This is a genomic window from Nocardia amamiensis (assembly GCF_015477605.1).
Taxonomy (GTDB): domain Bacteria; phylum Actinomycetota; class Actinomycetes; order Mycobacteriales; family Mycobacteriaceae; genus Nocardia; species Nocardia amamiensis_A.
The window spans coordinates 172,024-229,694 of the sequence record NZ_JADLQX010000005.1 but is presented as its reverse complement, the minus strand read 5'-3'; the positions used below and the strand labels follow the sequence as shown (position 1 = coordinate 229,694).

41 protein-coding genes (2 of these 41 only partly in view) are annotated in these 57,671 nt (G+C 67.9%); 28 read left to right on the top strand and 13 right to left on the bottom strand.

What is annotated here, in order from left to right:
• Positions 1-1,121: the 3' end of a non-ribosomal peptide synthetase gene (locus IU459_RS09080; RefSeq protein ID WP_195129027.1), read on the top strand. It extends 3,418 nt beyond the left edge of the window; the window shows 1,121 of its 4,539 coding nt (coding positions 3,419-4,539); its start codon lies beyond the left edge, outside the window; it ends in the stop codon at positions 1,119-1,121.
• A 70-nt stretch (positions 1,122-1,191) separates the two neighbouring features.
• Here IU459_RS09080 and IU459_RS09075 read toward each other — a convergent pair whose 3' ends face one another.
• Together IU459_RS09075 and IU459_RS09070 are read right to left on the bottom strand one after the other, a co-directional pair.
• Positions 1,192-2,562 (bottom strand): SagB family peptide dehydrogenase, encoded by a 1,371-nt coding sequence (locus tag IU459_RS09075; protein WP_195129026.1) that lies wholly within the window; start codon positions 2,560-2,562, stop codon positions 1,192-1,194.
• 40 nt (positions 2,563-2,602) lie between these two features.
• A complete protein-coding gene (locus IU459_RS09070; protein ID WP_195129025.1) occupies positions 2,603-3,580 on the bottom strand; it encodes an ABC transporter substrate-binding protein in 978 nt (325 codons plus the stop codon).
• Between the two features lie 155 nt (positions 3,581-3,735).
• Here IU459_RS09070 and IU459_RS09065 point away from each other — a divergent pair, with 155 nt between their 5' ends.
• From IU459_RS09065 to IU459_RS09055, 3 genes are all read left to right on the top strand, one after another.
• A complete protein-coding gene (locus IU459_RS09065) occupies positions 3,736-4,935 on the top strand; it encodes an MAB_1171c family putative transporter (protein ID WP_195129024.1) in 1,200 nt (399 codons plus the stop codon).
• A 12-nt stretch (positions 4,936-4,947) separates the two neighbouring features.
• Positions 4,948-6,075: a DUF6545 domain-containing protein gene (locus tag IU459_RS09060; protein WP_195129023.1), complete on the top strand. Its 1,128-nt coding sequence runs from the start codon at positions 4,948-4,950 to the stop codon at positions 6,073-6,075.
• Between the two features lie 151 nt (positions 6,076-6,226).
• Positions 6,227-7,348, top strand: a complete 1,122-nt coding sequence (locus IU459_RS09055) for an MAB_1171c family putative transporter (RefSeq protein ID WP_195129022.1) — start codon at positions 6,227-6,229, stop codon at positions 7,346-7,348.
• Here IU459_RS09055 and IU459_RS09050 read toward each other — a convergent pair.
• Complete coding sequence (locus IU459_RS09050; protein ID WP_195129021.1) at positions 7,297-7,737, bottom strand: nuclear transport factor 2 family protein; 441 nt, start codon at positions 7,735-7,737, stop codon at positions 7,297-7,299. The two genes, IU459_RS09055 and IU459_RS09050, sit on opposite strands and share 52 nt — an antisense overlap.
• A gap of 382 nt (positions 7,738-8,119) precedes the next feature.
• On the opposite strand from IU459_RS09050, the gene IU459_RS09045 reads away from it, so the two are divergent.
• Positions 8,120-9,055 (top strand): type IV toxin-antitoxin system AbiEi family antitoxin domain-containing protein, encoded by a 936-nt coding sequence (locus IU459_RS09045; RefSeq protein ID WP_195129020.1) that lies wholly within the window; start codon positions 8,120-8,122, stop codon positions 9,053-9,055.
• Here IU459_RS09045 and IU459_RS09040 read toward each other — a convergent pair.
• On the bottom strand, positions 9,052-11,100 hold the full coding sequence (locus tag IU459_RS09040) for a M13 family metallopeptidase (RefSeq protein ID WP_324198801.1): 2,049 nt from the start codon (positions 11,098-11,100) through the stop codon (positions 9,052-9,054). The two genes, IU459_RS09045 and IU459_RS09040, sit on opposite strands and share 4 nt — an antisense overlap.
• Before the next feature lie 351 nt (positions 11,101-11,451).
• Between IU459_RS09040 and rplN the strand changes: the two genes are divergently transcribed.
• From rplN to IU459_RS09015, 5 genes are all read left to right on the top strand, one after another.
• Positions 11,452-11,820 (top strand): 50S ribosomal protein L14, encoded by a 369-nt coding sequence (gene rplN, locus IU459_RS09035; RefSeq protein ID WP_014349098.1) that lies wholly within the window; start codon positions 11,452-11,454, stop codon positions 11,818-11,820.
• A 1-nt stretch (position 11,821) separates the two neighbouring features.
• Positions 11,822-12,139, top strand: coding sequence for a 50S ribosomal protein L24 (gene rplX, locus IU459_RS09030; protein WP_195129019.1), 318 nt, complete (start codon positions 11,822-11,824; stop codon positions 12,137-12,139).
• Position 12,140: 1 nt separating this feature from the next.
• A complete protein-coding gene (rplE, locus tag IU459_RS09025) occupies positions 12,141-12,704 on the top strand; it encodes a 50S ribosomal protein L5 (RefSeq protein WP_039822453.1) in 564 nt (187 codons plus the stop codon).
• A gap of 4 nt (positions 12,705-12,708) precedes the next feature.
• Positions 12,709-12,894, top strand: coding sequence for a type Z 30S ribosomal protein S14 (locus tag IU459_RS09020; protein WP_014981705.1), 186 nt, complete (start codon positions 12,709-12,711; stop codon positions 12,892-12,894).
• Positions 12,895-13,216: 322 nt separating this feature from the next.
• Positions 13,217-14,770: an acyl-CoA carboxylase subunit beta gene (locus tag IU459_RS09015; RefSeq protein ID WP_195129018.1), complete on the top strand. Its 1,554-nt coding sequence runs from the start codon at positions 13,217-13,219 to the stop codon at positions 14,768-14,770.
• 150 nt (positions 14,771-14,920) lie between these two features.
• On the opposite strand, the gene IU459_RS09010 is transcribed toward IU459_RS09015, so the two are convergent.
• Positions 14,921-15,562, bottom strand: a complete 642-nt coding sequence (locus IU459_RS09010; protein WP_195129017.1) for a hypothetical protein — start codon at positions 15,560-15,562, stop codon at positions 14,921-14,923.
• A 694-nt stretch (positions 15,563-16,256) separates the two neighbouring features.
• Here IU459_RS09010 and IU459_RS09005 point away from each other — a divergent pair.
• Positions 16,257-17,456 (top strand): Fic family protein, encoded by a 1,200-nt coding sequence (locus IU459_RS09005; protein WP_324198800.1) that lies wholly within the window; start codon positions 16,257-16,259, stop codon positions 17,454-17,456.
• Positions 17,457-17,595: 139 nt separating this feature from the next.
• Here IU459_RS09005 and IU459_RS09000 read toward each other — a convergent pair whose 3' ends face one another.
• Positions 17,596-19,074: a metallophosphoesterase gene (locus IU459_RS09000; RefSeq protein ID WP_195129015.1), complete on the bottom strand. Its 1,479-nt coding sequence runs from the start codon at positions 19,072-19,074 to the stop codon at positions 17,596-17,598.
• A 351-nt stretch (positions 19,075-19,425) separates the two neighbouring features.
• Here IU459_RS09000 and IU459_RS08995 point away from each other — a divergent pair, with 351 nt between their 5' ends.
• Both IU459_RS08995 and IU459_RS08990 read left to right on the top strand, forming a co-directional pair.
• Positions 19,426-19,722 (top strand): hypothetical protein, encoded by a 297-nt coding sequence (locus tag IU459_RS08995; RefSeq protein ID WP_228837623.1) that lies wholly within the window; start codon positions 19,426-19,428, stop codon positions 19,720-19,722.
• 490 nt (positions 19,723-20,212) lie between these two features.
• Positions 20,213-20,572, top strand: a complete 360-nt coding sequence (locus tag IU459_RS08990; RefSeq protein WP_195129013.1) for a hypothetical protein — start codon at positions 20,213-20,215, stop codon at positions 20,570-20,572.
• A 66-nt stretch (positions 20,573-20,638) separates the two neighbouring features.
• Here IU459_RS08990 and IU459_RS08985 read toward each other — a convergent pair whose 3' ends face one another.
• Complete coding sequence (locus tag IU459_RS08985) at positions 20,639-21,847, bottom strand: helix-turn-helix domain-containing protein (protein WP_195129012.1); 1,209 nt, start codon at positions 21,845-21,847, stop codon at positions 20,639-20,641.
• A 220-nt stretch (positions 21,848-22,067) separates the two neighbouring features.
• On the opposite strand from IU459_RS08985, the gene IU459_RS08980 reads away from it, so the two are divergent.
• Together IU459_RS08980 and IU459_RS08975 are read left to right on the top strand one after the other, a co-directional pair.
• Positions 22,068-22,229, top strand: a complete 162-nt coding sequence (locus IU459_RS08980) for a hypothetical protein (protein WP_195129011.1) — start codon at positions 22,068-22,070, stop codon at positions 22,227-22,229.
• Positions 22,226-22,765, top strand: coding sequence for a hypothetical protein (locus IU459_RS08975; protein ID WP_195129010.1), 540 nt, complete (start codon positions 22,226-22,228; stop codon positions 22,763-22,765). Before IU459_RS08980 ends, IU459_RS08975 begins: the two co-directional genes overlap by 4 nt.
• A gap of 328 nt (positions 22,766-23,093) precedes the next feature.
• Here IU459_RS08975 and IU459_RS08970 read toward each other — a convergent pair whose 3' ends face one another.
• The 3 genes from IU459_RS08970 to IU459_RS08960 form a co-directional block, all read right to left on the bottom strand.
• Positions 23,094-23,420 carry a helix-turn-helix domain-containing protein gene (locus IU459_RS08970; protein ID WP_195129009.1) on the bottom strand — a complete coding sequence of 109 codons (327 nt, stop codon included), beginning with the start codon at positions 23,418-23,420 and terminating at the stop codon, positions 23,094-23,096.
• The gene (locus IU459_RS08965; protein WP_195129008.1) at positions 23,420-23,797 is read right to left on the bottom strand and encodes a type II toxin-antitoxin system RelE/ParE family toxin; all 378 of its coding nucleotides are present in this window, start codon (positions 23,795-23,797) and stop codon (positions 23,420-23,422) included. The genes IU459_RS08970 and IU459_RS08965 overlap by 1 nt, the downstream gene beginning before the upstream one ends.
• Positions 23,798-23,924: 127 nt before the next feature.
• Positions 23,925-24,557 carry a Uma2 family endonuclease gene (locus tag IU459_RS08960; RefSeq protein ID WP_195129007.1) on the bottom strand — a complete coding sequence of 211 codons (633 nt, stop codon included), beginning with the start codon at positions 24,555-24,557 and terminating at the stop codon, positions 23,925-23,927.
• A gap of 284 nt (positions 24,558-24,841) precedes the next feature.
• Here IU459_RS08960 and rpsH point away from each other — a divergent pair, with 284 nt between their 5' ends.
• From rpsH to map, 9 genes are all read left to right on the top strand, one after another.
• Complete coding sequence (rpsH, locus tag IU459_RS08955) at positions 24,842-25,240, top strand: 30S ribosomal protein S8 (RefSeq protein ID WP_195129006.1); 399 nt, start codon at positions 24,842-24,844, stop codon at positions 25,238-25,240.
• Between the two features lie 14 nt (positions 25,241-25,254).
• Positions 25,255-25,791 carry a 50S ribosomal protein L6 gene (gene rplF, locus IU459_RS08950; RefSeq protein WP_195129005.1) on the top strand — a complete coding sequence of 179 codons (537 nt, stop codon included), beginning with the start codon at positions 25,255-25,257 and terminating at the stop codon, positions 25,789-25,791.
• A 2-nt stretch (positions 25,792-25,793) separates the two neighbouring features.
• A complete protein-coding gene (gene rplR, locus IU459_RS08945) occupies positions 25,794-26,201 on the top strand; it encodes a 50S ribosomal protein L18 (protein ID WP_228837622.1) in 408 nt (135 codons plus the stop codon).
• Positions 26,202-26,232: 31 nt separating this feature from the next.
• Entirely contained in the window at positions 26,233-26,892 is a 660-nt protein-coding gene (gene rpsE, locus IU459_RS08940) for a 30S ribosomal protein S5 (protein ID WP_195129004.1), read from the top strand.
• The gene (gene rpmD, locus IU459_RS08935) at positions 26,892-27,071 is read left to right on the top strand and encodes a 50S ribosomal protein L30 (RefSeq protein ID WP_039795559.1); all 180 of its coding nucleotides are present in this window, start codon (positions 26,892-26,894) and stop codon (positions 27,069-27,071) included. Before rpsE ends, rpmD begins: the two co-directional genes overlap by 1 nt.
• A 1-nt stretch (position 27,072) precedes the next feature.
• Entirely contained in the window at positions 27,073-27,516 is a 444-nt protein-coding gene (gene rplO / locus IU459_RS08930; protein WP_067464140.1) for a 50S ribosomal protein L15, read from the top strand.
• Positions 27,517-27,694: 178 nt separating this feature from the next.
• Positions 27,695-29,017, top strand: coding sequence for a preprotein translocase subunit SecY (gene secY / locus IU459_RS08925; protein ID WP_195129003.1), 1,323 nt, complete (start codon positions 27,695-27,697; stop codon positions 29,015-29,017).
• Positions 29,014-29,559: an adenylate kinase gene (locus tag IU459_RS08920; RefSeq protein WP_195129002.1), complete on the top strand. Its 546-nt coding sequence runs from the start codon at positions 29,014-29,016 to the stop codon at positions 29,557-29,559. The genes secY and IU459_RS08920 overlap by 4 nt, the downstream gene beginning before the upstream one ends.
• 29 nt (positions 29,560-29,588) lie before the next feature.
• The gene (gene map, locus IU459_RS08915; protein ID WP_195129001.1) at positions 29,589-30,386 is read left to right on the top strand and encodes a type I methionyl aminopeptidase; all 798 of its coding nucleotides are present in this window, start codon (positions 29,589-29,591) and stop codon (positions 30,384-30,386) included.
• A 491-nt stretch (positions 30,387-30,877) separates the two neighbouring features.
• Here the strand turns inward: map and IU459_RS08910 are convergent, their stop codons facing one another.
• The 3 genes from IU459_RS08910 to IU459_RS08900 form a co-directional block, all read right to left on the bottom strand.
• A complete protein-coding gene (locus tag IU459_RS08910; RefSeq protein ID WP_195129000.1) occupies positions 30,878-31,306 on the bottom strand; it encodes a DUF4254 domain-containing protein in 429 nt (142 codons plus the stop codon).
• Positions 31,303-31,752 (bottom strand): DNA-directed RNA polymerase subunit beta, encoded by a 450-nt coding sequence (locus IU459_RS08905; RefSeq protein WP_228837621.1) that lies wholly within the window; start codon positions 31,750-31,752, stop codon positions 31,303-31,305. The genes IU459_RS08910 and IU459_RS08905 overlap by 4 nt, the downstream gene beginning before the upstream one ends.
• A gap of 366 nt (positions 31,753-32,118) precedes the next feature.
• A complete protein-coding gene (locus tag IU459_RS08900; protein WP_228837620.1) occupies positions 32,119-33,642 on the bottom strand; it encodes a hypothetical protein in 1,524 nt (507 codons plus the stop codon).
• Between the two features lie 165 nt (positions 33,643-33,807).
• Between IU459_RS08900 and dtd the strand changes: the two genes are divergently transcribed.
• The 4 genes from dtd to IU459_RS08880 form a co-directional block, all read left to right on the top strand.
• Positions 33,808-34,251 (top strand): D-aminoacyl-tRNA deacylase, encoded by a 444-nt coding sequence (gene dtd / locus IU459_RS08895; RefSeq protein ID WP_195128998.1) that lies wholly within the window; start codon positions 33,808-33,810, stop codon positions 34,249-34,251.
• Between the two features lie 232 nt (positions 34,252-34,483).
• Entirely contained in the window at positions 34,484-34,810 is a 327-nt protein-coding gene (locus IU459_RS08890) for a WXG100 family type VII secretion target (protein ID WP_195128997.1), read from the top strand.
• A 19-nt stretch (positions 34,811-34,829) separates the two neighbouring features.
• Positions 34,830-35,357, top strand: a complete 528-nt coding sequence (locus IU459_RS08885; protein WP_195128996.1) for a YbaB/EbfC family nucleoid-associated protein — start codon at positions 34,830-34,832, stop codon at positions 35,355-35,357.
• Positions 35,358-35,373: 16 nt separating this feature from the next.
• Positions 35,374-57,671, top strand: the 5' portion of a protein-coding gene (locus IU459_RS08880; RefSeq protein ID WP_195128995.1) for a hypothetical protein. 1,861 nt of this gene lie beyond the right edge of the window; 22,298 of the gene's 24,159 nt are visible here — the first part of the coding sequence; the start codon lies at positions 35,374-35,376; its stop codon lies off the right edge, out of view.

The window sequence follows — 57,671 nt, the reverse complement described above, 5'->3', positions numbered from 1 at the left end:
CCGACGCCGGATGGGATTCGGCGATAGCCGACGCGTCACGCGCGGTGCTGGATCAGATCGATCCGCGCACCGGTGACATGGTGCGGGCGGTCTGGTTCACCGGTGTACCAGACCGTGAGATGTTGCTGCTCACCGTGCACCATCTGGCCGTGGATGTCGTCTCCTGGCACATCATGCTGGGCGGGATGACCGAGGCGTGGCGGGCGATCGAATCCGGAGCCGCGCCGAAGACTCTGCCGGAATTCACCTCTTACCGGCGGTGGTCGAAGCTCATGTGGGAGCGGGCCGCCACCCCGGAAGTGCTGGCTCAGCGCGACTATTGGGCCGAGCAGGTCCGCGACCCCGAGCCCGCCCTCGGACACCGCCATCCGGATCCCGCGAGCGACACCTGGTCGACCCTGCGGGTGACATCGGCGGTCACTCCGGTGCCGATGACCGAACGCATCCTGGCGGCGCTCACCAGGGAAGAAGGCGTGCGCGAATTCCTGCTCGCCGCGTTGACGATGACGATCGCGAGCTGGCGGCGGGACCGCGGGCAGGACCCGTCCTCCGGCGCGTTGATCGCGTTGGAGGGCCACGGCAGGGCCGATGCCACCCTGGACACCGACACGACGAATACGCTGGGCTGGTTCACCAGCGTATTCCCGGTTCGGCTCGGTGCCGGTCCGGCAGCGGTGGAGATCGGACGGGCGGAAGCGGATCCGGCCGCGGCCCGGTCCCTGCTGGACTCGGTAAAAGCGCATCTCGGGGCGATCCCGCAGCAGGGCCTGGACTACGGCCTGCTCCGGTACGTGTCTCGTGTTCCGGAATTGCAGACGGCCGCCGAACCTCAGGTCGAGTTCAACTACCTGGGTCGCGTCGACCTGAGCGGGGCCGTTGATCAGCCGTGGTCGCTGCTCACCGGCCCGCGCAACGACGCGCTGCCGCTGGATCCGGAACCGGATCTGCCGCTGCGCTACGCGCTGGACGTGATCGCGGGTATCGGAAGCACACCAGACGGCCCGCAGCTCACGACGAATTGGCGCTGGAGCGAGGCGCTGTTCAGCGAGGCGGACGCCGACCGCCTGACCCGGCTCTGGCAGCGCAGCATCGCCGCACTAGCTGCCACGACTGAGCATTGACCCTCTGATGCGCGACGGCCCCTCCGGATCCCGGAGGGGCCGTCGTCGCAGATAGCCGTCCTGGCGTCGCTCAGCCGGGTGATCCGACGATGATGCTGCCCACGTTGCATTCGGACAACTCGTCCACGCCTGCCGCGGCACCGAACGCCGTGGTGTCACTGAACCCTTGCGCGACTACGCCCAGACCCATGGCCGTGGCTGCCAGGTAGACGGTCTGCATGAAAACGCCGACGTGCTTGAGGATGTTGGCGTAGCCGACCTGCTCGTAGCCCCACATCACCCGGCCCGCCCTGGCCGAGACCAGCAGCAGGACCTGCGGTTCGGCGCCCTCGGCAAGGGTTGCCGAGGTAGTGCGCAGCAGTCGCTGCACCGCGGGCGAATCCGCGGGCGCGACGGGGCGCAGCACATGGTCGAACGAATCGTAGTGATACATGCCCGCGGCCAGCCCGCCGACGTGGCGCACCACCGGGTAGACCTCCAATTCGTGCACACTGCCGCCGGAAGGGTAAGGACGCGAAGTCAATTCCTCACCGCTCACGGTTTCCACAGCGCGGGTACGCGCCGTGCGATAGAGCAGTTCGGCCAGTTGATCGAGGGTGATGGGCGCGCTGTCATCGAAAGCGCGACAAGAGGCCCGGTCCTCCAGTACCGCGGTCAGGCTCGGATCCTCGGCGCGCAGTGCCGCCAGATCCGGGACCGGGAGGTTCACCAGCGCGCCCGGATAGGCGGTCTTTCGGGCGGGCGGGGGCGGGAACTGGCCCTTCGCCCACTTGGTCGGGCCGAAGTTCTCCCACGTGACGGTGCGTTCGCCGAGCGTGCTGCGACGATGGAACCACAGATCGGGTGCGCTCCAACTGCGGGTGGCGAACTCTCGTTCCTCCGCATCGGGGTCGGCCACCAGGAATCCACACCAGTGCAGGTCGTCGGCGAACTGCGTCTTGACCACGATCGGCAGGTTGGCCTCTGCCGCGCCGGGTCCGTCCAGCAGTGCGAGCAGCCGCGGATCGTGGATACGCAGATCGCACCACGCTCGCGGGTGTTCCAACACGAAGCCAAGCGAGTCCCGGTGCACCACCGCGAATTTCGACAGTGTCGCCGACCAGGGCAGCGCCGTGGTCGGCCGCGCGGGCGGCTGCCCGAACGGCTGGATGGTGTAGAGGTCGCGCCCGCCGTCGCGCACCGTGACAGCCAGCCAGCCGCCGTCGGCCAGTCGGTCCATCAGCCCGGCGACATCGGCATCGCCCGCGCCCCCGGACATCTCGGCCACCGTGGCGGGCCCTTGGTTCAGCGTTTTCAGTGCCTGGAGCTGACCGGCGGCCAACCCGGTCAGCTTCTCGTTGTGCGGCGGATTCAACAGCACCGCGCCCGCCGGGGTGGTCAGGCAAGTGACACCCGCGCGCAGCGCGAATCGGGTCTGGTCTGGATACGTGAGCGCGGGCACGACCGCTAACCTCCGCTTGTCGAATCGTTCTGGTCAGCGCCTATTTCGCCGCGTTGGCGAAGGCGGGCGCGAGTTTGTCCAGCAGGTACGGAACCGAAAGCGCGGTCGGCTGGTTCACCGCGGAGATCTCCATGGTGGTGAGGAAGACCACAGCCCCTTTCTGCACCGCGGGCAGTTCCGGGTAACCGGGCAGCTGCCGGTACTTCTCGTCCAGGCCCGGGGAGTAGCCGGCAAGCAGCAGATCGGCCTGCAACTCGTTCAGGCGTTCCGGTGACAGCGCCAGCCTGCCCTGGTTGGCCGGCTGGTCGGACAAGTTCTTCGGGATCGTCATGCCGAGCTGGGTGAACAGCTGGCTGGAGCCGTCGTTCGGATCGGTCAGCACCATGAGCTGCGACGGCCCGGCCAGCCATGTGCTGGCGAAGGTCTTGCCCTTCAGGCCGGGGTTGGCCGCAGCGATCGCGTCGAGCCGCTGGCGCACGCCGGCGATGACCCGGTCCGCGTCACCTTCCTTGTGCAGCACCTTGCCCAAGGTTGTCACCTGGTCCTGCCACGGGGTCACAGCGTCCTTGCCGAGGGCGGGTAGCGTCGGCGCCAGCTTGGACAGTTCGTCGTATGTCTTCTGATCGGCGATGAATGGATCGGCCAGGATCAGGTCCGGTTCCAGGGCTGCCACCTGCTCGGCGAGGTTGCCTCCCGGGTTGAGCGCCTTGGCCGATGCGAGCGTCGCGGGCTCCCACGGGACCGCGGTCTTGGCCAGCACGCCGATGTTGTCGACGTAGCCGACCGGGGTGGCGCCCAATGCCAGCGTGGCATCCAGCCACTGGTTACCCAGGGCGACGATCTTCGCCGGCGTGCCGCTGACGGTCGTGGTGCCTCGTGCATGGGTGACGGTGACCGGCGTTCCACCGGAACTCGCGTCGTCGCTGGATGACCCACACGCGCTGAGCCCGAGCGCGAGCACGCTCGCCACCGCGGCGACCCCCGCCCGGCACCAGCGCGAATTCCGAACCGACCTCATTGCCTCACCTCTCTGCACCGAGCGATCCCCGACGACTCGACCGAGCCGAGAACCAGCATAGGTCAGGCTTGCCTTACTAGATACCGCTGGGGTGGTGGGAAGGGTGGATTCCGCGAGTTGGCCGGGGTTCATCCCAAGCCCTACTGTCGACGGCGATGAACACTGTTCCGCCTTCGGTGATGGTGTCGGTCGTCGTTCTGGTCACCGTCGTAACGGTCGGGCGGTGGCTCCTGGTCAACGAGACAGCGACCGATCGGCTGATCAATCGTGCGTGGAGCTGGAATCTGCTCGGTCTGCTGCTGTCCGGGATCGCATCCGCAGCACATAGCCCCGACCTCGGGCGGCGGCTGTTTCTCGGCGGTGGTCTGATGGCTGTCGGCAAAATATACGGGCTGGCTCGACTCGTCGACGGCGTCGATACGGAGACGGCCCACCGACGACAGCGCCGATACGATGCGATGTCCGCCGCGGCCGCCATTTCGGTGGTAATCGGTGAACCCGTCGTGCGCGGTGCTTTGCCGATGGAATACACCGAATTCATCTGGGCACTGACGGCGGTTCCGATGGCCTTCAGTGGGTTCCTGGTCGGCCGCGCCTGTTTGCGTGAGCTGCGCATCGCGGGCTCCTCGACGAAGGAGAGAATCACCTACACGGCGTTGCTCGCGTTTTCGGTCTACTGGTCGGTCTCATCGGTGATCGCACTCGTCCGGTCGATCGCCGGTACTCCGCCGAGCGACCCTGGGGCGGTGTGGGCCGTGTTGGCCTTCCTCATGCTTGCCGTTGTGACTCTACTGACCGCGATCCCGTTGATCACCGCCCTGGTCGCGCGGGCAGGATGGGACCGGACCGGTCGAGCCTGCCGTCGACTGCGGCCGCTGTGGCGCGACCTGACCGCTGTGGTGCCGGAAGTCGTCCTGTTCCATGATGATTCGCTTCCAAGGGCGTCCGCCTCTCGGCTGTACCGGATGACCGTGGAGATCTGGGATGCCCTGCTGCATCTCAAGCCGTATCTGCCGATAGCCCCCGAGTGCGGCGCACCCGCGGAGATCGGCAACGACCTGCGCGGCTACGCACTCCAGCTGGCGCAAGCCGTGCGGGCGAAGCGCGAAGGCGCTGGCCCTGCCCTGGAGTTCCCCGCTCGCAGCGTGACGCAGACGGAACCGCGCGGTCGAGCGGGGGAGCTGCAATACCTGCTCGAACTCGCACATGAATGGCGGAAAGCTGCTGCGGGACGACCTGATCGGTCCGGGAACCGTTGTGTGCATCTGGTGCGCCGCGCCAGCCGGGACCCTCATCGGGTCGGTTCTCGCGCCGGGGTTCTGCTCAGGGTAGTGCCACGCGCGACGCGGCTCTAGGCTCGACCCTCGATGAACGATGTACCCCCGTGGATCATGACCACGGTCGTCCTCTCGGTGGGGCTTGTTGCCTTGGCCCGATGGTTTTTCGTGAACGACACAACTATTGACCATCGAATCAATCACGCGCTGACTTGGGATCTCGGTGCGCTGGCGCTGTATGGGCTCGCCCGCAGTTTCGGCCTCGACAGTCTGGCATGGCACTTGTTCGCTTGCGGCAGCCAAATGGCGTTGGCGAATGTATACGGTTTGGCAAGATTGCTCGACGGAGCCGATTGGCAGGCAGCCGACCAGCGCCAGCGCCGCTACAACCTGGCGGCCGTCGCGGTGGCCGCTGTCTACTCGCTGCCGTCGATCCCGGGCATTCCGATCGATCGGGCCGTGGACTGGAGTGGAATGGCCTGGTCCGCCTCGAGCGTGGGCTGTACGTTGTGCGGGGTGTTGCTCGCGCGCACCGCGGTGCGCGACCTCCGGACAGCGGATCCACCGCGGCGGGAACAGCTGGCGTACCTCGCGCTGTGCGTCGTCGGCGTCTACGTCATCGTTGCGTGTGCGGCCACGGCAGTGCGCACGGCGTTCGGAACTCAGCCTGAGGATCCGGGGGCGGCATGGGCAGCTGGGGCTTTCATCGTGCTGGTCTTTCTTGCCGCTCTGTCCGGGATACCGCTGCTGAAAATCTTTCTCGCGCGGACGGAACTGGACCGCGCGGGGCGGCACTGCCGCCGACTGCGCCGGCTGCACCGTGATCTGACGGCCGCGGTGCCGGAAGTCGTTCTGGTTCAAGCCGGTTCGGCACGCCCGGAGTCAGCTTCCCGCCTCTATCGCATGACAGTCGAAATCAGAGACGCCTTGTTGCACCTGAAGCACTACACGACCGCTGTCGACGAAGCCGATACCCGTAGCTATGCTCGCCAGATCGGATTGGCGGCGCGGGCCAAAGCGCTCGGGGTACGACCGATCGCACAGGCTGGGCAGAGCGGTACCACCGGCTTCGCGGGCGCTGACCGGTCCGCCGAGTTGCGGAGCATGCTGGATCTGGCCCGCGAATGGCCGAAAGCCGTTGCGGCCGCGAGCTGCCAGGCCGGGAAACCGCAGCCGAGCGCGATCACGCTGATCGGTGATCCGCTGCTGCGAACGTAGTCGCACGGCAACGCCTCCGACGTGGAAGGCCGGCGAGCTTCCACCACCCTGTGTCTCCCGCGTTGCGCTGCTCATCCGTTGCGGGTCGAACGCTCTATGCGATTAGTTGGGAGCTGGACCCGGACCGCCCGAGAACCTACTGTCGAGCGCGATGAACGCTGTTCCTGCTTCGGTGGTGCTGTCGGTCGTCGTCTTCGTCGCCCTCATGACCGTGGGGCGGTGGCTTCTGGTGAACGAGACGAGCACCGATCGGCTGATCAACCGGACGTGGAGCTGGGATGTCGCTGCCATCCTGCTGTATCAGGCCGCGGTCGAATTGCATCGTCCCGACCTCGGGCGGTCTCTATACCTTGGCGCTGCGCTGATGGGGATCGCCAGTTTCTACGGGATGGCCCGGCTGCTCGACGGCGCCGACCCGGGGAGCGCGCGCCGACGTCAGCGCCGATACGATTCGATATCCGCCGTCGTCGCCATCTCGCTGATACTCGGCACGCTGGTCGTCCGGGGAGCTTTCGGGATCGACTACACCGAAGCGGTCTGGATGCTTTCGGCGGTACCGGCGGCCTTCTGTGGGTTCCACTTGGGGCGTGCCTGTATTCGCGAGCTGCGAGCCGAAGGCTCCCCAACGCGCGAAAGGCTCACTTACGCCGCGTTATTCGCATTCTCGATCTACTGGTCGGCCTCGTTTGCGATCATGATCGGCCGCGCAGTGGCCGGCACGCCGCCGAGTGAGTCGGGCACGGCGGCGGCTGTCGTGGCCTACCTCATACAATCCGTGCTCACACTCTTGACCGCGATCCCCTTGGTCACCGTGCTGCTGGCGCGGACAGGATGGGATCGGACCGGACGCACCTGCCGTCGCCTGCGTCCACTGTGGCGCGACCTGACCGCCGCCGTGCCGGAAGTCGTCCTTCGCGACGACCGGTTGACGCCATTGGATCCGGACTCCCGGCAGTACCGGATGACCGTCGAAATCTGGGATGCACTGCTGCACCTGAAACCGTATGTTTCCGAATCTGCTTCGCCCGTCGCGATCGAGTCCGATGTGCATGGCTATGCGCGCCAACTGGCACGAGCCGTGCGAGCGAAGCGTGCAGGCAACGCACCGGCAGCTGCCTTCCCGGCTCGGGGCGCGGTGCTGGAACCTCGCGATCGTGAGGGGGAGTTGCGTTATCTGCTCGAACTCGCCCACGAATGGCCGAAAGCGGTCGCGGCCCTTGGCTACGAGTCCATCACTCCACATGCGGCCGCGATCGCCGCGGTATCCCAGTAGAAGGGGTACACCTCGGCGATCCGGCCGTCGGCGAAGGTGATCGTCTGCAGGATCGCGAAGGAGAGTTCCCGGCCTGTTGCGCGTGCACGCGCGTGCACTTCGGTGTGCACCACCGTGGCGTCGCCGGTCGCCAGGAATCGTTGATCGAGAAGGTCGAACTTCTCCCAGGTGTTGCTCATCGCGAGGAAGAAGCGCTCCATGCCGTCGTGATTGCGCCAGGTTCCGCCGTACGGCAGGCTCTCGGCCTGATAGAGCACCACGGTAGGGGAGAAGAACGGGGCGAGCAGGTCGAACGAGGCGGCGCCGGGGCCGCCTGCCGCCAGGTATTCCGCCTCGGCCTCGTACATTCGGGTCAGCACGGTCATCGGGTCGCTGGTAGTCCGCGTCATGTGGCCAGTCTCGCGGTCGGCCTATCGCGGGTCCGGCGGTTATCGGACGTTGCGCTGCACGGTCCGATTCCCGCCCACGTATAGACGGTGTGCGGGAACCGGGTGCGCGCGGGCCAGCCGGCTGCTACGCGCTCCTGGCGGGTGCCGTGACGCAGGCCGATCGACATGATGTCGGAGGGTTCGTCCCGCCCAGAACACCTACGAACCCGGCCTCCGCGCCCTCATCACCGGCCTGCTTTCGTGACGGGAGTCGAATGGTGGCTCCTGCGTCGTCCAGCACCACCTTTTCACTACGCTCGCTGAGCAATCCACATCCGGCCGAGTATGCACAGGGGCGGGCGGGGCGGTGGTGGGGGTGTGGGAGGCGAAGCAGGCTGGATGCATGCGATCCGGCTTGGAGCAGTTGCGTGACAAGCAGTTCGGCGTGTTCACCGCGCGGCAGGTGCTGTGCGAATATACGCGCGCGGAGCTACGTGCTCGGATCGACCGCGGGCAATGGGTGCGGGTCTTCCGGGGGGTGTACCGCGAGGCAATAACCCCACCATCACCCGAACTTCGAGTCGAAGCCGCACGTTTGTCCATGGGGCTGGTTTCGCTGGCCGCGGCCTACAACACAGCCGCCGAGCTGCACGGGTTCGCCGTTCTCGCGGACCAGCCGACCGATGTGCTCGGTATCCAAGGCTCACGCTCCGACCGGCTCGTCGTGCATCGCGATCGAGTCGATCCCGCGGAGCTGGAGTTGGTCCACGCGACAGCGGTCACCAATGCCGTTCGAACCGCCGCGGACCTAGCCCGCATCCTGACCCGCATGGACGCGCTGGCAACACTGGATGCCGCGCTGCGCACCGGGACCTCGCGCAGCGCGATCGCCGACGAAATCAACAAGCACACCGGCCGGCGCGGTCGTCGACAGGCTGCCGAGCTGATCGAGCTGGCGGACGGCCGGGCCGAGTCGCCCATGGAGTCGCGCGCCCGGCTGCGCTGCATCGACGCGGGCCTGCCGCCGCCCGAGCCGCAACTCGAGGTGCGGACCCCGGATGGACTCCGCCGCATCGATCTCGCCTGGCGGCTTTGGCGGATCGGCCTCGAATACGACAGCGCCGAGTGGCATTCCGGACCAGGTGCCGCAATGCGTGACAATCCGCGCCACAACTGGCTGACCACCGAAGGCTGGACTATCTACTACGCCACCGCGGCCGACGTCTACCACCACCCGCACCACTTCACTGCGCCCATCCAGAGCGCGATCGATCGAGCGCAGCGAAATGGTGGCTGCCGGGCTCACCTGAGCCACCACTCCACTCCACTCGGCGATTAGAAAGTGACGCGCTGATCGGCGGGCAGGAAGAGTTTGTCGCCTTCCTTCACTTCGAAGGTCTTGTAGAACTCCTCCAGGTTGCGCACGACCTGGTTGCAGCGGAATTCGGCGGGGGAGTGGGTGTCGCCGGCGAGTAAGCGGACGGTGAGTTCCGGCGTCTGCTTTTCCCGCCAGCTGCGGGCCCAGGACAGGAACATGGTGCGGTAGTCGGGGTTGTCGATTCCGCGGCGTTTCTCGGCGATGCGGAAGGCAGCCAGCGTGATCTGCAGTCCGCGGACGTCGGCGAGGTTCTCCCCGACGGTGAGTTCGCCGTTGACGTGCTGGTTCGGCTCGAGGCCCTCCGGGACCAGCACGTTGTACTGCCCGACCAGCTGTTTGGCTTTTGCGTCGAACGCGGCGCGGTCCTCGGGAGTCCACCAGTCGCGGCGGTTGCCGTCGCCGTCGTACTTGGAGCCCTGGTCGTCGAAGCCGTGGCCGATTTCGTGACCGATGGTCGACCCGACCGCGCCGAAATTGACCGCGGGCAGCGCGTCCTTGTCGAAGAACGGTGGCTGGAGGTAGGCGGCCGGGAAGACGATCTGGTTGGAGGTCGCCGAGTAGTAGGCGTTCACCGTCTGCGGCGACATTCCCCATTCGGTCTTGTCGACCGGGGTGCCCAGGCGTGCGAAGGCACGCTTGACCTCGAATTCATTGATGGCGAGCAAAGATTCGATCAGCTTGCCCCTGGTGACCTTCAGCTTGGAGTAGTCGACCCACTTGTCCGGGTAGCCGATCTTGGGATCGATCTTGTCCAGTTTCGCCAGCGAAGCCGCCCTGGTCGCGGGCGACATCCAGGTGGAGTTGGTGAAGTTCTCCCGGTAGGCCGCGATGACGTCGGCGAGCATCTCCTTGGCGCGCTCTTTGGCGTCCGGCGGAAAGTGCTTGTCCACATACAGTTTTCCGAGCTGTTCGCCGAGCCGTTCGTCGACGATGCCGACCCCGTACTTCCAGCGTTCCGGGCGCTCGTCCTGACCGTTGAGCACCCTGCCCCGGAAATCGAAATTCGCGTCGTTGACGGCCTTGGGCAGGTATGGCGCGAATTCTCGCAGCACGTACAGCTTGAGATAGTCCCGCCAGGTGGCGATGTCGACCTCGGTCCACAGCTGACCCGCCGCCGTCAGGTAGGACGGCTGGTTGACCACCATCTTCGCGAACAGTTCGCGCGGGCGGTCGGTGTTCCCCGCAAGCCATGGGTCCCAGTGGAATCCCGGCGCGAGTGCGGTCATGTCGGCCCAGCTGTACAAGTTGTACGTCGCGTCGGTGTCGCGGTTGCGCACGTTGTCCCAGTGCGCGGGCGCGATGCGCTTCTCCAGGTCGAACACCCGCTGAGCGATACCAGCCGGGTCGGCGAACCCGGCGCCCGCCGCGATGCGCTCGAGGAAGACCCGATATTGCGCGAGCACCTCGGCGTACTCGGGCTTCCGGTAGTACTGCTCACCGAGTCCGAGGCCGGACTGGCCGACCGAAGGAATGTAGGCGTCGGAGTTCTTCCGGTCGACGCCGATGCCCAGGCCGATCAGCCCGCCGATCGGCAGCTCGGCCATCACCTTCGCCAGGTCCGCCTTGGTCGCGGCGCCATCGATCTTGGCGAACAGCCCCCCGAGCGGAGTCATGCCGAGCTTTTCGATCTCGTCCCAGTCCAGGCGCGCGTCGTACAGGTCCTTGATCTGCTGGGCTTCCGAGCCGGGTTCCGGGTCCTGGATGCTCTCGATGATCTCCCGCAACTGCTGCTGGGTGCGCTCGGCGGCCTCGCTCGTCGAGCCGAAGGAGACTTTGTCCGGCGGCAGCTGGTACTCCCGCAACCACTGCCCGTTGACGTGCCGGTACAGGTCGTCCTGCGGCCGGATCGTCTCGTCCGCCCCGGTCATGTCGACACCGGTGAGCGTCCGGCTCGCCGGTTCGGCTTCGTTCGAGCAGGCGACCAGCGCGGCGGCGGCCGGGACCGCTCCGAGCGCGATCAGGAACGCACGACGGTCCAGCTTGCCTGGACGACCGGTTGATGTCACGAGAGTCCTCTCCCCGACGCGGCGTTGCCGCAGATGTACGTAAGGCAGCCTTGCAGGACACCGAGGCTACCGGCGTGGGGCCGGTCGAGCCCGGAAACGCGGCCCTGGTGCGGACGCCCGCGCTTCGGTGACCGCCCGATTTGGGAACGACCTGCGGATTCCCATACACTAGACCGGTTGCCTGCGGGAGCTATGCCCGCAATCCGGCAGTGAACCCCCAGTGGTTGGTTCCGCGTTATCGCTCAGATCGAGGAAGAACCGCTGGCAGGCGCGCGTCCGGAGGGCAACCGACCATGCCCGTCGGGTCGGCAATCCGGCGTGCTAAACGTCCAGGTCAAGGAGGACGCTGAAGTGATTCAGCAGGAGTCGCGACTGCGCGTCGCCGACAACACGGGTGCGAAGGAGATCCTCTGCATCCGCGTTCTCGGCGGTTCGTCGCGTCGCTATGCCGGTATCGGCGATGTCATCGTCGCTACCGTGAAGGACGCCATCCCGGGCGGCAACGTGAAGCGGGGTGACGTCGTCAAGGCCGTCGTCGTGCGCACCACCAAGGAGCGCCGCCGTCCGGACGGTTCCTACATCCGTTTCGACGAGAACGCGGCCGTGCTCATCAAGGCGGACAACGACCCGCGTGGCACCCGCATCTTCGGCCCGGTCGGCCGCGAGCTGCGCGACAAGAAGTTCATGAAGATCGTTTCGCTGGCCCCGGAGGTGCTCTGACATGAAGGTGCACAAGGGCGACACCGTGCTCGTCATCTCGGGCAAGGACAAGGGTGCCAAGGGCAAGGTCATCCAGGCCTACCCGAAGGAGAACCGGGTTCTCGTCGAGGGCGTGAACCGGATCAAGAAGCACGTCGCGAACTCCGCCACCCAGCGCGGCGCCTCCTCGGGCGGGATCGTGACCCAGGAAGCTCCGATCCACGTGTCCAACGTGATGGTCGTCGACTCCGACGGCAAGCCGACCCGGGTCGGCTATCGGACCGACGACGAGAGCGGCAAGCGGGTCCGGATCTCCCGGAAGAACGGGAAGGACATCTGACATGACCACGACCGAAAAAGTGCAGCCCCGGCTGAAGCAGCGCTACCGCGAGGAAATCAAGGACGCGCTGAACAACGAGTTCAACTACGCCAACGTGATGCAGATCCCGGGCGTGGTGAAGGTCGTCGTCAACATGGGTGTCGGTGACGCCGCCCGCGACGCCAAGCTGATCAACGGCGCCGTCGAGGACCTGGCCCTGATCACCGGCCAGAAGCCGCAGATCCGCAAGGCGACCAAGTCCATCGCGCAGTTCAAGCTGCGTGAGGGCATGCCGATCGGTGCCAAGGTCACCCTGCGCGGCGACCGGATGTGGGAGTTCCTCGACCGCCTGGTGTCCATCGCGCTGCCGCGTATCCGCGACTTCCGCGGCCTGTCGCCGAAGCAGTTCGACGGCAACGGCAACTACACGTTCGGCCTGAGCGAGCAGTCGATGTTCCACGAGATCGACGTGGACAAGATCGACCGCCCGCGTGGTATGGACATCACCGTGGTGACCACCGCGACCAACAACGAAGAAGGCCGTGCCCTGCTCAAGCACCTCGGCTTCCCGTTCAAGGAGAACTGACCACATGGCAAAGAAAGCACTGGTCAACAAAGCCAACGCGAAGCCGAAGTTCGCGGTCCGCGCCTACACCCGCTGCCAGCGGTGCGGCCGCCCGCACGCGGTCTACCGCAAGTTCGGCCTCTGCCGCGTGTGCCTGCGCGAAATGGCGCACCGGGGCGAGCTGCCGGGCGTGCACAAGAGCTCCTGGTGAGCTCGCGCTCTTCGTGAGCGCACCCGGATAACAAGACACCGAGGGCACGGACTCACACCGAGTCCGTGCCCTCGGCTTCTATAGAGGACCGTCGGCCGCCGCAACCGGGCTCTCGACTCGCCCGAAGCGATCACCGCGTTCACCGCACTGGGACGGCGTATTGCCAGTCCTTCCTCCGACTGTGTTCGGACTGTCGAGGATGTGATGTGTGGCCGGCCTCGGCTGTGATTTGTCCCGGATATCCAGTTCAATGACGCGTTCTGTGTCGATACCGCTTAACGTCGCGGGGGCACAACAGTTGGTTCGGAAGGTGGCGGCGAGCGTGACAGGTACCGAGGCGAAGCTTGATGAACTGGTCAAGATCCTGACGATCGCCGCGGAACCGGCGGGTGAGGCCGGTGTCGCCAAGCGGGAGAAGAAGGGCGTTCCGAGCGTTCGCCAGCGTGTGGACATGCTGCTCGACCGCGGGACGTTCATCGAGACCGGTGCGTTGGCTCGTGAGCCCGGCCGACCGGATGCTCTCTACGGTGACGGGCTGGTCACCGGTCGCGGTCTGATCGGGGGCCGTCCGGTGGTGGTGATCGCCCACGATCAGACCGTGTACGGCGGGTCGGTCGGTATCACGTCCGCCCGCAAGTTCATGCGGGCACTGCAACTCGCGTTCGACAACGCATGCCCGGTGGTGACGATCAATGATTCCGGCGGTGCGCGTATCCAGGACGCCGTGGGTTCGATCGCTTCGTTCGGTGATATTTCCCGGGTGTTGGAGAAACTGTCCGGGTATGTGCCACAGGTGTCGATCATTCTCGGCAAGTGCGCAGCGGGTTCGGTGTACGGGCCGATCAACACCGACGTGCTCATCGGCACCAAGGATTCCTACATGTTCGTCACCGGGCCGGAGGTGATCAAAGCCGTCAACGGTGAGGACGTCACCGCCGAGGAGCTCGGTGGCGCCAAGGTACAGGCCGAACGCGGCACCCTGCATCACGTGGCCGACACCGAGCAGGAAGCCTACGAGTGGGCGCGCAACTACCTGAGCTATATGCCGACGAGCTGCCTCGAGCAGCCGCCGATTGTGAACCCCGGCCTGGAGCCGGAGATCACTGCTGCCGATCGGGAGCTCGACACGATCATCCCGGATTCCGATCGCGCCGGTTACGACATGCATGAGATCCTGCTGCGGATCTTCGACGACGGTGAATTCCACGAAATCCGCGCCGCGTTCGCCCCGAATCTGATCACCGGGTTCGCCAGGGTCGACGGCTATCCGGTCGGTGTGATCGCCAACCAGCCGTTGGTGCTGGGTGGTTCCATCGACGCCGCCTGCTCGGACAAGTCGACCTACTTCATCCGGCTGTGCGACGCGTTCAATATCCCGCTGGTGTTCGTCGCGGACACCCCGGGCGTGCTGCCGGGCCTCGAGCAGGAAGCCAACGGTGTGATCATCCGCGGCGGGCGGGTCCCGCGCGCGATCATCGAGGCGACGGTCCCGATCATCAACCTGGTCGTGCGCAAGTCCTACGGTGGCGCCTACGGCATGATGGCGGCCCGACAGGTGGGCGCCGATATCAGTTTCGCCTGGCCGACGGCCCGGATCGCGGTGATCGGCGCCGACAGCGCGGTCGACCTCATCGGCAAGCGGCAATTGGCGGCGGTGCCGGAGGAGCATCGGGCAGCGGCGCGCGAATTCATGATCAACCAGTACAACGAGACCATCGCCACCCCGTGGATCGCCGCCGAACGCGGCTACATCGACGCGGTCATCGAACCGGCGCGCACCCGTCTGGAGATCCGGAACGCGCTGCGCCTGTTGCGGGACAAGCCGCCGGTCAAGCCGGAGTTCAACCCGCGCAAGCACCCGGTGTACCCGATGTGATCTTCCCGTCGACTCCCGCGCGGCGACGGTGTGACCATCGAGCCTGCGCCGAGTATCGAATCGCGGACGACCTGAAGAAAGGCGCTGCGGCGGATGGTTTCCGCCGCAGCGCCTTTCGCGACTTCAGCTCAGCAGGTCAAGCGCTGATTGTCAGGGCAGCACCTGCGGAATGACATCGGGCGCGACCGTACCCACGACCGCGCCGACCACGGCACCCAGGATGGCGGTGGTCACCACGCCGACCGCGGCGCACAGCACGTAACCGACGACGAAGGCCGCCACGGTCGGAATGCAGGTGATGAGCGCGACGACCGCACCGACGCCCGCGCCCGCGGCCGCACCGTTCATGACCGGATCCGGGTACTGCGCCCCCGGATTGGTCGCGATGTCCTTCAGCTCCGCCCCCGTCGCCGCCGAGACCTCAGGTGTCGTCACCGACAGCGTGCGGCCGTCTTCGGACACCTTGGCATCCAGGGCGATGGTGGCACCGGACGGCGTGGCCAGCGTGCGCGGAACCTCGGTGACCGCCGCGCCGGCCTTGTTCACGACCTTGATCGAGGCCTCGCCGAGCTGGAACGTGCCTGCATCCAGCGTGGCGGACACGCTGCGCAGGTCCGGCGCGACCGTGGTGTGGTAGCCGATGTCCGCGGACGTGCCCGACGTCGAGATCGCCTGGGCCAACCGCGCCTGCTGATCGGCGTAGTTGGTGGCCGATGCGGTTCCGGCACCGGCGAACGTAGTCGCCACGGCCAGCGGCAGCGCACCGATGAGCGCCTTACGACCGATACGCATTGCAGCGCGATAGAACATTGAATTCATTCTCCCTCCCGACCCCCGATACCCCCCGACGTGGACGAATCGAACGTCGTGTCGTGTGAACCGAACGCACTATTGGTAGCGACTGCACGATCGTCAAGGCAAACCTTGTGAGATTGTCCACAATGTGGAACCGATTGGGCAGTAAGGTAATTCGATTCGACATGCGGTTTCGGCAACCCGAGAGCGAATGCTGTCGCCGACCCGCCGTCGCATCGGGCGACTGCCGCGAATTTCTCGTTTCGGCGCGGTCAAGGCGCACTGCTCCGGGCCCACATGTCGATATCGTTCAGTGTGTCCTCGGTCTACCAGTGCGTCTCAGCGTTGTGCAGCAATCCGATACTCCAGCCGGGCTGCGTGACCAGTTGAGTTGGCGGGAACATCGCCGGTACGGAGGCGGTGTGGAGGTCGGCGGCGCCCCGTCGACCAGTGCGGCCGGTGCCCGAGGGCTCCTGGTGAGCTCGCGCTGAGCGCGCCCGATAACAAGCCGACGAGGGCGCGGACTCACACCGTGTCCGTGCCTCTCGTCTGTAGATGCGCTCCTTATTAAAGGTTAACGGGTAACCTTTAATAAGGAGGTGTCATGGCTAAGTTTGCGCAGCGGAGCTGGGCTGGCAACCTGGATGGCGGTGGCCTGTCTCGCAGGGATCGCGGCTCTGGGACATATCGGGTGTACCTGCCGGATCCGCTGGTTGGCCGCCGCATTGTTCTGACCAGCGAGACCGCCGCCGACGTCGTTGACGCGGAGGTGGCAATCACGCGTCTCGACACCGAGGCGAAAGCACTCGTGGAGACGGAAGCGTTGTCTCGATTGCTGTTGCGCGCCGAGGCCATCGCATCGTCGCGCATCGAGGGCCTCGTAGTCGGCGCGCGGCGACTTCTGCGCGCGGAGGCGGCGCGCCAGCTGGAAGGGGAATCATCCGATGTGACGGCCGCCGAGGTACTGGCGAATATCGACGCGATGGCGGTCGCCGCCAATACGGTCGGCCGTGGTGAGCCGCTTACCGAGGATGTTCTGCTCGAGGTTCATCGACGGCTGTTAGCCGGCACCAGACTGGCACAGCACGGCGGATGTCTTCGGGAGGTGCAGAATTGGATTGGCGGCAGCTCCTTCAATCCCTGCTCGGCCGTGTTCGTGCCACCGCCGCAGGAATATGTACCCGAACTGATGAAGGACCTGGTCGCCTTCTGCAACAGTGATGACCTGCCTGCCGTCGCGCAAGCCGCCATTGCGCACGCGCAATTCGAGACGATCCACCCGTTCATCGACGGCAATGGCCGAACCGGTCGAGCGTTGATCCATCTGATACTGCGCCGCCGTGGAGTAGCCGAACGCGTTGTCGCGCCCGTGTCGCTGATCCTCGCCACGTGGAGCGACAGCTACATCGACGGTCTGAATCGCTTTCGATACATCGGTGCGCCCGATTCCGAGCAGGCCATCTACGACCTGAACACCTGGGTGGCACGCTTCGCCGCCGCCTGCACCCGTGCAGCCGAAAACGCGACCGCTTTCGAAGTGAAGGCCGCTGAGTTGCAGAGTTCCTGGCGGGATCGAGTGGCGCCGGTGCGGACGAACTCCGCGCTGGACCTGCTCCTCGGCAAGCTCGTCGGAGCCCCGATCCTCACTGTCGCTACCGCGGCAGCACTGATCGGACGCAGTTTTCCCGCCACGAACGCCGCCGTCGAGCGTCTGACCGAAGCCGGAATCCTGCGCCAGCTCACCGTCGGCCGCCGCAACCGGGCCTTCGAGTCACCCGAGGCGATCGCGGCGTTCACCGCTCTGGAACGAAGTCTCGCCAGTCCGGATGGAGACACGCGAACATCGGATCCAATACGCCCGGTGCCGTCGAACAAAATGCCTCGCCGGTAATCGCCGCTGCCGCGGGATCACTCTTGGTAGTCCCAGCGGTCCGACACAGAAGTTGGGAACAGGCGTGCCGCTTTCCAGGGACTGCGGCAGGGACGTCGGGCAAGGCTCTGTCAGTTCGCACGATTACCGACGGTGCCTGTTATCGCTGGGCGGCGGTGCGCAGTCCACGGTGCTGGCACTGATGGGCCGCAGGGGCGGCCTTGCGTGGGTGAGATACCTGCTCGACCCCGGAAAGATCGCGGCGCACCACATGGTTTCGGTCGGCGAGTGATCCCAGGCTGTAGCGTGGCTGCAGCCCGAACAACTGGGTGCGGGTGCGGGTGCTCCAGCGCCGGGCGGCGGCCGTGCGGGTGGTCTGGAAGGTGACCATGTACCCGCCCTCGTACAGCCGCAGCAGCGAGTAGCCGGCGGGGTATTCCTTGATCGAGGACACCTCCAGGAACTCCACCGGGATGGGGGTGTCCGGGCGTGTGCGTCGATTGCGGTGCGTGTGCCCGCTGTGGTGCAGGAATACACCGGGAGAGCGCCCGTAGAGCTGGTGCAAGGTGGCCGCGTCGTGCCGGTTGAGTACGAAGCCGGGACCGCCGAGGTTGGTCATCCCCGACTCCCGAGTCACTGGATGGTGGCCGAAAACCAGTGTCGGCTGGTCGGGTTCGTCGCGCAGCACGCTGCGCAGCCGGGACACCTGCTCGGCGTCGATGCGCCCGCCGGAGCCGTCGAGATCGGTGGTGTCGAGCCCGATCACCCGCAACCCGTCCAGGTTGTAGCTGAATAGTCGCTGTCGGGGCAGGAAGTGCGGGCCCCAGCAGTCGTGGTGCTGGGTCCCTGGCAGTCGCCGACCCGACCGCCAATCCGCACCGACCCGCGGCCGGTCGTGATTACCGCGGCACACCAACAGGTCTCGGCCGAAGTTGCCCCAATCGTCCAGTCGGCGCCTCAGATTGCGAGATTCCGTCGGGGTGCCTGCATTGGTGAGGTCGCCTGCCAGCACCAGGTGGTCGACGTTGCGATCCGGCTCGCGCAGGTCGGTCAGCAGCGCGTCCAGCATCACCTCCGGATACGGGTCCATCCCGGGCTCCTGCCGCACACCGGTCGGCAGTGCGGCCACGATCTCGCCGCTCACCTCCTCGCCGAAGTGCAGGTCATTGGCCAGCGCGATAGTGCGCAGTAGCCGCCCTGGCGGCGGTGTGAGGGTGCGGAACTCATGTTCCTGCTCGTCATTCCACCAGCGCATCGTCATACCGGAAACTGCCCGCACGCCTCGTGAGCGGGCCTCCAACCGGTAGCGTCGGCCGGGTTCGAGCCCGGTGACTTCGACGTAGTGGAAGGCGGTGGGTGTGGCGTCGAAGTGCACCACCGGCAGCGGCTTACGCGAATCTGCCGGTCCGAGTGCGAGTTCGGTGTCCGCTTCGACCGGCCGCCAGCGCCCGATCGGGTCAGCCGCGGCGGTCGTCCAGCTGACCGCCACCGACTGATCGCTCACCGTGATCAGCTCCAGATCCCGGGCCCGCATCGAAAGAGACTGGGGCGCGAGCAGCGTGAATCCGCCTACCGGAAGCGCGGCCACCGCGGCCAGCGCGGTGAGTATGGTCCTGCGGGAAGGCTCGTGGTGGCCCATCGCAACCCCTGACGTAGGTCTTGCCGAAGCATCGACGGACTCGACGTTATTGGGGCAACCGTGCCAATCCGTGAACAGAGCTCGAGCTGTTCCGGTCAGTTGGCCGCCGGTTTCCTGAATGGGCCTCTCTCTGCGTCAGCCGCAGTTCACAGACCATTCGCTCAAATTCGCCGAACTCAGCTATCTCCACTGGCCTGAGGATGCCGGTGGCAGCCGGTTAAGCTGTACCGAGATCCGTCGGCCTGGACTGCAGCTGTACTTGCAGGCTGTGCGACATACCGGGTGCGGAATCTAGGGGGAGGCATGGCATTCGAGGTAGACCCGGATACGCTGCGGGCTGCGGCGGGGTCTATGGCGCTGTTGCCCGGCGAAATCGATCGTGCACCGCATCTGGGCGCTGAGCCGGTCGCCGATAAGTTGAAGGGCTCCGCCGTCGGGTCGGCCCTCAGCGATAGCGATGGCAGGAGCAAGACGGCCAAGGATGTGTTGCGGGCTCGGTTCAATCAGTTCTCGGCACTGCTGGCGTTGTCTGCCGACAAGTTCCAGAACACCGATATCGACGCGGCCAACCGACTCGCGGCCGTTTCCGATATCAACTCGGGCGACCCGCACGGGGGCGGTAAGCCAGTTCGTGGGGACCGAGTGTGAACCTGCCATTCCATCATGAGCTTCCCGGTACCGATCCGAAATCTTCGACCAGTTCAGGACGTACCAGGAATACCCGGGCGACCAGCCCCTGGATACCCGGTGACGACCGATCTTCCAGTGACTGTGGCTGAGACGCTCGACAGGGCTCCGTCGGTTCGCACGATTACCGAGGACGATCATCCATTGGGCAGATAGGGTCCGCCGTCCGATTCAGCACCGAGGGCTGCGGCTCATGTTTCAGAGGGAGGGTGAACGATGGTCGGCCTCCGCGCTCTGCGGACGGGTTCCGGGTATTGGACTGCCGCGACTTGGACCACTTCGCTGTGGTTCATTCCTCAGCTGATCGCCGTTGCAGCCGCGATGGCGGTGATCTACCCGGATCGCAGAGCCACCTGTCGGCTGCTACTTGGCCATATCCGCTGTCGGCGCGCTCGTCGGAGTTGGACTGGGATGGTCCAGTTCTCCGAGACACAGAGGTGTCGCGCTCGGCATGATCACAGCGTCGTCGGTGCTGCTTTGCGTACCGGCACCGCGGTTCTTTCCTCTGGCGCTGCCGCTGGTGGCGATCTGGATCGCGGTCGCTTCCGCCGACGAGGGCGAAGGTTCGATCTCCGGATTCGGCCGAGCGTCCTTCACGGGATGCTCGGTGGCCATGCTGGTCAACGCGGTTCCCCTGATCGCCACGGCGTACTACCTGCTCTTCCTGTACGCCTTCGTCTTGGCTGTTGAGGTAGTGATAGTTGTCATCCTGCTGCTATTGAGGGGCAGGGCTCGGCAGTTCGGAACAGGCGTCGCGAGCTCCTGGCTGGGCCTGGGCGTTTCGATCCTTGTGTCACTGCCCGTGTGGTGACGACAGCGCTTGTAGCAGCGGGCGCTCGGAGTCCTCTAGGTGGTGTCGAAGGCAGTGAGCCAGCGCCTATGCGGTCAGGCCCAGTACCGAGGCAAGCTTTTCGGCGTCTGGTCGCACGGTAGCGCCGCCATGCTCGACAAGGTCGGGTACAGCAGACCGAGCGAAGAGCGAGAAGCCAAAGGTGTCGGGAGATTCCTTGTGGGCCTTGGTAAGTAGTGACACGGCGGCTAATGATTCTTCCCGCATGTAGTGGGCGCGGGCGATCTCGGCGGTGTGGAAGCTACGCCTGGTTGCTGAGGGCATCGCGATCAAGTCGACTTTGCTGGCCTGCTGAATTGCGAAACCGGGATGCATCAAATCGGCCTGAATGGTGATCATGTACGCGTCGACCATGGAGCGGCCGAAGATCAACCATGGGTGGTTGTACTCGTCACCGAGGGCACGTGCCGCCCTGTCGGCCTCATCCCAGTATCGAAGTGCATCGCCTTCGCGGCCCACTTTCGCGTACGACAGTGCCATCGCGAGCCTGAGCAAACCCCACAGCGCCAGGTCGTTGCCAGCGTTCTCGGGGCTGAGCAGACTGGAAACCTCATGTGCGAGCGCGACACGGGCATCGTGCTGTTCGCCAGCGTCCCGGTAGACGTGATTGACGTACCAGGCCGCTGCGGCCATGGCGTACGGGTCGTCGGCATCCTGCGCGGCGGTCATCGCGCGGTCGCCGGACATCAGTACCAGGGACGCAGGCGGCTGGAACGACAGATAGAGCTGAGTGAGGTGGTAGACCTGTGCCAGCGTGGAGAGCGCCTTCCGCCGCTCGTTCCCATCGAGCTGACGTACGGCGATCCGGGCGTCTCGCAGTAGGTCGGGCAGGACTGTCGCCACGGCCGAACGCTGGTACGCCGCTCCGTGCCACAGTGCCCACGCCTGTCGCGCGCGAGCCGCCAGCGCCGCGGGAGAAAGATCAGGATTTTCGCTGCTCGCCGCGACTGGATAGGACGCCAATGCGGCGGTGACCTTCGCTAGAGCGGGATGCACGGTTTTGCCGTAGCTTGCCCGCGAGAGCGCTTGCTCGCCCGTCAGCTCTTTCAGGTCGTTGATATCGAGTATCTCCGCCAGCCGGATCAGCATCGGAAGACGTGGTTGCTGAAGTCGCCCGTTTTCGACCGCTTTCACCCAACTCGCGGAACGCCCAGCGAGTTCACCCAGAACAGCGCGGGTCATCCCGGCCTGCTCGCGCAGCCGTCGCAATCGCTGACCGAACTCGTGATGAACCATGCCGGGCTCTCCCTAAGCCGTTGGCCGAATGAAGGTTTCGCTGCTCAGGCTACTCGGGCAACGGCAACTCCGGGTCTCGAACGGGGACACGATCTGTGCCTCTGCGGTTGCTTCGCCTGGGCCAATCTCAGGTACAGCCCCGGCGCTCGGTCGAGTCCTCGGACTCCCGGGCGCCGGGCGCTACGCAACCACACCACATAGCGTCAAGGGGGTTCAGCGAATGTCCGAACTTGCGGTTGTCCTGGTCGTCACGGCTGCGGTCGCCGGGGTATTGATATTGCTCTTTTGGGTGTTGCCGTGGGTGATCGACTTGGGCGGCGATCCGGATGAGTCGGTACCGGCGAGCGAGATCATTCGGCGGGTCGAAAACGAGCAGCGATGACCGCGCCGGATGGCTGGGTCGGAATACAGCAAGCTGAGCTGCGTCTGCCCGGCACTCGCGCTTTCTTCGACATCTTCAACGCTCGTACCGAGCCCACAGACGCGATGATGGTGGCGGCCGTGGGACTGCTCGGAGTGTGGGTTCGGCACTACGAGAACGGGAGACCAGGGCGACCGATGAGCCGTCGGCTCGCGGATCTGATGGACCTGCATATCTGGGCGATCGACTGGCACATCGAGGACGTAGTTGCGCCGCCACGCCTGCACGGCTGCCAGCCCGGCCCGGATGTCCACGAGATGCCCTACTCCTACGGCGAGATGGTGAGCCTGCTTACCGCTGACTTCGTGCGATGCCGACGCGAGGAGCGGCAACCCGGCGGAATCACCGATGACCAGGTGCTCCACCACGTGCGGCACTGGGACGGGTTCAACGCCATGGTGGAAGCGGTGGCGGCTGGTCGGGTACGGCTGCGGATTCCGCGCGGCATCGCGCGGCACATGCATTCGGAGCGGGGCGCGAACGATCTCGAACGATGACCAGCCCGTGCCCACACGAGCCCGACGTTCACATACGCGTCCTGCTCGGCGGCATCAGCCTGGACTTCGCCGCCTGCCACACGGCGGCCATGCTGTTCGTGCGGGAGTGGTGCGCTGTTCGTGCTGCCGCTGACATTGCCGTAATTCCCGGCAGCGCAATCGGATTGGCGAGATTGCCATGCGAACGCCTCTACGTGGAAACGTGACGTGTGGCTATGGGCGGTCTGAATCGTCGCTGAGGATGTCGCCGGTACGCTCGAGAGGCATACGAGCATTGTGGCAATGAGCCGTCTGTCCGGGGGCGCGTCTCGAAGTCGACGCGCCAGCCCTATGCCGCGCTGCTGTGTGGTGTGAAACTGACGCGGGCGTCGTCGGCGTCTATCGCGATGTTCAGCGAAGCATCCAGTGCTCGTGCCAGCTTTGTCAGCAGTGGAAGGGTGGGAACTGCGTCCGATCCCTCGATGCGGGAGATCTTTGCCTGCGTCAGTCCTGCCCGGGTGGCGAGTTCGGCTTGGGTGAGTCCGAGCTCGGTTCGGCGGTTGTAAACGGCGGCGGCCAGCTCCATGGCCAGTCGGATCTCATGACGCACTTCGGTGACGGCCTCGGGTTCGGTCAGCCCGTCGCCCTTCCTCGTCTTCCATCGACTGTGGGGCATCACAACTCTCCCTTTTCGATAGTGCGCAGGAACTCTTCGTGAGCGGGGCCGTGTTCGGCCTCGCAGATTCGTCGCGCTTCGATGGCGCGTTTGACCTCGGCGTCCTCGCGGTCCTTGGTCTTGCGGAATGTCGTCAGCAACACGATTGTGCGGTCGGATCGGAACCAGTAGGTGATCCGCGTGGCCGCTCCGTCCAGCGTGGGTCGGAGTTCACGCACACCCTCGCCCAGGTAGCGGGAGAAGGGTTCGCCGAGTGTGGTGGCGCGTTCGGATAGTAGGGATACGTATTCCTCGACCTTCAGGAAGTGCTTGGCGGGCAGTGACTCCAACCAGGCCCGGACTTCGGGCTCGATCTCGATCGAGTAGAGCGACTCCACCCCATCAGCCTATATGTCGTTGACGACATTCTGGTGGATGTCCCGGAAAGGCGGCGGCGATGTAGGCCCGCGAGGGCGAGGAGTCCGGCGAAGTCGCAGTCATATTCGTTCGGTTGCGTCAGCAGACTCAGAACTCCAATTCCGACCACGGAATGTGGATGGGGAACGGGAAGTCGATGGTGATGGCGTCGGAATCCTTCGGTGACCACTCGCCGATCAACAGATAGTTCGCCGTGTGCAGTGGACGGGCGCCGGGTGGGAGCTGGCCGGGGGCGGACTCGAGTGCGTACGCACGGACCAGTGCGATACTCCGGCGCTTCGGCGTCACTTCCCAGTAAAACGGGATGCCTGCTACGGCGTAGCGCGCTTGCCTGGCGTGCCGGTCCAGCAGCGGATCCGGCGGAAGGATCTCGCCGATCAGCGAGACGTTCGCGGCTCGGATGTCCGCGTGGAGGCCATTCTCGGGGCGGCAGGCCAGGAGGTTGGGACTAGCGAAGTCTGACTTCCCGTCCTCCCCGAAGAACACTTTGGTTTCGAAGTCGACGCGCCAGGCGCTTTGTAGCTGTTCATCTGCACACCGCTGCAACGCGCTGGCCAACGCGGATGTCAAAGCCTGATATTCAGGAAGCGCGTGTGACAGCTGGACAACCCGCCCGTTCCACAACTCGATCTGCTGGGCGATCTCTTCGGGTAGGTGCTCGAGTTCCTCCCAAGTCATGGCTTCGGGGAGGTCGGGTCGTTCGATGCCTGGGCTCGACATGGTGTCATGTTATGCCGATCACAGGTTGTTTCTGCTGGTCACCAGATGCGCGAGAACGCGACCGCCGACGGACCCGATTTTGTCCTGGTGACGCCCTTGCCTACACTAGAGCGGTTGCCTGGGCACCTCCATGTCCGCATGCGTGCGCTCGGGCGATACGTACCTCATCCGGTCGGCAAGGGTCGGCCGGACCATCCGAATTGTCGTAGGCCCACCGCCGCATATGCCAGTGCGTGCGCGGCGCTGTATGGGAACCGCGGCGAGAAAGGTGTCTAGGTCGAACCATGACCATGACTGATCCGATCGCAGACTTTCTGACACGTCTGCGCAACGCCAACTCGGCGTACCACGATCAGGTGAAGGCTCCGCACTCGAAGCTCAAGGCGAACATCGCCGAGATCCTCAAGCGCGAGGGCTACATCGCCGACTACCGGACCGAGGACGCACAGGTGGGCAAGACGCTCATCGTCGACCTCAAGTACGGCCCGAGCCGTGAGCGCAGCCTCGCCGGCGTGCGCCGTGTCTCCAAGCCCGGTCTGCGCGTGTACGCGAAATCCACCAACCTGCCCAAGGTGCTCGGCGGCCTCGGCGTGGCGATCATCTCCACGTCCTCCGGCCTGCTGACCGACAAGCAGGCGGCTCAGCAGGGCGTGGGCGGCGAAGTCCTCGCTTACGTCTGGTAAGGGAGGTCAGGACAATGTCGCGTATCGGTAAGAAGCCCATTGCCATCCCGGCCGGTGTCGATGTCACCATCGACGGCCAGGACGTGTCGGTGAAGGGGCCCAAGGGCACCCTGTCGCTGACCGTCGCCGAGCCGATCACCATCGCCAAGGAGGACGGCCAGCTCCAGGTCGGCCGTCCGGACGACGAGCGCCGCAGCCGCGCGCTGCACGGCCTGACCCGCACCCTCGTGTCGAACATGATCGTCGGTGTGACCCAGGGCTACGAGAAGAAGATGGAAATCTTCGGCGTCGGTTACCGCGTCGCGCTGAAGGGCCAGAACCTCGAGTTCGCCCTCGGCTACAGCCACCCGGTGCCGATCGAGGCGCCCGAGGGCATCACCTTCGCGGTGGAATCGCCCACCAAGTTCTCGGTGTCCGGAATCGACAAGCAGAAGGTCGGCCAGATTTCGGCGGTCATCCACGGCCTGCGCAAGCCCGACCCGTACAAGGGCAAGGGCATCCGCTACGCCGGCGAGGTCGTTCGCCGCAAGGTCGGAAAGACGGGTAAGTGATCATGGCGCAAACCGAAAACCAGAAGGCCAAGCGCATCCCCCTCGGCAAGGATGTGTCGACCCAGCGCCGCCTGTCCAAGGCGCGCCGTCACTTCCGCCTGCGGAAGAAGGTCGCCGGTACCACCGAGCGTCCGCGCCTGGTGGTCAACCGCTCCTCGCGGCACCTGCACGCCCAGCTGGTGGACGACTCGGCCGGCAAGACCATCGCCGCCGCCTCGACCATCGAGGCCGATGTGCGCGCGGTGGACGGCGACAAGTCGGCCAAGAGCAAGCGGGTCGGCGAACTGCTGGCCGAGCGTGCCAAGGCCGCCGGTGTCGAGGCCGTCGTGTTCGACCGTGGTGGTCACGACTACCACGGCCGGATCGCCGCACTGGCCGACGCCGCTCGCGAAGGTGGGTTGAAATTCTGATGATCGATAACAAGAACGGAAGGAACGTCTGATGCCGGGACGTCAGAGGCGTGACGGCGGAAGCGGACCCGCCGGACAGAATGGCAGCGCCCCCGAGGGCGGTCGCGGAGACCGTCGCGGTGGCGGGGACCGTCGCGGTGGCGGCGACCGTCGCGACAGCGGCGCCGAGAAGAACCAGCTCGAGCGGGTCGTCGCGATCAACCGCGTCTCCAAGGTCGTGAAGGGTGGTCGGCGTTTCAGCTTCACCGCCCTCGTGATCGTCGGTGACGGCAACGGTCTGGTCGGCGTCGGCTACGGCAAGGCCAAGGAAGTTCCCGCGGCCATCCAGAAGGGTGTCGAGGAGGCTCGCAAGAACTTCTTCCGCGTCCCGATGATCGGCTCCACCATCACCCACCCGGTTCAGGGTGAGGCGGCGGCCGGTGTGGTCATGCTGCGTCCGGCCTCGCCCGGTACCGGTGTGATCGCCGGTGGCGCGGCTCGTGCCGTGCTGGAATGCGCCGGTATCCACGACATTCTGGCGAAGTCGCTGGGTAGCGACAACGCCATCAACGTCGTGCACGCGACTGTCACTGCCCTCAAGCAGCTGCAGCGTCCGGAAGAGGTCGCGGCCCGCCGTGGCCTGCCGCTCGAGGACGTCGCTCCTGCCGGCATGCTGCGTGCGCGCGCTCAGGCTGCCGGAGGTGTCAAGTAATGGCAGATCTCAAGGTGACCCAGATCAAGAGTTCGATCGGCGCCAAGAAGAATCAGCGGGACAGTCTGCGGACGCTCGGTCTGCGCGGCATTCGCAAGACCGTGGTCCGCGAGGACAACGCCCAGAACCGCGGGCTGATCAACGTCGTGCGCCACCTCGTGACCGTTGAGGAGGTCTGACATGACCATCAAGTTGCATCACCTGCGTCCGGCTCCCGGCGCCAAGACCGAGAAGATCCGGGTGGGTCGCGGTGAGGCCTCCAAGGGCAAGACCGCCGGTCGTGGTACCAAGGGCACCAAGGCGCGCAAGAACGTGCCCGCCGCCTTCGAGGGTGGGCAGATGCCGATTCACATGCGGCTGCCCAAGCTCAAGGGATTCACGAACCCGTTCCGCACGGAATACCAGGTCGTGAACGTCGGCGCCATCGCCAAGCTGTTCCCCGAGGGTGGCGAGGTCGGCAAGGCCGAGCTCGTGGCCGCAGGCGCGGTTCGGAAGAACCGGCTGGTCAAGGTCCTCGGCGACGGCGAGATCGGCGTCGCGGTCCAGGTCACCGTGGACAAGGTCACCGGCGCGGCGAAGGAGAAGATCACCGCCGCCGGTGGCACCGTCACCGAGCTGGGCTGACGGTACTCTGCAAGTAGTGGCACCGGACGAGTTAAGGCTCGTCCGGTGCCACTGTTAGAGTTCAATTGTTGTCTGCCAAGCCTCGTCATGGTGTTTCGGCGTCCCTCCTGTGCTTAGCAGGGACAGAAATCGCTGAACAACCCATGTCATGACCATGTCGTTCGCGCCAGGAGGATCAGTGCTTTCCGCCTTCGTATCGGCCTTCCGGACTCCGGACTTACGGCGGAAGATTCTCTTCACGCTGGGGTTGGTCGCGTTGTACCGCGTAGGTGCCGCGCTGCCGTCCCCCGGCGTCGACTATCAGGCGGTCCAGAAATGTGTCGACCTGGTCTCCGGTGGTGAGAACGCAGGCATCTACCAGCTGATCAACCTGTTCTCCGGTGGTGCGCTGCTGCAGCTGTCGGTCTTCGCGATCGGCATCATGCCCTACATCACCGCGAGCATCATCATCCAGCTGCTCACGGTCGTCATCCCGCGGTTCGAGGAACTGCGCAAGGAAGGCCAAGCAGGCCAGACCAAGATGACGCAGTACACCCGGTACCTGTCGATCGCGCTGGCGATCCTGCAGGCCACGGGTCTGGTCGCGCTGGCGGCCCGCGGTCAGCTGCTGCAGGGCTGCCAAGAGGACATCCTCGCCGACACCAGCATCTTCGGCATGATCATCATCGTGCTCGTGATGACCGCGGGCGCGGCGCTGGTGATGTGGTTCGGCGAGCAGATCACCGAGCGCGGCATCGGCAACGGCATGTCGCTGCTGATCTTCGCGGGTATCGCCGCGCGCATCCCGACCGAGGGCAAGGCCATCCTGGACAGCCGCGGCGGCCTGGTGTTCGCCCTGGTGTGCGTCGCCGCGCTGGCGATCGTCACCGCCGTGATCTTCGTCGAGCAGGGTCAGCGCAGGATTCCGGTCCAGTACGCCAAGCGCGTGGTCGGCCGCAAGATGTACGGCGGCTCCTCCACCTACCTGCCGTTGAAGGTGAATCAGGCGGGCGTCATCCCGGTCATCTTCGCGTCGTCGCTGCTGTATCTGCCCAACCTGGTGGCGCAGCTGACCTCGTCGCAGAACAATCCGGATCCGAGCTGGTGGCAGGACATCATCCAGAAATACCTGGTGAATCCGAGCAACCCGGTCTACATCGCGATCTACTTCGGTCTGATCGTGTTCTTCACCTACTTCTACGTCGCGATCACCTTCAACCCGGAGGAGCGCGCCGACGAGATGAAGAAGTTCGGCGGCTTCATTCCGGGCTACCGCCCCGGCAAGCCGACGGCCGACTATCTCAACTTCGTCCTGAGCCGTATCACGCTCCCCGGCTCGATCTATCTCGGTCTGGTGGCTGTGCTGCCGAACGTGTTCCTCGACATCGGTGCTTCCGGTGGCGTCCAGAACCTCCCGTTCGGCGGTACCGCGGTGCTGATCATGGTGAGCGTCGGTTTGGACACCGTGAAGCAGATCGAGAGCCAGCTGATGAATCGAAATTACGAAGGGTTCCTCAAGTGAGAGTTGTACTGCTCGGTCCGCCGGGCGCCGGCAAAGGCACCCAGGCTGTCCTGCTGTCGGAGAAGCTGGGCGTTCCGCACATCTCCACCGGGGACCTGTTCCGTGCGAATATCAGCCAGCAGACGCCGCTGGGCCGCGAAGCGCAGAAGTACATGGACGCGGGCGACCTGGTGCCCAGCGACGTGACCAACCGGATGGTCGAGGCGCGGGTCAACGAGCCCGACGCCGCGAACGGTTTCGTGCTCGACGGCTACCCGCGCACGGTCGACCAAGCCGACGCGCTGGAGAAGATCCTCAAGGACATGGACACCAAGCTCGACGCGGTGCTGTGCTTCGTCGTGCCGGAGGACACGGTGGTCGAGCGGATGCTGGCCCGCGGCCGCGCTGACGACAACGAAGACGTGATCCGCAACCGGCTCCGGGTGTACCGCGAGGAGACCGAGCCGCTGCTGGAGCACTACGACGGCCTGGTCGTCTCGGTGGACGGCGTCGGTGAGGTCGACGACGTCAACACGCGCGCACTGCGCGCGCTCGGCCACTGATGCCGCTCACGATGGAGCGCTGAGGCCGCATGGTCTTCCACCGCAAGAAGAAGGTCGTGCCGTTCCGGACGGCTGGTGAACTGGATGCCATGGCGGCCGCCGGCGCGATCGTCGGTCAGGCCTTGGTCGCCGTGCGCGCGGCCGCCAAGCCCGGGGTGTCCACCCTGGAGCTGGACGAGGTCGCCGAGCAGGTGATCCGGGACGCGCGCGCGGTGCCGTCGTTCAAGGGCTACCACGGTTTTCCCGCGTCCATCTGCGCGTCGGTGAACGACCGTGTGGTGCACGGGATTCCGACCGGCGAGGAGATTCTCACCGAGGGCGACCTGGTGTCCATCGACTGCGGGGCGATTCTCGACGGCTGGCACGGTGATTCGGCCTGGACCTTCGGCGTCGGCACGATCATCGAGGCCGATCGGTTGCTCAGCGAGGCGACCAAGCTGTCGATGGAGGCCGGTATCGCGGCGATGCTGCCCGGTAACCGGCTGACCGACGTCTCGCATGCCATCGAACTGGGCACCCGGGCAGCCGAGAAGGAACACGGGCGGGCCTACGGCATCGTCGACGGTTACGGTGGGCACGCCATCGGCCGGGAAATGCACCTCGATCCCTTCCTCGCCAACGAAGGCGAACCGGGCAAGGGCCCGAAGCTGGTGGTGGGGTCGGTTCTCGCGATCGAGCCGATGCTGACGCTCGGCACCACCCAGACCAAGGTGCTGGACGACGACTGGACCGTGGTCACCGTTGACGGCAGTCGCGCCGCACATTGGGAGCACACTGTCGCCGTCACCGAGGACGGGCCGCGGATCCTGACCCCGCGTCCCGAGTAGCACCCGGCGGTCGCCGGTCGGACGTCCCGATTCGGTGACGCTGCGCGGCGAGGATCCGAGCCGCACCGACGCCAGGCATCCTGGCCGATCTCGCCGTGTGCGCGGTATCGGCACCATGCGCCGACCGCGGATCACCGGACGATACCCAGCTCGCGCTGGATCGGTGACGTCGTTCCTTGCACCCGCGTCCTGTGCGTCCGACCGAAGCGATATGCCCGCGGCGGTGCCGGTGCGGAATGTGTCCCTCCTTCGTGCCGAACTGTCCTGAACGATGCCGTCAGCGTATGGGCGGCGGGGTACGGGGCACGCGAGTAGATCGCTACTCGAATTCGGCTGGGGGACCACGCAGTTCGATTCGGTGCGGGCTGCGCATTGGTCCGCCCGCAGCGGCGGAAACCGCTGTGGGGTGCGTATTTCGTACGCGTAGGTAGCGACTCGGCCGATGACGCAAAGCGGCGTCCCACCCGATGGATGGGACGCCGCTGCGGACCCTAGGAGGCGCCCGGTAGTCGGCGGACGCCCGCGCAGACCTCGGCGGCCAGGTCGTCGTAGCCGACGGCCAGTTCGGCCAAGCGCTGCCAGGCATCCCAGAGATCCCATTCCGAGGCGCTGGCCAGCGCAGCGTATGCGTGCGCGGTGAACTGGGCCATGCGGTCGATCACCGAGCCCATGGTCTCGGTGTGCACGTGCGCAGCGCCGTGCGCGGGCGGCAACTGCACGGTGATCCAGCGGTCGATATCGCGAACCAGGCTCGCGCGCAACGCATCGATCTCGTCCAGCGAATCGCATTGCGCGCTGAGCCTGCGCTCGTGCAACGTGGTGAGCTCGTGTGCACAGCGCAGCAGCTGGTTGCCTTCCTGGAGTTCACCTCGGCATGCTTGCAGCACCTGATGCTTCGCGGGCAGGGCGCCGGTCGTCATCGCTTCCCCGCTCTCGCGCAGGACCGGACGGCGTCGACGACGGACGAGCCGGAGGGGCGGAAATTGCTGCGCGGGGCCACGATCCAGTGCCGATACCGCACGGTGGCGTCGTCGGGGGACGGCAGTGCGATCTCGCCGCCGCATGGCACGATCGAGACGTTGAGGCGGAACAGCTCGGCGAACAGCCGAACGTCGTCGGATAGATCAGGGCGGGTCAGGAAGGTCCATCGTCTGGATCGTTCGTGACAGATGATCGGACCCAGACCGATTCGGCGGTGGGTGAGATCATCGCGGACCTTTTGCCCCAGCGTGGCGGGCATCGTGATCGCGCCGACGAGGCCGGCGCGGACGGTGATTCGGCCGATATCCGGATGGACTCCGGCGGGCAGGTCGCACGTGTGTCGATAGTAGGCGCATCGGGCGGTCGGGGTATCCGCCAACGCCATTTGGTCCATGGGGCCCTCGGGTAACTTCGTCTGACTTTTCTCTCCAGGCGCCGGGCTGGTGATGTGGCATCAGTGATGTGATCCGTCTCACCATTGGGCGCTGCTTCAGTAGAGCACTCCATGGAACGGGATAAACATTCCGTTCAATTAGTTCGCGAGAATCTTACGGGCATAGCGGTTACCGTTAGTTTCGGTAATCGGGATCCTGCGGCGCCGAGAACCGTATCCACGTCGGCGTACGTAATACCTGGTCAAATGACCTGCGCGGAATCGGAGTCCGTACCTCCGGCATTTTTGTTCACCGCCGATCCGACCGGCGCGCCGCTTCGCGCCGGTCAGCCGGACCGGAGTCTTCTGGCGGGGCGCTCAGGGTGTGGTGCGGAAGAACAGCACGCGGTCGCCGTGCTCGGACAACGGCGTGTTCACACTGATTTGGCGCAGACCGCTGTCGGGCAGATAGGTGAGGTTGGCGAACACCTTCGTATTGCCGAAGGCCGCGCGCAGTTTGCTCTCGGTCGCACGGTCGGGGTTGTAGAGGGCCAGCGTCTCGAAGTCCAGGGGCGCGAGCGGCTTGTCGAGCGGAGCCTGTCCGGCCGGCCGGCCGAGCGCGGCGTACTGGGTGGCCGCACCGTGCTCGTACCAGCACAGTTCGTAGGCCACATTCTCGGTGACCGTGATCGCCGCCACCGGCCAGTCCTGCGAGAGGCGCAGGGCCAGTGGGTGTTTCGCCACCGGTGTGAGTTCCCAGTTCAGGCTCATGACCGTCACCCAGCCGCCGTAGGGCTGATCGATCAGCACGATGTCGTCGCCGAGGGTGGCCGAGGTGTTCAGCTCGGGTTCGCGGATCTTCCAGTTCGACTCGTGCTTACCGAGGTAACTCTCGCGGTCGAGGGGATAGGCGTCATCGATGGCGTATGCCGCGATGATCGCCGCGCGCACCTGGGAGATCGCATCCCGCTCCGGGCAGTAGACGCTCAGCGCGCCGAAGGTCGCGCCGATGTGCACCGGCATCGACGGCTGATCCGGCTCCGCGCCGGGCGCGAGCGGTCGCAGGCCGACCAAGGCCAGCTTCCAGTTGATCTCTTCGACGGTGGACAGATCGCCGGAGGACTTGAACATGATCTGCTGCTGGGTCAGCCTTCCGGCCTGCTCCAGGGTGCGGCAGTTCAGCTCGACCAGCGCCCGATGCGATTTGGGGGTGAGATCGAGATCCTGGATGCCGCACGCGCGCAATCGGATCGACATGCTGGTCGAAGTGAGCGCGGCGTACCGTTCGCGATACATGGCGATGGCCTGCTTGCGCGAACGACCGATCATGAGCGTCCGCAGCAGCGTGCTCAGGCTGGCCAGGTACTTGCCGGATAGCTCGGGATTCGCCGCGGCCAGGCCGGCGCGAATGCGGGCCGCCTCCTCGGTGGCCGCCACCGCGGCGTCCTGGTCCAGCCGGCCCAGCCATACGCCGCATTTGGACAATCCATCCGCGCAGGGGCCCGCGACTTCCGGATGTGCCCGCGCCACTTGACGGTAGACGTCGCAGGCGCGGCGGATCGTCGTGGTCGCGAGTTCCCGGCGGCCACTGTGCCGCGCTGCCTGCTCGAAGGAGCGCAGCGCGTCGTTCAGCTCCCCGGCCAAGCGCGCGGTCAGCACCTGCCCCCGGGACAGCAGGCGCAGGCGGATCGCCACCGCTTCTTCGGCGGGCGCCAGCGCCTCCCTGGTCCGGTCGCGCACCGAACCGTTGGTCTTCGTGGCGATCAGGCCCTTGGCGAGTTCGCCGAGAGAGGTGGCCAGGCGCAGCTCGGAATCGACCGAACGGTCGAGTGCCGCATACCGATCCGCCGCGATCTGGCGCTCCAACGCGTCCAGATCCATCGCGCTCCTCGTTTCCAGCATGATCCTCCGCCACCGCGCGGCACCCGCGCACGCATCCTTCTGGGCACCGAGTTTGTCATGGTTGCCGCCCGCGCGCACCTGTATCCGGCCAGGCCGATCGGGTAGGACGGCAGGTCGCCACCCACCTGCTCGTCCGGGCTGGGCGGGTCGGCATGATCGAGCCTTGTGCGAGCCCTTCTACAGCGTGTGAGTTCGGCGCGGGTGACCGTCGACGAGCAGGTCGTCGGTCGCATCGATCCGGCGGCCTGCGGTGTTCCGCACGGCTTGGTAGCCCTGGTCGGCGTGACGCATTCCGACACCGAAGCCACCGCGAAGGCGTTGGCCGACAAGGTGTGGCGGTTGCGCATCCTCGACGGGGAGCGATCGGCCGCGGATCTGCTGGCCCCGATTCTGGTGGTCAGTCAGTTCACGCTGTACGCGGACACCACCAAGGGCAGGCGCCCGTCCTGGTCGGCGGCCGCGCCCGGCGCCGTCGCCGAACCGCTCGTCGAAGCTTTCGCGCGGGCGCTGCGCGAGCTGGGCGCCACCGTGGCGACCGGGCGGTTCGGTGCGCATATGCACATCGATCTGGTCAATGATGGCCCGGTCACTCTGCTGGTCGAGATGTGAACTGCTGATCGGGCCTGCGCATCGGCGCGGGTGACCCCGATAACCAAAAGCGCACGGACATCCCGCAATTCGACGTACCCATCGATAGGTGTACGTCGCTGTCGCATGTAACTGCACCGGCACTTTCCGTTCATGTGCGGGCTACGGGTGAGTCGCCCTCGACTGTCATCGTCGAAACACACGAGTCGAATGTGGGGGCGGGTCCGCCCCGCGCGAGCGCAGGAGGACGCAAATGGCGGAGAGGATCGAACTCGACCCCGACCTGCTGCGGCAGGCGGCGCAGAAGACCAGCCACGTTCGCGACCGCATCGACTCCGTGATGTCCACCTTGAAGACCTCGCTGGCCGGCCGCGGAGCGCCGTGGGGCAACGACAAGATGGGCGACCAGTTCGTCAACGGACCCAACGGCAACGACGGCTACTTCGCCTCGCGCAAGAATCTGACGACGAACTCGGCGAACATGGCCTCCACGTTCGGCAACTTCTCCACCAACCAAACCCGGACCGCCGACTACCTCGAGCGTCAGGACCGCCGCAACGCCGACGGTTTCCGCCGCTGATCCCGCGACGGCGCCGACGATGACGAACGAACTCGCCAAGGCCGAGATGGCCGCGCTGCTGGAGGAAGTCCAGGAGCAGCTGCGCACCGTCGCCAAGGTGCAGCAGGATCGCGCCCAGCTGGTCGGCAGCGCCTCGGCGCGCGGAAAACGGGTGACGGTGTTCGTGAACGCCGACGGCACCGTCATCGAGACGCGGTTCGGGCCGGGCATCGAAGATCTGAGCTATGCGGAGATCGCCAAGGCGATCACCGAGGCCGCGCAGGCGGCGGCGGTGGACGTCGCCCGCAAGGGACAGCAATTGATGGCGCCGCTGCACGATCGACGGGCGCGGCTGCCGAAGTTGTCGGACCTCATCGAGGACATGCCGGACTTCGCAAGCCAGATCCCGCAGCCGCCCAGAGCGTCCACGGCGCCGCCCGGAGCGGCCGAGCGGCAGGCGCAGGCCGCCGGTCCGGACGACGGCAGCACCGCCATGCGATTCAGCAATGTGGAGGCCTACGACCACGACGGGACCACGGACCGCGGAGTCACCGATTCCAGCTGGTGATCTGAGGTAATCGCGCATGGCTGAGCTGCCCGGATATCTGCGGTGGCTGGAATGGGTGGCCGGCTCCGACTGGCCCGCGGGTGATCCCGACGGCATGTGGGCCCTCGCCGGAGACTGGCGTACCGCCGCGGACGGTCTGCGCGACATCCTGGCCGACATCGACGCCGCCAAGAGCGCCACGCTGGCGGCCTATCCGGACGGCCGGGGCAGCGACGAGGCCATGAAGCTGTTCGACCAACTGCGCAGCGGCGATCAGTCGCTGGCGAAGCTGGCCGAGGTGTTCGACAACGTCGGCGAGGGCGCCCATCAGGTGGGCACCGAAATCGAATACGCGCAGATCATGATGATTTCGTCGCTGGCGCTGCTCGCGGCGGAGATCGCCGCGGCCTGGATCTTCCCGCCGACCGCGCCCGCGGTGGAAGCGGCCGCGATCGGCTTCACGCGCATCGGCATCCGGCTGCTGGCCCAGCGCGTGATGAACAAGATCATCCAGTGGACCTCGCGATTCCTCGGCGAGAAGCTCGCCACCTTCCTGGTGCGCCACCTTGCCCTCGACACGATCATCGGCACCATGCAGGACCTGGGTATCCAGGCCTACCAGGTGAACGCCGGGCATCGGGACGCGATCAACTGGGAGCAGGTCGCGGTCACCACGGTGAGCTCGGCGGCAGGAGCTGGTGCGGCGAGCCCGTTCGGTGACTGGATCGGCAACAAGCTCGGCCAGGAGATGCGGCCCTGGTTGCGCGGCGCGATCACCGGCGCTTCCGCGGGCGGGGTGGGCGCGGTCGCGGGATTCGGCGCCAGCGTGGTCACCCAGTTCGGTATCGACTGGGCGCAGGACGGCTGGGATGCGGCGGTCGCGAACGCGAAGAACACGGAGTTCGACCCGCGGATGATCACGGCGGGCGTGTCCAATGGCGCGATGTCCGGAGCGAGCCGCGCGCAGGCGGATATGTTCTACCGCTCCCGGCATCCGGAGTGGTACACGCCGTCCGGCAACAGCCCCATTCCGGAACCGCGAATCGGATTTCGGCCGGATGGTGCCGGTTTCGGCAACGACGGTGCCGTCACTCCCGCGTCCGGTAACGGAATCGCGCCTGGCACCGCAGAACCGGCGAACGGCGGGCCTGCCGCGGGCGACGGGTCGGCGAACGGGCACGGGGCTGGGGATGCGAATGGCCGTGGTGCTGTAGATGCGTCGGCGAATGGCCGTGGTGCTGGTGACGCGTCGGCGAACGGGCGCGGGGCTGGTGACGCGTCGGCGAACGGGCGCGGGGCTGGCGATGCGACGACGGACGGGCGCGGGGCTGATGATGCGGCGGCTGATGGCCGTGGGGCGGGCGATGCGACGGCGAATGGCCGTGGGGCTGGTGACGCGGCGGCTGATGGCCGCGGGGCGGGCGACGCGAATGGGCCGGTAGCCGGGGATGATTCCGTTGGCGATCGCAACGCAGCGGACGCCAGCTCCACGGGTGACACTGCCACGAACGGTCGTGTCGCCGATGGGGACACAAACGGGCAGGCGGGCGACGGCACCGCGAGTGGACGCGGAGAGGGCGACGACACCGCCACCCGCACGCAGAATGAGGGGGGCGGTACTCGTTCGGAGGACCCGGTCGCGGCTGATCGTCCGGCCGCGGGCGACGCACATGCGCGCGGCGCCGACGATTCGGTGGGTCGAGCGGAACCGGCGAGTTCGGACAACGCGGCGGTTCCTGCGGCTGACCCCGACCGAGGCGCCAACCAGCCGAGCGCGCCGAAAGACACCAATACCGCTGCGGCACATCAGGACACCATCGCTCCCACGCGCAACCCGGATACAACGGCGGCGCACGATCCCGAGGCCACCGCGACCCGCGGTGTCAACGGCATCGGCATCGACGGCACTGTGCCTCGGCCGGACGGTATGGTCGCCGGTCCGCTCGCCCCGCAGGGACTGACAACCGCCGCGCCGCCATCGGCACCCACACAATCCACCGGACCCGCGGCCACCACGGCCGGACCATCGAACAACCCGTCGGCCACCCCGACACACGCGGCTTCCGATACGCGCACGAACGCACCCACTACGAGCGACCCGCGCACGCAGACCGGAGCCGGAGAGCCGCGCACGCAGACCGGAGCCGGCGACCCGACGCGCAGGCCGGCGGTCGTGCCGGAAAGCCGCGCAGGCGCCGCGGACCGCGCCGCCGGATCAGCTGCCCGCGAAGGAGCGACACAGGCCCGAGTCGCCGAGTCCGAGGCGCCCCGGACACGGTCCGCGGACGCCGCGGGAGCCCGTACCCGCACGGGCGCCGTCGACGCCCCCGAAACCCGTGTCGACACCGACCCGGACGTCTCCATCCCGCCGGAGAGTCTGCTGGTCGCGCCGCTGCCTGCCGCGGACACCGGCGCGGGTCAGCCGTTGCGCGGCGGGCCGCGGGCCGACCCCGGCAGCGACACGAACAGCGCCGCTCGCGCGGAACCGAACGGCACAGCCGAACCCGCTGTGCCGCAGGTCGATCCCGTCAACCGGGGAGAATGCGCCAGATTGGCGCTCGACGAGATCCATCAGGCCACCGGCAGCGACGTCATCCGGGTGCCAGAGGAGCCGGTGGGTCCCGCGGGCATGTCGCGGAGCGAAGTAGAGGACGCGGCAGGCGCTCCGCTGCGCGACGTCCCGGAGGCGAAGCCCGGCCAACCGCGGCACCAGCCGATCGCCGACGCGCTGCTGGCGCGGAACGAGGAGGGCGCACGCGCCCTGGTCGTAGACGAATACGCGGGCCCGACCGACGAGCACGGCGTCGGCGCGCACGCCTATGTGCTGACGGTGCGGCGGCATCCGCAGACCGGCGAGCTCTTCGTGGAGGTGTCCGATCCCGGCGCCGGTATCCGGGAGGGATTCCCGCCGCATGTGCCGAAGGAGCTGCGCCGCATCTCGGCGATCCTCTACGACGCACAGGGCAATCCGCTGCATCCCGCCGGTTCCGATGCCGTGTGGTCCGGCGACCGGACCGGGGACCGAGACGAGCGCCGGGTCGGCGATTCAGAGGATCGACGGGAACGGCAGCCGGCGGCCGGCTCGCAACCAGAACCCGCGGCAGACAGCACGCGCCAGGATCCGCTGCCTGAATCCGAGACGGCACCGGGAGCGGCGCGCCCAGACGGAGTCCAGCGGGCTCAGGCGCTCCAGGATGGCTCCCGGCGAGCGGATCAGGCCGATAGCGATGCGGCGGTGTCCGATCGTGCCGAGTCTGAACCGAGCGCCGAGAACGGGCCCGACACCGCGGATTCCGGCTTGCCACGTGGTGGCGACGGTTCCGTGCCGCGGCCGCCGGACGGTGTCGCACCCGTCGCCGACTCGCGTGCGGAGCCGGATCAGCAGCGCCAGCCGCAACGGGTGGAAGACGGCCCCCCCGAAACTGATTCGAAAGCTTCGGCCCGGGATGAGCCGGGACTCGAACCGGAGGCCGACGCACCGGAGGCGACCAGTCCGGAAGCCGACGACATCGCCGCCGACGGCCCTGCTCCGCGCTGGATGAGCAGCCCGCCCGATGACGGCGTCGCACGGGTCTCGCAGGTGCTGGCGCAGACCGAGACCGGTCGAGCCGCCGCCGCGATCCTGCGGGAGGCGCGCGCGAAGGTCCGGCTCGGTGAACCGGGCGACGGCCCCGAGCCGCCCGATTCGGTCGACGGGCGCACGATGGAGATCTTCATCGGAACCCGGGATCGGACCGAACTCGCGCAGGCGGCCGCGATCGTACGAGCCGCCGCGCTGGTCGAGGCGGTGCTGACCGGACAGGCCGAGGTCACGCCCGCCCGCATTCGCGATATGGACCGGGCGGATTATGTTGCCGCGCGGCAGCGTGCCGAGACCGCCGCGCTGGGGCGCCAAGCGGAGTTCAACCGGGAACTGCACGAAGCCGGATACGACCGCACCACCGAGACGCTCCGGGACGTCACCGACGCGGTCTATCAGCGGGAGTTGGAGTCGGCCTACCTGGCTGCCGCCGACGCGGCGATTGCCGAAGCACGGCTACGGAATACCGATCTCGACCCGGTCGCGCTGCGCCGGATCGGGCAGGAAGCCGGGATCGCGGAGCTCTTGTCGCGTGCCGACGGCGACCGCGCGGAGGAATACGGCCACGAGTGGGACGCGCAGCATCGTCGCGCCGTGCCAGAGGGGATGGACGAGTACGTTCCCTCAACAGAGGAGGCGGCGCGGCAGCTGGAGCGGCTCATGCGCGAGCAGGCCGCCGCCAGCCGGGAAGTTTTCCGGGTCGAAGCGGACTGGCGGCGCGTGTTCGAGCGGCTACAGGATGGTTACCGCATCCCCGAAGCCGAACTCGTCCCCGACCGGCAAGCGGTGGTCGATCTGCTGCGCGAGCGGTCCGGACAGACGTGGTTCTGGAACTCCGAAGCCGATCTGCGTGTTCTGATCGACCTCACCGATCGGCACACCCAGGCGGTCGCCGAGCGCGCCAGGATCATCGATGCGATCTCCCTGGCGGTCACCGAGGATCTCGCCCGAGCGGCGCGGACCGGGGAGCAGCCGCAGGCCGGGCCGGTCCGCGTGCACGGGGACGACTCCGGTGTTCTGCACGTCCAGCACGATGGTGTTCATCCCCTGAGCCCGGATGGCGATCCGCCGCCGCGCGAGCCGAACCCAGACGGGACGATCACCGACTTGGCCGACGCGGCGACGGCGCGGGTCAGCGAGCTACTCGCCGGAGACAAGTTCGGCCGTTGGGCAGCGGACGTCCTCGAACGCCACGGTGTGGACATTCGCTACAGCACGGAACCGGAGGCCCGCAGCCACCGGCCCGACGACGGCCGGGTGGAACTCGGCCGCACGGCTGGCTACGACCCGGTCACGAATTCCGTTGTGCTGGACCACTCCGCCACCGCACGCCAGCACGCTGTGGCGTTGGTGCGCGCCGCCCGCCTCGCCGAATTGCATGCCGCCGCGGACAACCCACTGGAGCGGCTCACCCTCAGCCGCGACGAATACGTCGAGCTGATGCTGCGCAGGCAGGCCGAGGCCGAGGCGCTGGCGAACGCCTACAACCAGCAGTTGAACGAAACCGGCGACCTGATCGGCTCGATGGCGGACCCCTGGTCGCGCAATCACCTCCGGGCCTACGAAGAAGCCCTGGCACTCGCCGAGCAGACGTATCGCAAGAACCCGAACGCCGATTGGTCGTTCTTCCACGCGGCCGCCTTCCGCGCCGCGGTCCGCGCGACATATGCGCAGTTGACCGAACTCGGACCGTTGATCGACGGCCAGGACTACGCGCGGCGGTTCGCGGCGCAGTGGGATCGCGCCCACGGCATTCCGCCCGGCGGCGACGCACCCCGCGTCGCCGAACCCGATACCCCAGCGATCCGGGACGCACGCAGCAGGCACTACACGCTCGAGATCGAGACCTTCCGCGCGCTGCGCGATGCGGGTAGGTACATCCCGGTCGGACCGGCGGAACGCGCCTACACCGACGCTTACGACAAGGCGTACCGGAAGGCGGCTCGGGCCGCGGCCCGTAATGCCGACGCTCCACTTCCCGAACGGGTCGCGCATGAGGCGGGACGCACGGCGGTTCGCCGCTACCTCGACCGGGTCGGCGTGGAAGCGGCCGAGGTCGCGTTCGACGTCGTGCGCGCCGCCGACACCGAATCCGACACCGGACCGCACTGGGGCCGCCCTCGAACCGAAAATTCCGAGCCGGTGAACGAACTGGACGCGAGTACCGGCGACCACCCCGACATCGTCCGCCATGCTGTCGATGACCATCTGGACGGGCACCCGGACGGTGAGCGGTTGAGCGATCACGTCCTCCGCTATCCGAACGGCACGCCGAAGTGGGACGGCCGTCCGCTGCTGGTCGTCATCGCCGCGGAGGGAACGCACATCGAGGCGTTGCGGGATCTCGCGGCGACGAGGCCGGAGTACAGCAACGCGCTCTGGGACGTCAGCCACGTGCTCGAATACCGGACCGCCCGGACCGGCCCCGACGGGCGGGTCGAAACGCACCCCGTGCCGCGGCAGGTAGCCGAGGGGCAGTACCGCATGCCCCAGCAGCGGGAGGCGGTCGCGGAGGTGCTCTCCCAGTATCTGCGCTATCGCGCGGAGGGCCGCATCACGGTGGGTTTCGACGTGTGGCTGCGGCAGTTGGGGCCGGACGCGTTCTACACCAAAGAGGATCAGCAGCGGGTACGCGGCGACGAAGAAGTGGCCGGCTCGCGCGTCGCGGGCAGGCTGCGAAACGATTTCGTCAGGGTGGGATTCCACATCGCCGAAGGCGATACGTCCGTGCGGCCTCCGCATCCCGCCGAGGTCACGCACCGGCTCATGACGAGACAGGTGCCGCTGCCGCCGCTCGATGTGCCCCGGACGCCCCGGCCGGGACCGCAATTCGAGGTTCGAGCCGTCGATGTCGGCGGCGCGCGCTTGTCGATCTGGCTGCAGAGCGACGGCAATGGTGGGTGGCGGGTGCCGCCGCCCAGCCCGGAGGGCGCCATCTCCGATGTGCTGGCCCGCCAGTTCCAGGGCCTCGCGGACACCGATCCGCAGCGGCTCGCCGACCGGATCGGCCGGATGCTGCGCGACGGATCAGCCGACCTGAACGATCGCAGCGCGCCTCGTGGACTGTTCGGGCGGATCGCGGATCGACTGTCTTTCGGGTCTCGCCCGGAAACCGGCGCCACGCCGCGCGGCGAAGCCGATCCACGGGAACTGCCGCCGGACCCGGCACGGTCCGAGGACGACCTGGACATCGCCGACGACCCGGAATCGCCCGGCCGCGACGGCGACGTGCTGCACGAGGGCAACCTCCCAGAATCCGGAACGCCGCTGTATCGGGGCATTCCGCGCTTGCTGCCGGACGGAACGGTGAATCCGGCTTACGAGCGCGCGCTTTCGGGCGTCGCCGAACCGCGTGGGACGGCGGACCTATCCGCGGACGACCACATCAGGCAGCTGGGCGCCGCGGACAGCGACGCCACCTCGTGGACCCGAAGCCGCGGCACCGCGGCCATTTTCGCGCACGGGGACGGCGTCATCCTGGAGTGGCGGACGGGTGCGCCGCCGGAGAACGCGACCTGGCGCTTCAAGCCGGTTTTCGATGTCGAGGGCGACCTGTCCCAGGTGCTGATCCAAGGCACCTTGACCGATGCCCGCGCGGTGCGGTTCCTGGCGCAGGACCCCACTGTCACACCGCGCCCGGACACGCAATCCGTCGAATCGCCCGATCCATCGGGCCAGGACGGACCCGCCCGGCCCCACCCCGGTGACGCGACGCAGGACGATCCCGCGGACCGTTCCGAGCCGGCCGACCAGCAGCCGGAGCCGATCCAGGACGAATGGTCCCGCCTCGGCCCCGAGGAGGTCGGGCGCGAACTGGCGCGCCGAACCGGCCTGGAGACCTTCGGTTTCGACCTGCCCGGCATCGAACCGGAAGCTGCGCGGGAGTACGCGCGGGCGGTGGTGGCGATGCGGGCCGCCTATCCGGACGTCGATCTGCGTGCGGTCGGTATCGGCGACCTGAACGGCTGGGTCGCGGGCCGGGCCTACTCCGCGATCGATCCGGCGACCGGCAGGCGCTTCACCGAGAAGATCGTGGTCAGCACCAGGGACATGTCGGACGTCGCCGCGTTCCGGGAGCGGCTGGCGGCCAACGTCGCAGGCGGCCGCTTCGGTGACGGCGTGCTGCACCGCCCGATCTACAGCGTCTTCGTGCACGAATACGGGCACGCCATCGATGGCGAGGGTCAGCGCGACGCCAGGGATGCCGGGGACGACGTGCTGCTGCGGCACTACATGACCACGCACGAACCCGCGACGGTCGCCGGGTACGAGCAGTGGTTGCGCCAGCTCAGCGGCTACAGCTTCGACGACAACGGCCAGCTGCGTCCGCACGAGGCGCTAGCCGAGGCCTTCCGCGACGTCTACCTGAACGGCGACAACGCCAGCGAGCCCGCGAGAATCCTCAACGATCTGCTGCTGCGGTCCGCGGGGCTCTCGCCCGCGGATTCCGCCGCGCCACCACGCCCGCAACCGGACGCTGAAGCGCATGAGCCCGATCGCCCACGGGCAGGTGACGACGGATCACACCGCGACAACGACGCACTCGACGCGCCCGACGAGCAGCAGCCCGTATTCGACGACGAATGGTCGCGCATGGACGCCGCCGAGATCCAGCGAACGCTGGAACAGCGGCACGGGCTTCAGGTCATCGGGTTCGACAATCCCGGGGTCGATGTCGACGTCCTCCGAGAATTCGCCAGGGCGATCGATGAACGCCTGATCCGGTTCCCGCAAATCCACCTGGACAGCGTTCGGATCGAGCCGCTGGAGGACGGAATCTTCGCGAAGACCGTCTCGATCCACCGGCCGACCGACGGTCGCCCGCCGTATGCCGAAGCCATCGTTCTCAACGAGACACTCGCGACGGACCCGGCGAAGCTGCGCCGCGCCGTCGCGCTCAATGTCGATGACGGCCGGTTCAATCCGGTGTACAACCGCAGGCCCGCATACAGCATCATCGTTCACGAGGTCGGCCACGCCATGGACACCTCGGGCTCGCCGCTGACCCGATTCCGCGTCGACGCGGACCTGGTGCGTCGCTACACGGCGACGCACGAGAACCCGACACCCGAAGGCTACGACGAGTGGCTGCGCCAGCTGCCCAGGCTCTGCTTCGACGCCAGGGACGCCCTCTACAACTCGGAGGCATTGCCCGAAGGATTCGCGGACGTAGAGCTCAACGGCGACAACGCTGCCGAGCCCGCGAAGGTCCTCAACGCCGCGTTGCTGCGCGCGCTGGAGCAGTACGGCACACCACGCCCTGGAGCCGAGACCCCACGCGTCGACTCCGACGACATGGCGGTCCCGCCGGACGACGCGCCGCCGCCCGAATCGCGGGACGACCGTTCGGAGTGGAAGCGGCGGATGGACGCCGAGCAGGACGAGTGGAACGCCCGGATGCGAGCCGAGCACGACGAGTGGCTGGCGCGCATCCGCGGCGGAATTCCCCCCGAACTGGACGCGCTGCGGCGGGATCTGGAAGCCGAGCAGCGTGCCTTCGATCAGCGGATGCGCGAGCAGCGCGAGGAGCCGCAGGCGCCGCCCGCATCCGAACCCGGTGAACCCGAGGGCGGGCAGCCCGACTCGGCACATGAGGAGGCGGTTCGGGCCCACGCCGATGCCGTCGCCCGGCGCGACGAGCTGGCCGCGCGGGTCAGCGAACTAGCCGATGCCCTCCGTACCTCCGTTGATCCGGAAGACCTCGCCCCCGAGCGAATTCGATCGACAGTCGCCGACTTGTCCAGCAGGAACCTGTTGCCGGAGGGCGACGACGCGGTGGTGGCGGAACTGCGCATGCTCGTGCCGGAGTTCGAGCGTGCGGCCGCCGAGGTCGGCGAATTGGCGGCACGGATCGGGCTGATCGAGGAATACGACGGGTTGCTCCGGCAGCGCCAGGACCTCGTTCGAGAACGGGAGTTCGTCCGTGCCAAGGCCAACGAACGCGCGGCCAACCTCGGCGTGGACGATTCCACCGAATGGGCTCGCCGGGACGCGGATTTCCGGGACGAGGCGATCCAGGCGCTGCACGCGAGCGCGCGAACCGATGTCGTCGAGGTGAGCGGCGGCCTCGAAGAAGCCGATCGGCAGGTGCGCAAGCCGGTGACCGCCGAGGAACGGGAACGGCGCACCGAGGCCCTGCGCAAACTGGTGGCCGCGACCGAGGAGTTCACCACCCTCGACGAGCGGATCCGCCGCGTGGACCAGCGCCTTACCGAGCTGGAGGAGGCGGGCGTCGCGCGGCACCGACCGCCTTCCGACGAGGCGGCCGCCGAACTGGACCGAATGGCGCGGGAACGGGCCGACGAGCTCCGGCGGATCAAACCCCGGCGCGGTATGCGCGACGACCTCGCCGCCCGGCTCGGTGTGGTCGACGATTCGGGCAATCCCGACGAGGCCGCGCTGGGCCCGGACCGGCTGCGCGACACGATCGCCGAGCTGCGCGCGCAGGTGGGGGACGAAATTCGCGAGGGAACCCTGCGCGCCGACGAACTGCCCGCCCGGCTGCTCCAGATAGACGGGTTGGCCGATGCCGCGGACGATGTGAACCAGGCGCACAACCGGATCGGCCGCTTGCAGGATGAAATGGCTCGGGCCGCCGGTGTGTGGCGGCGGCTCGTGGAAGCCGAGGGCGGGCGGATGGTGACCGACCGGGTCGGCATCGTGGAAGGCGAGCGGCCGCGGATCATCGTGCTCGGTCCCCGCAGCGATCCGGCGGCGCCGCGCGCGGATCACGATCGCGCCCTCGCCGACGCGCTGCGCCGCGACGCCGCGGTGGCCCAGGCTTTCGTGCGCGAGGAGACCACGGTCGAATACCGGCAGGTGCTGGCCGACCGCGAGGGCAACGCGCGGACGGCGGACATGACGCCGCCTGAGGTCGAACGTCTCAGCAGCGGCTGGCACGACGGCAGCCGGCTGCACATGACGGCCTGGCGCGACGCCGAAGGGAACCTGCACCCGGTCGACCCGACGCGGCCCACCTGGACGACCAACCGGGACGGCGGCACCCTGCCGAAGAAGTACAAGACGAAGGACCTGCCGGACGGTGTGAGCGGGTGGGCGATGGAGGACGTCGTCAACGACATCACGCTGCCCACCGATGACGTTCCGCCGGGCCAGCTTCCGGAAAGCTCACTGCCGGTGCACATGCCGCAGGCTCCGTCGCAGTACGACACCTCCCATGTGCCGGCGGGAATGGACGTCTTCGCGCAGCATTGGGGCGCCGACTCCTACAACATCGTGCGCCTGCTCCTGATGGCGGCGTTGGTGCCGAACCACCCGGCGGTGAAGGGCTGGATCCAGCGTCATCCGGAGATCGGCGAGTGGGTGCAGGCACGGCCGTGGCTGCAGAAGATTCCGCCGTTCGGCACGGTCTTCCGCGACTACGAGTGGTTCGCGCCGCCGGAGCGCAATATCCAGCCGATGCACCGGCCGTGGGATCCGGCCGAACACGGCGACCCCGCCGATCGCGTGGACATCCCGGAATCCCTCCAGCGCGAATGGGATGCGGACGTAGCCGACTGGCGTCGCGTGCAGGCATGGGCCGACAGCGAATACGACCGGTTCCTGGCCGACGACACCGACTTGGATCGGATGGCCGAGGGGCTGGAGACGCATCGGCGGGAACGGCAGGAGGCCGCCGCGCGCGACGTGGTCGACGTCGTTCGAGATGAGCTGATCACGCAGGACCGCGGCATCAACCCGCTCATGGACGTCGACGCCCAGCTGTTGCATATGCAGGATGGCATCGATCGGGTGGCCGAGCGGCTGGCCGACCGCTTCGCCTCCGACGACCCGGACGCGGTGCGCGACACCATCGAGGACATTCGCGAACTGCTGTATTTCGGCACCGATCCCGACGCCATCGCGGCCGTCCTCGCCGAGCACATGCGCGACGACGTCCCGGTGTTCACCCGCGACCAGCTCCAGCAGATCAAGAACCACCTCATGGTCGACGAGCATCGAGTGCGCGACTACACCGACCCCAATGGCGGGTACGTGCGGCGGCCGATGGACCGGCTCGCCGATGTCGCCGAGGCGTGGAACCGCCTGATGGCGGGCGAGCCGCTGCCGCAAGACCTCGTGCTGCTGCTGGACGCCCTGGCCGAGTCGGAGTTCCTCCGCGCCAATCCCAGTGCGGGCTGGCGCGAGGCGAACATGCACGCCATCGGCCTCGGCTACCACTGGGACGCGGACCGCCCGCCGCTCACCGGATGGCGCGCGGGCATTCCGTACGCCGTCCATCCGGTCGCGCCGAATCCAGCCTGGCTGCCGCCCACTTCGCGGACGGACGGCCCCGAACTGCCGCCGCCCGACGGGGCGCAGCCTGCCGCGCTCCCACCGCGACCGGACGCACCGAGCTCCGGCGGGGCCAGACGTCCGGAAGCCTCGGATCCGAACGCGGCCGAATCGCCGGAGTCGGCGACGGGTCGACGCGAGACTCAGCCGCCCGAGCCCCCGGCAGCTCATCGGGGCCAGGAACCCGAGTCCGCGACCGGCGGGCGGGAATCCGAGTCCGGTGTGCTGCCCGAGTCTTCGACCAGCCGCCGGAATGACGGGTCCGACGACTCGGCGCGTTCGGCCGGCCAGCCGGGTGATGTGCGCGTGTGGCCGCCGGAGTCACGGCACACTCCGGCGCAGCCGGAAGCCACGGATGCCTCCGAACCTTCGGTAGGCCGGGAGGCTGAGTCCGGTGAGGCGCGTGAGCCTTCGGCTGGTCGCCGGGACGACCGGTCCAGCGAACCGCCCGAGCCCACGACCGGTAGGCGGGCCGACGACCCAGCGCGTACCGGCGGCGAGCCCCGGGACGTGCGGGTGTGGCCGCCCGAGCCGCGGCAAACCGCGGAGCAGTCGGGCACCTTCGACGGCCCTGCGGCGAATGCCGGTGGCGGAGCGCAGAAGCCGCCCGGCGAGCCGCCGACGCCCGCGCCGCCGCCCGAGGACGGGCCGTCGCGACCCGAGCTGCCCGGTGAACCGTCGGACTGGTTCCTCCGCATGCAGATCGAGCAGGCCGAATGGAACGCCAGGATGGCGGCCGAGCACGCGGCGTGGCTGCACGAGATGGCCGAGCGGCCGTTGCCGCCGGACGCGACGATCGTCGACGAGATGCGGCAGTTCGCCGCCGGCATGCGCGCGGAGAACGCCGATATGGCGGCTCGCGTGGCGCGGCAGCGGGTGCAGGAACTGCGTGATCTCGCCGCCACCCGGCGGACCGCCGAAGCCGGGGTGTCCGAGTCGGAGTCGTCCGCTGCCCGTCCGGACGCCGCGCCGCAGCCCATACGGGCAGACGAGGATTCGGAGCACCCGATTCGCCCGGGCGGCCCGGACGACTGGTTCGAGCGGATGCGCGTCGAGCAGGCGGAATGGGAAGCCAGGATGGACGCCGAGCGCGCCGAGTGGCTGCGCGGTCTGTCCGACCGCGATCCGGAGGACAGCTGGGCGCGTTTGCAGGCCGAACAGGCCGAGTGGGAGGCCCGCATGGGCGCCGAGCGCGCCGCCTGGCTGCGGGACATGGCGGGCCTGCCGGGACCTTCGGGTGCGGAACCGGCCGAAGGACGCCGTGCCACAACGGAGTCCGGCCCGGAGAGTGGACCGGAATGCGGTCCAGGAGCCGGGGAACGCCGTGCCGAGTCGCCTGGCTCCGGACGACCCGGTGAACCGGTCGCGCCGCGCGAGATTTCCTCCGAGAGTGAGGGGGAGACCCCCGCGGAGTCGCCCAGGACCGCGCAACCTGCGGATTCCACGTCTTCGGACGGTCTGCCCGAAAGCACAACGGATTCCGGCGATCCGAGCGAAGGTGGTCCGGCGCAGCGGACCGACGCCCACCCGGATCCGGTGGACGAAGTCGAGAAGTTCTTCCGATTGCACGCGGAAGACAGCTCCGAGCCGGACGGCCGCACCGACGCCGAACGCGACTACGCCAACAGACTTGCCGAAGCACTCGGCCTCGACCGCGCCCTCGGCGCACACCCGGACCCACTGGGCGCTTTGCGCGCACTGGCCGAAATGGCTAGGGCGCGTGGCTTCCTCGGCGATCCCGCCAACGGCGTGCCGCCGCGTCCGATGCGCCACCCCGACGATTTCGGCCCGTTGGACGAAGTCGACCGGATCTACGGCGACGAGCCCTACTGGCGCGACGAGGCCACCGGCCGTCAGCTCGATGAGATCCAGCCGTATCTGGACGCGATCGGCCAGGGCGATCAGCCGCCCGCGCTGGGGCCCGCACGGCCGGAGTCCGCACCTCCCCGGTCCGGCGACCTGGAACCCGCCGACACGCAGCCGCGGGTCCGGCCGCTCGACGAGGTCCGCGACGAACTGGCGCGCCGCTTCGGGCTCACCGACGCGGACCTCAGCGAGGAGAACCTCGCGCGCACCATCGCGGACCTGCGCTACCGGAACCTGTTGCGCGCCGGTTCCATCGAAGCCCTCGCGGACGCGATGGCGCGGCACGACGACGCGACCGGCGCCGACCGTCCGCGGCTGGCCGCGATCCGCGACGCCTGGGCACGCCGTCTCGGCGTGGACCCGGCCGATCTGACCCCGGAGCGGATCGATCAGCTGCGCCGGGCGGTCCTGCGAGAAGCCGGAGACATCGCCGAGCTGGCCGACGCGGTACAAGCGATCCGGCAACCGCCGCCCGCGGGCGAGGTCCGCCGCTACGTCGTGGACGTCGACGGCGAACGGGTGCCGGTGCGCTTGATCGCGGACGGGGAGGGCGGCTGGCGGGTCGAGATCCCCGAACGCATCGACGCTCCCCGCACGACACCCCAGACGCCGCCGGAAACACCGGATACGCCGAAGTCGCTGCTGCGCCGCCTGTGGGAGGCGCTGAAGGCCGGGTTCGAAGGACACACACCGAAGTACCCGTCCGGCTCCGGCATCGATGGCCAGGGGCAACAGGAGCTCATCCATCTGGCCGGGCATGTCGCGAATTCCGATGCGCTGTCGACCTTCCAAGGCAACCCGGCGCGTGTGGCGAAAGAAGCGGCAACCATGTGGAAGCGCCGCGAGCTGATCCCGTTCCTGCACCATCTGACCGGCCGGGTCGCCGACCAGGCCGGGCACTACGAAATTCCGCGCACCAGCGACGGCGAGGAGTACACCTACTGGCTGGACGAGGCCGACCCGGATCTGGTCCGGCAGGAACTCGGCGTGGACCTGGACGATCTCCAGCGCCAGTACCAGGAGGAACAGGCCAGGCGGCAGCAGGAGCAGCCGCCGGCCGAGCCTCCCGCCGAGGCCGGCGACACCACGACCGAACCCGCGCTGCCGGAGTCCGAGGCGACGGTGGCGCGCACCGACTCGGAGATCGGCCGGATGGTGCGGGAGCTGTCCGATTCGCTCGAGTTGCGCAGGCAGCTGGGCGAGGCGCTGGCGGAAACCGCCAGGCAGCTCGGGGTCGACGTCGGCGACTTGACGCCGGAGCACGTGCGCCACGCGGTGCGCGTGCTGGAATACCGGCTGGCTCGGCGGATGGGCGCGCTCTCCGGCCTGGCCGAGGCGGCCGGCCGCTACAACGCGGAAGACGCCCGTATCCCTTACAGCGACGAGGTCAACTTCTTCGACACCGACCCCATGGGTCGGTTCCTCGGCGAGGTCGTGCGCGCGGCTGACGGCGACCCGATCCTGCTCGGCTGGGAAGGCGTCAACAACGGCGGTGAGCCGCTGCGGGAATGGGGCGACCTGAGCGACTCCGATCAACCCGGCCGCGACCAGGGTCAGCGCGAGTACTTCGAGAACGCGCTGCGCCGCGACCAGATCAAGGACGAGCGCGCGGTGTGGGCGCAGCTGCTCGGCGTCGACCTGGACACTCTCGGCGCGGGTGAGCCGCTGCGCAGGACGCTGGCCGAGCAACTGGCCGTGATCCGGCAGCAGGCAGAGGATCTCGCGGCGTTCGCCGCGGACGCCGACCGCTTCGTGCGCGTGGACGGCGAGGCACGCGAACTCGCCGACCTGCTGTCCAGCCTGGCGCTGCACAATTGGGTGCTGGCCCGTGGCGGCGCCATGCTCACGCCTGAAATCGGTGTACTGCCGGGGGAGAACGGCGGTCCGCGACGGCTGATCGTGATCGACGGAGCGGGCGAGCACGATCGGGTTCTCGCCGATGCCCTCGCAGCGAATCCGCGCCTGGCCGATGCGGTGAACGCGGGCACGGTCCGGGTCGAATACCGGATTGCCGCAGTCGATTTCCGCGGCCTCGACGCGCGGGGACACGGCATGGTGTACGTCGTCGACGGCGGATCGCCTGAGGTGCGGCAGATCCGCGCCGAGGTGGGCGGACGCCACCTCGACGTGACCTTGGTGCGCGACGCCGACGGTGCGTGGCGCGCGGTGCCGTCCGATGCCGACGGCCCGGGGCGTCCGGAGATCGCCCCGGATACCAGGACGCGCGAGCAGATCGGCACAGCTCGTGACGAGCTGGCCCGCCGCCTCGGCGTGAGCGAGGAGGACCTGCGTTCCCCGCGGCGGCTCGCGGAGCGGATCGCCGAACTGCAGCGCGCGAACGCGATACGCGCCAGCCAGATCGAAGCGATCATCGACTACGCCCGCACCGCATGGGACATCGACAACTTCCACAACCTCACCGACGCGCGAAATCTGCTGGCGCACCGGCTCGGTCTGGACCCGGCCGAGCTGACGCCGCAGCGGCTCGCCGAGGTCATCGCGGACCCGAAGACCCGCAACTCGTTGCGCTTGCAGCAGATCGAGGCCCTGGTCAAGTACGCGAAACTGCTGCGCGGGCTGGACGCGCCGACGGTCGAGGGCGCGAAGGCGAAGGTGGACGCGGCGCGCGACCGGCTGGCGCGGCGGCTCGGGCTATCGCCGGAGGACCTTTTCCCGAAGAAGCACTCCAAGGACCTGAAGCGGTACCTGCCTGATCCGAACGGCCTGGACGCGAAGAAACTGCGCGCCGCGATCGCCCGGCTGGTCTCCGATCCGCAGACGCGGGCGCGGGTGATCGATGCGCTGGCCGAGTACGCGGCGGCACTGGGCGAGCTCGATCCGTTCCATGGGACGGCGCAGGGTGACCTGACCGACCCACGGGTGGCCGACGTCGAATTCCCGGTGCACGACCGGGCCGTCACACATCTGGCCGATGTCGTCGGAGATGTGCAGGCGCTGGCCGAAGCGTTCGAGGGCATGGGGCTGCTGAACGACGAGGATGCGCCTCCTGGACCCGACCGTGGTGCCAGTCCCGACTGGGCCAAGATCGTCGGTGTCGACCTGACCGGCGCCGACGCCGAGCGCTGGGCCAAGATCTACGAGGTCTATCGCGACGGCAAGATCGACCGGCACGAGCGCCTCACCCCGGCCCAGCTGGCCGAGGTACAGGCCGAGCTGCGCGCGCAGACCCGACGTCGTGCCGACGAGCTGCGCCGGCTCGCCGACCTCGCCGACCAGTACGAGCGCGCACTGCCGGCCGAGGGCGCCGACCCGCGGGAACTGCCCGCGCCGCCCTCGGACCCGGACGCGCCGCGCCCCGACGATGCCGACGACGGCGATGACGGAACCGCGCCGGCCAGGCAGGGACCGCCGTCGCGGCCACCGGAAGGTCCATCGTCCGGCGCCGCCCGAGTTCCCGACGCAGACCCGGCAGTCGGGGAGGACACCCCCGGCTCTGCGGAGAACTCGACCGGTGCCATCCGGGAAGATGCTCCCGATGCCGGCCGGGACGGCGCGGAAGATGCGACCGGTGCCGTCCGTGCGGACGCCGCTGACGTTGCGCGAGAGCGCGACGCTCGAGCGCCACACCTGGATCCCACTGAACACGGTGCGAGCAGACCGCTGGATGCGGCGCCCGTGGCACGTCCCGGCGCTTCGAGCGAGACGGTCGTCCGCGCTGACGACTCCACCGCCATACGGCCCGAGACCGAGGAGACTCATCCCGGGCAGCGGACGCCCGACGAGACCGCGCGCACGCAGGCTGGGAACGCCGAGGAACCTTCGGCGCGGCAGCCGGATTCGGCGTCTCGGCACAATGGCGAGCCCGGGGACATCCGGGTGTGGCCGCCCGAGGGCGCGGAGCAGACCGCGGAGCCGGAGCCGCATGGTGCGGGTGGATCGCAGCATCCACCGCATGAGCCGCCGAGCGCGGCGCCTCCCGAGCCCGGTGAGCCCGACCCGACTGGATGGCGGCAGGACGGCCCGGCGCGCTTGCACCAACCCGTCACGCCGGAACTGCGCAACGCGCTACCTCAGCTGCAGCAGCGAATTGCCGACGCCGCGGCCGCCCGCGCGGCGCTCGATCGAAGCATCGCCGAACGCGCGCGTCTGCTGGGTGTGCGTACGGAGGGGATGACGGCGCACGGGATCTCGGGTGCGGTCGACGCAGTGATGCAGGCGGGGATCGGGCGCGTGGAGGCGCTGCACAACCGCGAGCACGTGCCGCGCGAAGAGATGGTGCAGTACTTCGACGATCTGCGCGCGGCCGAGCAGCGCGTCGCCGAACTCACGACCGCTGTCCGCGCCATCCGGTCGGACCTGAACAGGTTCCACCAAGCGGTGGCCGAGGAGAACAACGCCAGGACCGAGGCCGGGATCCTCGCCGCTCGCGACGTGCTGGCCGCCGAGGACGCGCGGATGGTCGCCGAGGGCGTCGGTGTGCTGCCGGACGGGCAGCGGGTGGTGGTGGCGTCGCCGCTGGCCGAGCCGGACCCGGTGCTGGCGCCGGAGACCAGGCGCCAACTGACCGATCAGGGAGTGCGCATCGACTTCCGCCTCGTCACGGTGGACGAGAACGGCGTGCACGTCACCACGATCCGGCCGCCCGAGGAAGGGGGATCGCCCGCGCGGCCCGGACCCGACACTCCCGGTTCCGGCCCGGCGCAGGGCGAGTCGCGTGCGCCCCGGCCGCAGTCCGGACAGGCCCGCACCGCAGGGGAGCCGGGGCAGCGTCCCGGCGGCGAACAGCCACGTGCCGCAACCGAAGGCCGGCGGTCGACCGAAACCGATCGCTCGCCCGCAGGTCATGCGGAAGGGACGACGAACACGGGGACACCTCGCACGGAACCCGAGACCAGGGACGCGACGACAGCGCGCGACGGCACCGAGACCGCAAGGCCGGTCGCCGAGCAGCGGCTCGCGGATCCCATTGCGCCGGATACCGACGACAGCGCAGGGACGACGAACGCGGGGACGCCTCGCGCGGAAGCCGAGACCACGGACCCGACGACAGCGCGCGACGGGGCCGAGACCGCAAGGCCGGTCGCCGAGCAGCCGCCTGCGGATCCCATAGCGTCGGGTACCGACGACAGCGGGGGTGCACGCCCAGGCGGCGAAACCACCCGGCCTGCGGAATCACCGCCCGGCTCGGGAGACCCACATCCGGACACGGACTCGTCACGTACCGGGCAGCCCTCGGCGCCGGAGGACACCCGCACCGATCAGGTCACGCCGGAGGCGCAGGCCGAACTGGAACGCCTGCGTGCCGAGCGTGCGGACGCGGTCGCACGCAGCGAGGAACTGCGCGCTCTGCGCGATCAGCGCGCCGAACCGTTGCCGGTCGACCCCCGGGCCGACCTCACCCCCGAGCGGCTCGACGAGACGTTGGCGGAACTGCGCGGCAAGACGATGCGGGTCGACGAAATGGCGAGCAGGCACGCGGCCATCGATGCGCTGGAGGACGCCGCCAGGGCCTGCAACGAGGCCGACGAGCGCGTCGCCGCGCTGGACGAGCGGATCGAGGCGACGTACCTGGCGGGGACACCCGAAGGCGTCTACCACGCGTTGCTGCGCGAGCGGGCCGCCCTGGCCTCGGAACGCGAGTTCTGGCGGGCGAAGCGCGATGACCGGTTCTCCCGTTTCGACACCCCTGGCCGCACGATTCACGACCCGGACGTGGCGCTGAACCAGGACAACATGACCGCGATGATCGAGGAACTGACCGCGGACCTGGTCGGCGTCCGCGACGTCGCGGGTTTCGGCGACGAGACCGACACGCAGATCCCGGAGGTGATCGGCGAGGCGGAGCGCGCGCAGCGCTTGGCGGCGATCTTCAAACTCCAGGACGCCGCGGAGCGGTTCAACGAGGCAGGCCAGCGGCTGGCGGAACTGGACCAGCGCATCGCCCGACTGGAAGCGGCCGGTGCGGGTCCGCACCGGCCTCCGGACGCGGAGACCGTGGCCGAGCTGGAACGACTGGTCGCCGAACGCGCCGAAATCAAAGGCGCCAAAGACAAGTTCGCCGACCCGGACGTCGCACTCGCGGAACTGGATCGGCGCATCGACGCGCTGCGAGCCGACCTCGCGCGGCAGCCGACGCCGTCCGCGGAGGTGGCCGCCGAGCTCGACCGGCTCGGACGCGAGCGCGCCGACCTAGTGCTGGGCATCAAGCCGTGGCAGGTGATGCGCGACGACATCGCCGCGCGGCTGCGCGTCGATCCGGACCGGCTGGGGCCGGAGGAACTGGCCGACACACTCGACGAGGTGGCCAGTCGCACCATTCGTGCCGATGAGGTGGCCGAACGGGCCAGAAACCTGGAGTTGCTGCGCGAGGCGGCCGAACGGGTCAACCGTGCCGAGAACGAGATCGGCAGGCTCCAGGACCGCATCGCCGAACTGGGCGGCGCTGCCAGGGACATCCTGGACGAGGCGGGTGCGCGCCGCGTCACCGATCGCGTCGGCATCGTCGACGGGGAGCGGCCGCGCATCATCGTCGTCGCTCCGCGTGGCGCGCTGGACGGTCCGCGCGCCGATCACGACGAGGCGCTGCACGACGCGTTGCAGCGCAGCGCCGCCATCGCGCAGGCGTTCACCCGGCCGGAGACGACCATCGTGTACCGGCAGATCATCGCCGACCGCGAAGGCGGCCGGCACACCGAGGATCTGGCGCCGCCGCGCCGGGAGTTCGTCACCTCCCGGTGGCGCGACGGCGACCCCGGCATCCACCTGACCCGCTGGCAAGACGCTGAGGGCGAATGGCATCCGGTGAACCCGGACCGGCCCGGCTGGGAGCAGCGGGGGCACTCGGGGACCGTGCCGAAGAAGTTCTCCCCGCGCGATCTGCCCGAGGGCGTCAGCGGGTGGGCGGTCGATCCGTTCCAGGCGGCGCTGGTCGATCCGTTCGTCGACAATGGGCCCGGCGTCAACGCGGACTTCCTGCCGGTCATTCCGGGCGGCAAGCCGCTGGACCCGGGCGTGCCCACCTATGAGCTGCCGTTCGCCGACGTCTTCTACAACACGATGCGGATCATCCTGGAGTCGGCGAAGCTGTCCGGGTTCACCTGGTACAGCGACAAGAACCATCCAGGACGGATCCGCCCGGGCTTCAAAGGCCATCCGTGGTTCCGCGCACCGCGTCCCGACGTGCAGCCGATGGCGCGGGAGTGGAATATCCGCGACGAGGTGCCCGACCGCGGCAACCTCACCGAGCCGTTCCTGCGCAGACAGCGCGAGGCGCAGGAGAACTGGGCGCGGGTACAGGAGTGGGCCGATGGCGAGTACCGGCGTTTCCGCTCCGACGACAGCGACATCGGCACGATCACCGACAACCTCGCCGCGCACCGCGAGGCCGACCGAATCGCACGCGCACGGGATCTCATCGCCCAGATCGCGCACCAGCTCGCGACCCGAGGCGAGGCCGACATCGACGGGCTCGCGGAAGGGTTGGCCGGTCAGTTGCGCGACGAACAGACCGGCGACGCAGTTCAATTGGTCACCGACATCAGTGACGTTCTCCGCGAGGCCACCGGCGTGGTCGACCTCGCGGATCTGGCCCGGCCGGTGGCCGATCAACTCGCCGACACCACGCCGGAGTTCACCCGCGACGAGATCGAGCAGATCAAGAACCATCTGATGCGCGACGCGCACTTGGTGCGCGACCCGCGCGACGGCGTGCTGATCCGCCGTCCACTGGACGCGGTCGCCGACGTCGCCGAGGCATGGAACCGCCTCATCGCGGGCGAGCCACTGCCGCAGGACATCCTGATGCTGCAAGACGGCCTGGCCGAGTCGAACTACCTGCGCGCGAACCCGTCCGCCACCTGGCGCGATGCCAACCAGCACGTCATCATGATCGGCTTGGACTGGAACGCCAACCGCCCGCCGCTGACCGGCTGGCGCGCCGGAATACCTTACGCGCCCGCGCCGCTCACACCGGACCGTCAACTCCCGCCCCGCGCGGACACACCGGAGCTCCCGGCCGGCCCACAGCCCACTCCTGATACCCCGCCGAGCGCGCTTCCGTCGGCAGAAGAAGGGGAAGCCGGCCCGGCGCCGTCAGCGGACGAGGCCGCACGACCCGAGACGGCCGAGGGCGGGTCCGAAGACCGCACATCGTCCGAAGGCGAAGCTGCAGAACGCAGCTCGTCCGATGGTGTCGGCCTTGCGGAGAAGGACTCCGGGAGCGGGCCTGCCAAGCGGGCTGGACCCGAGTCCGAGCTTCCGGAAGGAGAATCGGGTTCAGAGCGGGAAGACTCGGACGAACCAGCTGAAGAAGGAAGCTCCCGCCGCGACGAGCCACAGCCGGGCGCGGAAGACGCCGAGACCATGCCGGAGCCGGGCGCGGAAGACGCCGAGACCATGCCGGAGCCGGGCGCGGAAGACGCCGAGACCATGCCGGAGCCGGACGCGGAAGACGCCGAGACCATGCCGGAGCCGGGCGCGGAAGACGCCGAGACCATGCCGGAGCCGGACGCGGAAGACGCCGAGAGCACGCCGGAGCCGGGTGCGGAACCGTCGCAGAGCTCGGAGACCGGAGCGCGTTCCGGGCGCGGCGGCACGCCGACCCCGCCGGGCGGCACCACCGGCGAGAACGGCGA

Excerpts from the sequence above, each read along its gene's own strand:
- IU459_RS09070 (WP_195129025.1), bottom strand. The coding sequence starts at position 3,580 with ATGAGGTCGGTTCGGAATTCGCGCTGGTGCCGGGCGGGGGTCGCCGCG.
- IU459_RS09065 (WP_195129024.1), top strand. The coding sequence starts at position 3,736 with ATGAACACTGTTCCGCCTTCGGTGATGGTGTCGGTCGTCGTTCTGGTC.
- IU459_RS09060 (WP_195129023.1), top strand. The coding sequence starts at position 4,948 with ATGAACGATGTACCCCCGTGGATCATGACCACGGTCGTCCTCTCGGTG.
- IU459_RS09055 (WP_195129022.1), top strand. The coding sequence starts at position 6,227 with ATGAACGCTGTTCCTGCTTCGGTGGTGCTGTCGGTCGTCGTCTTCGTC.
- IU459_RS09050 (WP_195129021.1), bottom strand. The coding sequence starts at position 7,737 with ATGACGCGGACTACCAGCGACCCGATGACCGTGCTGACCCGAATGTAC.
- IU459_RS09045 (WP_195129020.1), top strand. The coding sequence starts at position 8,120 with ATGCGATCCGGCTTGGAGCAGTTGCGTGACAAGCAGTTCGGCGTGTTC.
- rplX (WP_195129019.1), top strand. The coding sequence starts at position 11,822 with ATGAAGGTGCACAAGGGCGACACCGTGCTCGTCATCTCGGGCAAGGAC.
- rplE (WP_039822453.1), top strand. The coding sequence starts at position 12,141 with ATGACCACGACCGAAAAAGTGCAGCCCCGGCTGAAGCAGCGCTACCGC.
- IU459_RS09020 (WP_014981705.1), top strand. The coding sequence starts at position 12,709 with ATGGCAAAGAAAGCACTGGTCAACAAAGCCAACGCGAAGCCGAAGTTC.
- IU459_RS09010 (WP_195129017.1), bottom strand. The coding sequence starts at position 15,562 with ATGCGTATCGGTCGTAAGGCGCTCATCGGTGCGCTGCCGCTGGCCGTG.
- IU459_RS09000 (WP_195129015.1), bottom strand. The coding sequence starts at position 19,074 with ATGGGCCACCACGAGCCTTCCCGCAGGACCATACTCACCGCGCTGGCC.
- IU459_RS08995 (WP_228837623.1), top strand. The coding sequence starts at position 19,426 with ATGGCGCTGTTGCCCGGCGAAATCGATCGTGCACCGCATCTGGGCGCT.
- IU459_RS08990 (WP_195129013.1), top strand. The coding sequence starts at position 20,213 with ATGATCACAGCGTCGTCGGTGCTGCTTTGCGTACCGGCACCGCGGTTC.
- IU459_RS08985 (WP_195129012.1), bottom strand. The coding sequence starts at position 21,847 with ATGGTTCATCACGAGTTCGGTCAGCGATTGCGACGGCTGCGCGAGCAG.
- IU459_RS08980 (WP_195129011.1), top strand. The coding sequence starts at position 22,068 with ATGTCCGAACTTGCGGTTGTCCTGGTCGTCACGGCTGCGGTCGCCGGG.
- IU459_RS08975 (WP_195129010.1), top strand. The coding sequence starts at position 22,226 with ATGACCGCGCCGGATGGCTGGGTCGGAATACAGCAAGCTGAGCTGCGT.
- IU459_RS08970 (WP_195129009.1), bottom strand. The coding sequence starts at position 23,420 with ATGCCCCACAGTCGATGGAAGACGAGGAAGGGCGACGGGCTGACCGAA.
- IU459_RS08960 (WP_195129007.1), bottom strand. The coding sequence starts at position 24,557 with ATGTCGAGCCCAGGCATCGAACGACCCGACCTCCCCGAAGCCATGACT.
- rpsH (WP_195129006.1), top strand. The coding sequence starts at position 24,842 with ATGACCATGACTGATCCGATCGCAGACTTTCTGACACGTCTGCGCAAC.
- rplF (WP_195129005.1), top strand. The coding sequence starts at position 25,255 with ATGTCGCGTATCGGTAAGAAGCCCATTGCCATCCCGGCCGGTGTCGAT.
- rplR (WP_228837622.1), top strand. The coding sequence starts at position 25,794 with ATGGCGCAAACCGAAAACCAGAAGGCCAAGCGCATCCCCCTCGGCAAG.
- rpsE (WP_195129004.1), top strand. The coding sequence starts at position 26,233 with ATGCCGGGACGTCAGAGGCGTGACGGCGGAAGCGGACCCGCCGGACAG.
- rpmD (WP_039795559.1), top strand. The coding sequence starts at position 26,892 with ATGGCAGATCTCAAGGTGACCCAGATCAAGAGTTCGATCGGCGCCAAG.
- rplO (WP_067464140.1), top strand. The coding sequence starts at position 27,073 with ATGACCATCAAGTTGCATCACCTGCGTCCGGCTCCCGGCGCCAAGACC.
- map (WP_195129001.1), top strand. The coding sequence starts at position 29,589 with ATGGTCTTCCACCGCAAGAAGAAGGTCGTGCCGTTCCGGACGGCTGGT.
- IU459_RS08910 (WP_195129000.1), bottom strand. The coding sequence starts at position 31,306 with ATGACGACCGGCGCCCTGCCCGCGAAGCATCAGGTGCTGCAAGCATGC.
- IU459_RS08905 (WP_228837621.1), bottom strand. The coding sequence starts at position 31,752 with ATGGCGTTGGCGGATACCCCGACCGCCCGATGCGCCTACTATCGACAC.
- IU459_RS08900 (WP_228837620.1), bottom strand. The coding sequence starts at position 33,642 with ATGCTGGAAACGAGGAGCGCGATGGATCTGGACGCGTTGGAGCGCCAG.
- IU459_RS08890 (WP_195128997.1), top strand. The coding sequence starts at position 34,484 with ATGGCGGAGAGGATCGAACTCGACCCCGACCTGCTGCGGCAGGCGGCG.
- IU459_RS08885 (WP_195128996.1), top strand. The coding sequence starts at position 34,830 with ATGACGAACGAACTCGCCAAGGCCGAGATGGCCGCGCTGCTGGAGGAA.